Source organism: Streptomyces sp. NPDC059718 (assembly GCF_042733315.1).
Classification (GTDB): Bacteria; Actinomycetota; Actinomycetes; order Streptomycetales; family Streptomycetaceae; genus Actinacidiphila.
The window spans coordinates 1-55129 of sequence record NZ_JBHWGA010000026.1; the positions used below are offsets into that span (position 1 = coordinate 1).

55 protein-coding genes (1 of these 55 cut by a window edge) are annotated in these 55129 nt (G+C 72.4%); 30 read left to right on the plus strand and 25 right to left on the minus strand.

The genetic code is table 11. The annotated features are described in order from the left end of the window. Window positions 1-155 precede the first annotated feature (155 nt). The 3 genes from ACFV3E_RS26910 to ACFV3E_RS26920 form a co-directional block, all read right to left on the minus strand. Complete coding sequence (locus ACFV3E_RS26910; protein ID WP_500536987.1) at window positions 156-860, minus strand: TetR/AcrR family transcriptional regulator; 705 nt, start codon at window positions 858-860, stop codon at window positions 156-158. A 108-nt stretch (window positions 861-968) separates the two neighbouring features. Then, window positions 969-2114, minus strand: coding sequence for an alpha/beta hydrolase (locus ACFV3E_RS26915; RefSeq protein ID WP_500536988.1), 1146 nt, complete (start codon window positions 2112-2114; stop codon window positions 969-971). A gap of 138 nt (window positions 2115-2252) precedes the next feature. Next, on the minus strand, window positions 2253-2585 hold the full coding sequence (locus ACFV3E_RS26920) for a tetratricopeptide repeat protein (RefSeq protein ID WP_179279764.1): 333 nt from the start codon (window positions 2583-2585) through the stop codon (window positions 2253-2255). Window positions 2586-2989: 404 nt separating this feature from the next. Between ACFV3E_RS26920 and ACFV3E_RS26925 the strand changes: the two genes are divergently transcribed. After that, window positions 2990-3457: a hypothetical protein gene (locus ACFV3E_RS26925; RefSeq protein WP_500536989.1), complete on the plus strand. Its 468-nt coding sequence runs from the start codon at window positions 2990-2992 to the stop codon at window positions 3455-3457. Window positions 3458-3548: 91 nt separating this feature from the next. Here the strand turns inward: ACFV3E_RS26925 and ACFV3E_RS26930 are convergent, their stop codons facing one another. After that, window positions 3549-3869, minus strand: coding sequence for a hypothetical protein (locus ACFV3E_RS26930; RefSeq protein ID WP_500536990.1), 321 nt, complete (start codon window positions 3867-3869; stop codon window positions 3549-3551). 722 nt (window positions 3870-4591) lie between these two features. Between ACFV3E_RS26930 and ACFV3E_RS26935 the strand changes: the two genes are divergently transcribed. The 5 genes from ACFV3E_RS26935 (at window position 4592) to ACFV3E_RS26955 (ending at window position 11110) form a co-directional block, all read left to right on the plus strand. After that, window positions 4592-5887, plus strand: a complete 1296-nt coding sequence (locus tag ACFV3E_RS26935) for an ABC transporter substrate-binding protein (protein ID WP_500363112.1) — start codon at window positions 4592-4594, stop codon at window positions 5885-5887. Continuing rightward, window positions 5884-6786 carry a carbohydrate ABC transporter permease gene (locus ACFV3E_RS26940; protein ID WP_326570785.1) on the plus strand — a complete coding sequence of 301 codons (903 nt, stop codon included), beginning with the start codon at window positions 5884-5886 and terminating at the stop codon, window positions 6784-6786. The genes ACFV3E_RS26935 and ACFV3E_RS26940 overlap by 4 nt, the downstream gene beginning before the upstream one ends. Window positions 6787-6818: 32 nt before the next feature. Continuing rightward, the gene (locus tag ACFV3E_RS26945; RefSeq protein ID WP_326580988.1) at window positions 6819-7604 is read left to right on the plus strand and encodes a carbohydrate ABC transporter permease; all 786 of its coding nucleotides are present in this window, start codon (window positions 6819-6821) and stop codon (window positions 7602-7604) included. Window positions 7605-7772: 168 nt separating this feature from the next. After that, complete coding sequence (gene yicI / locus ACFV3E_RS26950) at window positions 7773-10049, plus strand: alpha-xylosidase (protein WP_500536991.1); 2277 nt, start codon at window positions 7773-7775, stop codon at window positions 10047-10049. Window positions 10050-10090: 41 nt separating this feature from the next. Continuing rightward, window positions 10091-11110 carry a LacI family DNA-binding transcriptional regulator gene (locus tag ACFV3E_RS26955; RefSeq protein WP_500536992.1) on the plus strand — a complete coding sequence of 340 codons (1020 nt, stop codon included), beginning with the start codon at window positions 10091-10093 and terminating at the stop codon, window positions 11108-11110. 15 nt (window positions 11111-11125) lie between these two features. Here ACFV3E_RS26955 and ACFV3E_RS26960 read toward each other — a convergent pair whose 3' ends face one another. Genes ACFV3E_RS26960 through ACFV3E_RS26970 form a run of 3 tightly spaced genes read right to left on the minus strand, consistent with a single transcriptional unit; the run spans window position 11126 to window position 14690 of the window. Next, complete coding sequence (locus ACFV3E_RS26960) at window positions 11126-13486, minus strand: ABC transporter permease (protein WP_500536993.1); 2361 nt, start codon at window positions 13484-13486, stop codon at window positions 11126-11128. Further along, window positions 13483-14169, minus strand: a complete 687-nt coding sequence (locus ACFV3E_RS26965; RefSeq protein ID WP_500536994.1) for an ABC transporter ATP-binding protein — start codon at window positions 14167-14169, stop codon at window positions 13483-13485. The genes ACFV3E_RS26960 and ACFV3E_RS26965 overlap by 4 nt, the downstream gene beginning before the upstream one ends. Further along, complete coding sequence (locus ACFV3E_RS26970) at window positions 14166-14690, minus strand: PadR family transcriptional regulator (protein WP_500363103.1); 525 nt, start codon at window positions 14688-14690, stop codon at window positions 14166-14168. The genes ACFV3E_RS26965 and ACFV3E_RS26970 overlap by 4 nt, the downstream gene beginning before the upstream one ends. 116 nt (window positions 14691-14806) lie before the next feature. On the opposite strand from ACFV3E_RS26970, the gene ACFV3E_RS26975 reads away from it, so the two are divergent. Together ACFV3E_RS26975 and ACFV3E_RS26980 are read left to right on the plus strand one after the other, a co-directional pair. After that, the gene (locus ACFV3E_RS26975; protein ID WP_500536995.1) at window positions 14807-15643 is read left to right on the plus strand and encodes a polysaccharide deacetylase family protein; all 837 of its coding nucleotides are present in this window, start codon (window positions 14807-14809) and stop codon (window positions 15641-15643) included. Between the two features lie 100 nt (window positions 15644-15743). Then, window positions 15744-16022 (plus strand): hypothetical protein, encoded by a 279-nt coding sequence (locus ACFV3E_RS26980; protein WP_500536996.1) that lies wholly within the window; start codon window positions 15744-15746, stop codon window positions 16020-16022. Between the two features lie 22 nt (window positions 16023-16044). Here the strand turns inward: ACFV3E_RS26980 and ACFV3E_RS26985 are convergent, their stop codons facing one another. Further along, a complete protein-coding gene (locus ACFV3E_RS26985; RefSeq protein ID WP_500536997.1) occupies window positions 16045-18177 on the minus strand; it encodes a SpoIIE family protein phosphatase in 2133 nt (710 codons plus the stop codon). Window positions 18178-18452: 275 nt separating this feature from the next. Here ACFV3E_RS26985 and ACFV3E_RS26990 point away from each other — a divergent pair, with 275 nt between their 5' ends. Then, on the plus strand, window positions 18453-19499 hold the full coding sequence (locus ACFV3E_RS26990) for a TDT family transporter (protein WP_500536998.1): 1047 nt from the start codon (window positions 18453-18455) through the stop codon (window positions 19497-19499). A 22-nt stretch (window positions 19500-19521) separates the two neighbouring features. On the opposite strand, the gene ACFV3E_RS26995 is transcribed toward ACFV3E_RS26990, so the two are convergent. Both ACFV3E_RS26995 and ACFV3E_RS27000 read right to left on the minus strand, forming a co-directional pair. Continuing rightward, a complete protein-coding gene (locus tag ACFV3E_RS26995) occupies window positions 19522-20379 on the minus strand; it encodes an alpha/beta fold hydrolase (RefSeq protein WP_500536999.1) in 858 nt (285 codons plus the stop codon). A gap of 214 nt (window positions 20380-20593) precedes the next feature. Continuing rightward, on the minus strand, window positions 20594-20917 hold the full coding sequence (locus ACFV3E_RS27000) for a hypothetical protein (protein ID WP_500537000.1): 324 nt from the start codon (window positions 20915-20917) through the stop codon (window positions 20594-20596). A 133-nt stretch (window positions 20918-21050) separates the two neighbouring features. Here ACFV3E_RS27000 and ACFV3E_RS27005 point away from each other — a divergent pair, with 133 nt between their 5' ends. Genes ACFV3E_RS27005 through tpg form a run of 3 tightly spaced genes read left to right on the plus strand, consistent with a single transcriptional unit; the run spans window position 21051 to window position 24106 of the window. Next, a complete protein-coding gene (locus ACFV3E_RS27005; RefSeq protein ID WP_500537001.1) occupies window positions 21051-21467 on the plus strand; it encodes a hypothetical protein in 417 nt (138 codons plus the stop codon). Next, a complete protein-coding gene (tap, locus tag ACFV3E_RS27010; protein ID WP_500537002.1) occupies window positions 21431-23542 on the plus strand; it encodes a telomere-associated protein Tap in 2112 nt (703 codons plus the stop codon). The genes ACFV3E_RS27005 and tap overlap by 37 nt, the downstream gene beginning before the upstream one ends. 15 nt (window positions 23543-23557) lie before the next feature. Continuing rightward, window positions 23558-24106 carry a telomere-protecting terminal protein Tpg gene (tpg, locus tag ACFV3E_RS27015; protein WP_500372557.1) on the plus strand — a complete coding sequence of 183 codons (549 nt, stop codon included), beginning with the start codon at window positions 23558-23560 and terminating at the stop codon, window positions 24104-24106. Window positions 24107-24138: 32 nt separating this feature from the next. Here the strand turns inward: tpg and ACFV3E_RS27020 are convergent, their stop codons facing one another. From ACFV3E_RS27020 to ACFV3E_RS27030, 3 genes are all read right to left on the minus strand, one after another. Beyond that, on the minus strand, window positions 24139-24663 hold the full coding sequence (locus tag ACFV3E_RS27020; protein ID WP_500537003.1) for a P-loop nucleotide/nucleoside kinase family protein: 525 nt from the start codon (window positions 24661-24663) through the stop codon (window positions 24139-24141). A gap of 384 nt (window positions 24664-25047) precedes the next feature. Then, window positions 25048-25617, minus strand: coding sequence for a GNAT family N-acetyltransferase (locus ACFV3E_RS27025; protein ID WP_500537004.1), 570 nt, complete (start codon window positions 25615-25617; stop codon window positions 25048-25050). 109 nt (window positions 25618-25726) lie between these two features. Further along, window positions 25727-26830 (minus strand): NADH:flavin oxidoreductase/NADH oxidase, encoded by a 1104-nt coding sequence (locus tag ACFV3E_RS27030; RefSeq protein ID WP_500537005.1) that lies wholly within the window; start codon window positions 26828-26830, stop codon window positions 25727-25729. Window positions 26831-27183: 353 nt separating this feature from the next. Between ACFV3E_RS27030 and ACFV3E_RS27035 the strand changes: the two genes are divergently transcribed. Both ACFV3E_RS27035 and ACFV3E_RS27040 read left to right on the plus strand, forming a co-directional pair. Further along, complete coding sequence (locus ACFV3E_RS27035; RefSeq protein WP_500537006.1) at window positions 27184-28194, plus strand: aldo/keto reductase; 1011 nt, start codon at window positions 27184-27186, stop codon at window positions 28192-28194. A gap of 35 nt (window positions 28195-28229) precedes the next feature. Then, a complete protein-coding gene (locus ACFV3E_RS27040) occupies window positions 28230-28649 on the plus strand; it encodes an SRPBCC family protein (protein ID WP_500537007.1) in 420 nt (139 codons plus the stop codon). A 64-nt stretch (window positions 28650-28713) separates the two neighbouring features. Here ACFV3E_RS27040 and ACFV3E_RS27045 read toward each other — a convergent pair whose 3' ends face one another. Further along, window positions 28714-31056: an FdhF/YdeP family oxidoreductase gene (locus ACFV3E_RS27045; protein WP_500537008.1), complete on the minus strand. Its 2343-nt coding sequence runs from the start codon at window positions 31054-31056 to the stop codon at window positions 28714-28716. A 120-nt stretch (window positions 31057-31176) separates the two neighbouring features. Continuing rightward, a complete protein-coding gene (locus ACFV3E_RS27050; protein ID WP_500537009.1) occupies window positions 31177-31971 on the minus strand; it encodes an SDR family NAD(P)-dependent oxidoreductase in 795 nt (264 codons plus the stop codon). A gap of 234 nt (window positions 31972-32205) precedes the next feature. Here ACFV3E_RS27050 and ACFV3E_RS27055 point away from each other — a divergent pair, with 234 nt between their 5' ends. Next, window positions 32206-32598: a hypothetical protein gene (locus tag ACFV3E_RS27055; protein ID WP_500363077.1), complete on the plus strand. Its 393-nt coding sequence runs from the start codon at window positions 32206-32208 to the stop codon at window positions 32596-32598. 38 nt (window positions 32599-32636) lie between these two features. Further along, window positions 32637-33500, plus strand: a complete 864-nt coding sequence (locus ACFV3E_RS27060) for an alpha/beta fold hydrolase (protein ID WP_500537010.1) — start codon at window positions 32637-32639, stop codon at window positions 33498-33500. 64 nt (window positions 33501-33564) lie between these two features. Here ACFV3E_RS27060 and ACFV3E_RS27065 read toward each other — a convergent pair whose 3' ends face one another. Together ACFV3E_RS27065 and ACFV3E_RS27070 are read right to left on the minus strand one after the other, a co-directional pair. After that, the gene (locus ACFV3E_RS27065; RefSeq protein ID WP_499515880.1) at window positions 33565-34392 is read right to left on the minus strand and encodes an aldo/keto reductase; all 828 of its coding nucleotides are present in this window, start codon (window positions 34390-34392) and stop codon (window positions 33565-33567) included. Between the two features lie 170 nt (window positions 34393-34562). Further along, entirely contained in the window at window positions 34563-35033 is a 471-nt protein-coding gene (locus ACFV3E_RS27070; protein WP_499515881.1) for a MarR family winged helix-turn-helix transcriptional regulator, read from the minus strand. Between the two features lie 160 nt (window positions 35034-35193). Here ACFV3E_RS27070 and ACFV3E_RS27075 point away from each other — a divergent pair, with 160 nt between their 5' ends. Next, complete coding sequence (locus ACFV3E_RS27075) at window positions 35194-36408, plus strand: MFS transporter (RefSeq protein WP_500537011.1); 1215 nt, start codon at window positions 35194-35196, stop codon at window positions 36406-36408. A 69-nt stretch (window positions 36409-36477) separates the two neighbouring features. Continuing rightward, window positions 36478-37467 (plus strand): LLM class oxidoreductase, encoded by a 990-nt coding sequence (locus tag ACFV3E_RS27080; RefSeq protein ID WP_500537012.1) that lies wholly within the window; start codon window positions 36478-36480, stop codon window positions 37465-37467. Between the two features lie 60 nt (window positions 37468-37527). Here the strand turns inward: ACFV3E_RS27080 and ACFV3E_RS27085 are convergent, their stop codons facing one another. The 5 genes from ACFV3E_RS27085 to ACFV3E_RS27105 all read right to left on the minus strand — a co-directional run bounded on the left by ACFV3E_RS27085 (window position 37528) and on the right by ACFV3E_RS27105 (window position 42736). After that, window positions 37528-39867: a glycoside hydrolase family 65 protein gene (locus ACFV3E_RS27085; protein ID WP_500537013.1), complete on the minus strand. Its 2340-nt coding sequence runs from the start codon at window positions 39865-39867 to the stop codon at window positions 37528-37530. After that, a complete protein-coding gene (locus ACFV3E_RS27090; protein WP_500537014.1) occupies window positions 39864-40607 on the minus strand; it encodes an HAD family hydrolase in 744 nt (247 codons plus the stop codon). The genes ACFV3E_RS27085 and ACFV3E_RS27090 overlap by 4 nt, the downstream gene beginning before the upstream one ends. Window positions 40608-40841: 234 nt before the next feature. Further along, window positions 40842-41393 carry a YrhB domain-containing protein gene (locus ACFV3E_RS27095; protein ID WP_500537015.1) on the minus strand — a complete coding sequence of 184 codons (552 nt, stop codon included), beginning with the start codon at window positions 41391-41393 and terminating at the stop codon, window positions 40842-40844. Window positions 41394-41443: 50 nt separating this feature from the next. Next, window positions 41444-41962, minus strand: coding sequence for an SRPBCC family protein (locus tag ACFV3E_RS27100; protein ID WP_500537016.1), 519 nt, complete (start codon window positions 41960-41962; stop codon window positions 41444-41446). Between the two features lie 132 nt (window positions 41963-42094). Continuing rightward, complete coding sequence (locus ACFV3E_RS27105) at window positions 42095-42736, minus strand: TetR/AcrR family transcriptional regulator (protein WP_500363061.1); 642 nt, start codon at window positions 42734-42736, stop codon at window positions 42095-42097. Between the two features lie 135 nt (window positions 42737-42871). On the opposite strand from ACFV3E_RS27105, the gene ACFV3E_RS27110 reads away from it, so the two are divergent. Next, entirely contained in the window at window positions 42872-43609 is a 738-nt protein-coding gene (locus ACFV3E_RS27110; protein ID WP_500537017.1) for an SDR family NAD(P)-dependent oxidoreductase, read from the plus strand. Window positions 43610-43660: 51 nt separating this feature from the next. On the opposite strand, the gene ACFV3E_RS27115 is transcribed toward ACFV3E_RS27110, so the two are convergent. After that, on the minus strand, window positions 43661-44353 hold the full coding sequence (locus tag ACFV3E_RS27115) for a FadR/GntR family transcriptional regulator (protein ID WP_500537018.1): 693 nt from the start codon (window positions 44351-44353) through the stop codon (window positions 43661-43663). A 195-nt stretch (window positions 44354-44548) separates the two neighbouring features. On the opposite strand from ACFV3E_RS27115, the gene ACFV3E_RS27120 reads away from it, so the two are divergent. From ACFV3E_RS27120 to ACFV3E_RS27140, 5 genes are all read left to right on the plus strand, one after another. Continuing rightward, window positions 44549-45130, plus strand: a complete 582-nt coding sequence (locus ACFV3E_RS27120) for a hypothetical protein (RefSeq protein ID WP_500537019.1) — start codon at window positions 44549-44551, stop codon at window positions 45128-45130. 3 nt (window positions 45131-45133) lie between these two features. Further along, on the plus strand, window positions 45134-45808 hold the full coding sequence (locus ACFV3E_RS27125) for a DUF5987 family protein (RefSeq protein ID WP_500537020.1): 675 nt from the start codon (window positions 45134-45136) through the stop codon (window positions 45806-45808). Next, window positions 45805-47454 carry an FAD-dependent oxidoreductase gene (locus ACFV3E_RS27130; RefSeq protein WP_500363051.1) on the plus strand — a complete coding sequence of 550 codons (1650 nt, stop codon included), beginning with the start codon at window positions 45805-45807 and terminating at the stop codon, window positions 47452-47454. Before ACFV3E_RS27125 ends, ACFV3E_RS27130 begins: the two co-directional genes overlap by 4 nt. Before the next feature lie 33 nt (window positions 47455-47487). Continuing rightward, a complete protein-coding gene (locus ACFV3E_RS27135; protein ID WP_500537021.1) occupies window positions 47488-48432 on the plus strand; it encodes a MerR family transcriptional regulator in 945 nt (314 codons plus the stop codon). 175 nt (window positions 48433-48607) lie between these two features. Beyond that, window positions 48608-49585 (plus strand): ABC transporter permease, encoded by a 978-nt coding sequence (locus ACFV3E_RS27140; protein WP_500537022.1) that lies wholly within the window; start codon window positions 48608-48610, stop codon window positions 49583-49585. Window positions 49586-49681: 96 nt separating this feature from the next. Here ACFV3E_RS27140 and ACFV3E_RS27145 read toward each other — a convergent pair whose 3' ends face one another. Beyond that, window positions 49682-50476, minus strand: coding sequence for an SDR family NAD(P)-dependent oxidoreductase (locus ACFV3E_RS27145; protein WP_500363047.1), 795 nt, complete (start codon window positions 50474-50476; stop codon window positions 49682-49684). Between the two features lie 55 nt (window positions 50477-50531). Here ACFV3E_RS27145 and ACFV3E_RS27150 point away from each other — a divergent pair, with 55 nt between their 5' ends. After that, complete coding sequence (locus ACFV3E_RS27150) at window positions 50532-51938, plus strand: amidase (RefSeq protein WP_500537023.1); 1407 nt, start codon at window positions 50532-50534, stop codon at window positions 51936-51938. Between the two features lie 5 nt (window positions 51939-51943). Next, window positions 51944-52513, plus strand: coding sequence for a TetR/AcrR family transcriptional regulator (locus ACFV3E_RS27155; protein WP_500537024.1), 570 nt, complete (start codon window positions 51944-51946; stop codon window positions 52511-52513). 15 nt (window positions 52514-52528) lie between these two features. On the opposite strand, the gene ACFV3E_RS27160 is transcribed toward ACFV3E_RS27155, so the two are convergent. Next, window positions 52529-53089 carry an ester cyclase gene (locus tag ACFV3E_RS27160; RefSeq protein ID WP_500537025.1) on the minus strand — a complete coding sequence of 187 codons (561 nt, stop codon included), beginning with the start codon at window positions 53087-53089 and terminating at the stop codon, window positions 52529-52531. Window positions 53090-53216: 127 nt separating this feature from the next. On the opposite strand from ACFV3E_RS27160, the gene ACFV3E_RS27165 reads away from it, so the two are divergent. The 4 genes from ACFV3E_RS27165 to ACFV3E_RS27180 all read left to right on the plus strand — a co-directional run. Then, window positions 53217-53831, plus strand: a complete 615-nt coding sequence (locus ACFV3E_RS27165; RefSeq protein WP_500537026.1) for a TetR/AcrR family transcriptional regulator — start codon at window positions 53217-53219, stop codon at window positions 53829-53831. A 148-nt stretch (window positions 53832-53979) separates the two neighbouring features. Beyond that, entirely contained in the window at window positions 53980-54249 is a 270-nt protein-coding gene (locus tag ACFV3E_RS27170; RefSeq protein ID WP_500537027.1) for a hypothetical protein, read from the plus strand. Window positions 54250-54466: 217 nt separating this feature from the next. Further along, window positions 54467-54610, plus strand: coding sequence for a hypothetical protein (locus tag ACFV3E_RS27175; protein WP_500537028.1), 144 nt, complete (start codon window positions 54467-54469; stop codon window positions 54608-54610). Window positions 54611-54659: 49 nt separating this feature from the next. Beyond that, a protein-coding gene (locus ACFV3E_RS27180) for a chloramphenicol phosphotransferase CPT family protein (RefSeq protein ID WP_500537029.1) crosses the window boundary here: on the plus strand, window positions 54660-55129 show its 5' portion. The gene runs 127 nt beyond the window's last position; the window shows 470 of its 597 coding nt (coding positions 1-470); its start codon is at window positions 54660-54662; its stop codon lies beyond the right edge, outside the window.

The following is a 55129-nucleotide window of genomic DNA, read 5'->3' on the forward strand; positions in this document are numbered from 1 at the left end:
GGGCGACAGGGTCGCCCTGATGAGGATCACCGGCTGACCGGCAGGTGCCGGCTCACGCGAACGCCCGGTGGGGAACCGTCACATGACGGTTCCCCACCGGGCGTTCCCCTGCAGCGGGACCGGCCGCGGCGGCCCGAGCCGCCGCGCAAGGCGGCTCAGGCGGAGTGCGTGATGCGGTCCAGCAGCTCGTTCAGCAGGATGCGTTCACCCGGCGTGAGGATCTCCCCGATCTCGGGGAGCACGGCCTTGAAGGCGACGGTACGGGTGATCGACCGGCGCTCCTCCTCGGCGGCCTCCTCGGGCTCCGCGGTGGTGATGGCGGCGAGTATGGCCTCCCGCGTCCGGGGCGACAGCTCCGGGTCGCGGGCCTCGGGCACCGTGGCGATCAGCGTCAGGACGACCCCGCAGCCGGCCGAGTGGATCATCAGCATGGCGCGTTCCACGTCGACGCTCAGCCGGCCCGCCTCGGCGACCCGGGTCACCAGGCCGCGGAGGACGTTGAAGGACTCCGTCACGGCAGCCGGCTCGGCCCCGGGCCTGGGCTGACCGAACATCAGCTGGTATATCTCCGGGTTGGCCACACCGAACTCGATGTGCATGTCCCAGCCCCAGCGCAGGTCCTCGACCGGGTCGGTGGCCCGCACCCGGTCGGTCTTGCGGTGCAGGTAGTCGGCGAAGCCCTCCGCCGCGACGGCGTCGAGCAGGCCCTGCATGTCGCCGAACTGCCGGTAGATGGTCGGCGGCTGAACGGCCGCAGCCTTGCTGACCGACCGGGTCGAGACCGCGTCGCGGCCGCCCTCGGCGAGCAGGGCAGCGGCGGCGGACATGATCCGCTCTCGGGTGGTCGCCCTTTCATCCATGAATCGATGATAACAGAAATATGTTACCAAGGGAAACTTCTCGGCCGAAAGACCGTGAAGGGGCGGCCGGGTGCCGGCCGCCCCTCCCCGTCCCGCGTGCCGGGAGGGTCACTTGGCGGGGCCGGAATCCTCCCCGTGCAGTGCCTCGCGCAGCGCCGTGGTGGCCTCGGCCACCGCCTTCTTGTTGGACTCGGTGCCGCGGAGGGCGTTGAGCATCATGAAGTCGTGCGTGATCTCGGGGTAGTGCGTGAGCTGCACGGGCACACCGGCCTTCCGCAGCTTCTCCGCGTACGCGGTGCCCTCGTCGTGGAGCACGTCGGAGTCCGTGATCATCAGCGCCGGCGGCAGGCCGCGCAGCTCGTCGACCGTGGCGCGCAGCGGGGCGGCCAGCGGGTTCTGCCGGTCCTTGAGGCGGGGGGCGTACGCGTCCCAGAACCACTTCATCGCGGGCTTGGTGAGCCAGCAGTTCTCCGCGAAGCGGTTGTACGAGGCGGTGTCGAAGTTCGCGTCCGTGACCGGGTACAGCATCACCTGGCGGCGGAAGTCGGGCCCGCCGCGCTGCTTGGCCATCATCGTCACGGCGGCCGTCATGTCACCGCCCACGGAGTCGCCGGCGACGGCCAGTCGCGAGGGGTCCACACCGATCTGGCCGCCGTGGTCGGCGACCCACTTGGCCACGGTGTAAGCCTGCTCGATCGGCACGGGGAACTGGGCCTCGGGCGAGGGGGTGTAGTCGACGAAGACCACCGCCGCCTGCGCGCCGTTGGCGAGCTCGCGCACCAGGCGCTCGTGGGTCTTGAAGTTGCCCAGCACCCACCCGCCGCCGTGGATGTAGACGATCCCGGGCAGGTCCCCCTTGGCGCCCTCGGGCCGTACGACGTGCACGGACACCGGGCCGGTCGGTCCGCCGGGCACGGTCCGCTCGCTGATCTGCGCCGGGAGCATGTCCACCGGGCCCGCCTGCAGCTTGTTCAGCACGTCCCGGGCAGCCGTGTAGGAGAGCGTGTACAGCGGCGGGCCGTCCGCCGCCGCCAGCTGGTCGAGGAAGTCCTGGTCCTGCGGGTCCAGCCGCACCGGCGGGTTGCCGCACGGCACCTTCGGCGCGGGCGTGTCGGCGGGCACCGCGTGGTCGACGCGCAGGGCGTTCGTCGCCCTCTCACCGCAGGCTGTGAGGCTCGCGGCCGCCGCGAGGAGGACTGCGACGGCGTAGCGTGCCTTGCGTCGCGTTATGGACCGGACGTGCGGACAGGTCATTGCGGTCTCCGAACCGTGGTCGGTCGATGGCCCCCACGTGAGCAGCCTGCGGAGGCGGTACGGTCCGGACAAGCGGGGATGGGCCGGGGGAGTGGCCCGCGGGCGTCGGCGCCACGCGGCCCTCCCGGGCCCGGAGGGTCAGACCACGACGAGGTCCCAGGCGGTCATCGCGTCGGCGAGCCGCAGGTGGGGGGCTGCTTCGGCGAGCCGGCCCTGACGCTCCAGCGTGCGGCCGAGGAGGAGGTGCGCGTGCGCGTCCTGCGGCTCGGCACGCAGGAGGTCGCGCAGCTCCGCCTCGGCCCGCGACAGCTGCGCGGAGAAGTAGTACGACCGGGCCAGCAGCATGCGCACCGCCATGTTGCGGGGCGCCACGTCCACGATGGACGCGAGCGTCCGGGCCGCGGCGGCGTAGCGCTGCCGGTTGAAGAAGAGCACGGCGCGCTTGAACGTCTCCGTGGTCGGACTGCTCATGTCGGTGCCCACTGCTACATCACCTCGGTCGAACGACGATCTCCTGGCTATGCCTTCCAACCGGGGCAAGTGTCTGATTTGTTCCACTCCGCCCCCTTGATCTGCCGGAATCTTTGCGTACCCGACCGGTCACCGTACGTGTCGTCCGGAGTCGGAGGCGGCCCGGCCGGGTTGCGCGCCTCACCCTCCTGGAGGAACGTGACTTCGAGGCCGCATGGCCGCGCATCCGAGGATCTCCCGCCGTCCTCCGCCCCCTCCGCTCCCGTTCTCCGCCGCACAGCGGCCCCACTCGGGACGCCGGCAATCGTGCCCCCCGCATCCCGCGCCCCCCAGCGGCAACTCCGGACCGCATCCTCGCCCACGACCGCCACCACCCCCGGCAGCGGCCAGGAAGGCAGACCGACATGCCACTCCTCCGCACCCTCGTCCTGACCGCCGTGTCCGCCGCCCTCGCGACCGTGGTCGCGGCCGCCCCCGCCACGGCCGCCGCCGGCGCCCCGACGTCCCGGGCCGTCCCTGGGGGCGCCGCCCCGACCTACGCCACGGTGCTCGTCACCTGCTTCGGCCGGGGACTGGTCATGCCCCCGGACTTCCTCCTGGCCTGCGGGGACGGGAACGACCGGCTGGGCGGCCTGTACTGGTCGCACTGGGGCAGCGACTCGGCCGTGGGCACCGGTTACGAGGAGGCCAACGACTGCGACCCGTACTGTGCGGCGGGCCACTTCCACACCTTCCCGGTCAAGGTCAGGCTCTCCGAGAGCAAGCCCTGGCCCAAGGACCCGCACCTGCGGCACTTCACCAAGCTCACGATCACCTACCCCGACACCGAACCCTCCTGGCCGCACGACCCGGTCCGCGAACTGTGGGACTGAGCGGGCGCGCGACGACGCAGGACATGCCGACGGCCCCCGCATCGCGCGGGGGCCGTCGGTCATCCTCGATGATCTTCAGCGGATGTGGTCCTCAGCGGTAGAAGCCTCCGTAGAAGCCGGTCCCGTAGAAGCCGGGGTAGAAGCCGTAGTAGCCGCCGTAGCCGCCATAACCCCCGTAGCCGCCCCAGCCGCCGTAACCGCCGTAACCGTAGCCGTTCCCCCAGCCCCAGCCGCCGTGGCCGCCGTGGCCGCCGTGTCCGCCGCCCCAGCCGCCGCCGTGGTCGACGACGGACTGCGCGGTGGTGGGTGCTGTCTGTGGCGTCGCCGCGCTGGCCGCGGTGGCTCCGGCGAAGGCGAGCAGGGGCGCCACCACGGCGGCGGCGGCGATCCTGCGGATGGTAAGCGTGCGCATGACTCCCCCTTCGGGGATCTGGACTTCGGGTCGCGGTCCGCGTGGAGCGGACCGCCGTCGCGCCGGATCGTGCCGCGTTGATCCCGGCGCAGATGGGGGTGCGGGCGTCTGGTGCGGACGCACCTCACGGACGTGGAACGCCGGAACATACATCTGTAGTTGAAGACGTCCCTATATGAACGGTAGGCGCGTTTTATGCCGCCCGTCAAAGGGATCCGACAAAAAGTGCATATTGGTATCTTTTGCTCTGCTGTGACGCCCTTTCAACCGTGCGTACCGCACAGGTTCCGTTGCGTCAGCGGCCGCCCAACGGGTCGTCGGAGCAGGTTGGTTGAGGCAGCGGAGCGACCCCTGCCGCCACGAGTCCCCCGTGACCACAGGGGCCGATATGACAAACGTGGCAGAAGGGGCAAGTGATGCCAGTGGGGTGTAGGGGAAATTCACGCCGAAATGCGGAAGAGGTGAATCCGCTTCGCTGTCAAGCGCTTCCGCCCCTCCGTCGACACCGCTCCGTCCCCATGTGGTCACTCCGGGCATCCGTCGCATGTCGCGCAGCTGTTGCGCGTCGGTAACGCTTCAAAAATCGCTGGTCGGCGATTTGTTAACACCATTGACATATCCGCGATCGCTGCATACGGTCCTGCGTCGAAGCGCTTCGACGCGTCGCATCGAAACCATTCGATGGACGCCTCACTCGTTCGGCCCAGGTGGAGGTCACTTCAATGTTGAAGGTGCGCAGACCGCTGGCTCTCGCAGCAGCTGCCCTTGCGGGCGCCATGCTCATCACTTCGTGCGGAAGCTCGGACGGGGGTGCGGAGGGCGACGGCAAGACGCTGAAGCTCTGGCACTACGAAGCCCCGAACAGTGCCATGGGCATCGCCTGGAACCAGGCGATAGAGGAGTTCAAGAAGACCCACCCGGGCGTCAAGGTCGAGTTCGAGGCCAAGGGCTTCGAGCAGATCCAGAAGACCGCCTCGATGGTGCTCAACTCCAGCAACGCCCCTGACCTCATGGAGTACAACAAGGGCAACGCCACGGCCGGCCTGCTGGCCAAGCAGGGCCTGCTGACCGACCTCACCCCGCAGGTCACCAAGTACGGCTGGGACAAGTTGCTCAGCCCCAGCGTCACCACCACCAGCCGCTACGACGCCAAGGGCGTCATGGGCTCCGGTAACTGGTACGGCATCCCGAACTTCGGTGAGTACACGATGGTGTACTACAACAAGGACCTCTTCGCGAAGAACGGCGTGAAGGTCCCGACGACGTTCAACGAGTTCGAGCAGGCGCTCGCCGCCTTCAAGGCCAAGGGCATCACCCCGCTCGCCAACGGCGGCGCCGAGTACCCGGCCCACCAGTACCTGTACCAGCTGGCCCTGACCAAGGCCGACCGCAGCTGGGTCGACTCCTTCGAGCTCTACAAGGGCAAGGCCGACTTCCACGACGCCGCCTGGACGTACGCCGCCAACACCCTGTCGGACTGGGTGAAGAAGGGCTACATCGCCAAGACGAGCAGCGGCGCCAAGGCGGAGGACGCCGGCGTCTCCTTCATCGGCGGCAAGTCCCCGATCTTCTTCTCGGGCAGCTGGTGGTACGGCCGCTTCCGTGACGAGAACAAGTTCCAGTGGGGCTCGTTCCTCTTCCCTGAGTCCAAGATGACCCTCGGCTCGGGCGGCAACCTGTGGGTCGTCCCGAAGAACGCCAAGAACAAGCAGCTGGCCTACGACTTCATCGACATCACGATGAAGAAGGGGATCCAGAACACCCTCGGCAACAACGGCGGCGTGCCCGTCGCGGCCGAGCCCTCGGCGATCACCGACCCCAGCTCCAAGGAGCTGATCGAGAACTTCAACAAGGTCTCGGACCAGGACGGTCTCGCCTTCTACCCGGACTGGCCGGTCCCCGGCTTCTACGACGTGCTGGTCTCGGCCACGCAGAAGCTGATCACCGGCAGCGGCACCCCGGACCAGGTCCTGGACGAGCTGCAGAAGGCCTATGACGCGGGTGCGCCCACGTCATGAGTGCCCGACCCCTCCGGCTGCGCAATCCCTACGCGCTGTACTTGATCCCGGGTGTCATCGCCTTCCTGGCGGTCGTGATCGTGCCGTTCGCGATGAACATCTACTTCAGCTTCACGCACTGGCAGGGCGTCGGCTCGCCCACCTGGGCGGGGCTGGAGAACTACCGGGAGCTGATGAAGGACTCGCGGTTCTGGGAGTCCTTCCGGCACAGCGTCGCCATGGTCCTGGCGATGGCGGTGATCCCCACCGCCGTCGGCCTGGTGGTGGCCGCGGCGCTGTTCGACTTCATCGGCAAGCACTTCGGTTCGAAGCTGGCCAGCGTGCTGCGTGCCTGCTTCTACCTCCCGCAGGTCCTGCCCATCACCGTGGCGGGCATCGTCTGGAGCTGGATCCTGGCCCCCGAGAACGGCTCGCTCAACGAGCTGCTGAAGGCGGTCGGCCTGGGCTCGCTCCAGCAGGACTGGCTGGGTGACCCGAAGTTCGCGCTCTACAGCGTGATGGCCGTCATGGTCTGGGTGCAGCTGGGGTTCCCCGTCGTGATCTTCATGGCGGGACTCCAGCGGGTCGATCCCTCGCTCTACGAGGCGGCCGAGCTGGACGGGACGAACTGGTGGCAGCGTTTCTGGCACGTGACGCTGCCCCAGATCCGCCCCGAGATCTACGTGGTGATGCTGTGGTGCACCATCGCGGCCCTCAAGGTCTTCGGCGCGGTCTACGTCCTCACCAAGGGCGGACCCGCCGACTCGACCATCGTCCCGTCCTACTTCTCCTTCTCGACCTTCTTCGAGAAGACCGACGTGGGCTACGGCTCGGCGATCGCGACGGTCCTCACCCTGATCATCCTGGCGCTGACCACGGTCGGCCTGCGCTTCCAGACCCGATCGGAGGACGCACAGTGAAGGCGCTCAAGCGCTACCCCGTGCTGGTGGCCATGATCCTCGGCGCGATCTTCATGGTGCTGCCGCTCCTGATCGTGCTCATCAACGCGCTGAAGTCGCCCGCCGACTACTCCGCGCACGGCCCGCTCTCGCTGCCCCACGGCCTCCACCTGGACGGCCTGACGGACTTCTGGACCCGGGTCAACTTCGGGCACACGCTGCTCAACTCGATCGTGATCTCGGGTTCGGTGGCCGTGTTCGGCGTCATCCTCTCGGTGCTGAACGCCTACGCGATCGGCATCGGGAGGATCAAGGGCAAGGCGTACTTCCTCGCCTTCTTCGTGCTGGCCAACGTGCTGCCGCAGGAGGCCCTGGTCTACCCGCTGTACTACCTGTCCAAGCAGGTGGGTCTGTACGACACCAGGCTGAGCCTGATCATCGTCTTCAGCGTCGTGCAGGCGGCGTTCGGCACCTACCTCCTCTCCTCCGTGCTCGGGGCCTTCCCGAAGGAGATCATCGAGGCGGCCAGGATCGACGGCGCAAACAGCTGGCAGATCCTGTGGCGGATGGTGGTCCCGGTCAGCCGGCCCACCCTGGGCGTCCTGCTGGTGTTCTTCTTCATCTGGACCTGGAACGAGTTCCTGCTGCCCCTGGTCATGCTGCCGTCGAACGACAACCAGACCGTCTCGGTCGCGCTCGGCGTGCTCCAGGGCCAGCGTCTGATGGACGCGACGATGACCAACGCGGCCGGCCTGCTCGGCGCGCTGCCCGCGATCGTCTTCTTCCTGCTCTTCCAGCGGACCCTCACCCGCGGCATCGCCGTCGGCGCCGTGAAGTGATCCGCGCCCGGACCACCGTGTCCGCGGCCCTCCACCTGGGCGGATGACCTCCCCGCGTCCCGCCCGCGGCTCTGCCACCCCGCTTCGCGGCAGGAGGCAGAGCCGGCTCCACCTGCTCCCACACGTACCGAGAACGCCGGTGGCCGCCCACCGGGAAAGGCATCGACCATGAAGTTCACCAACGGGTACTGGCTGCTGCGCGAAGGCGTCACGGCGGCGTATCCGGCCGAGGTCCTCGATGCCGTCCCGGGCCCCGGAACGCTGCGGGTCCACGCGCCCACCCAGCACATCCGGCACCGCGGCGACCTGCTCAAGGGCCCGCTCGTCACGGTCGACTGCACCGCGCCCATGCCCGGTGTCATCGGTGTGCGCATCACCCACTTCGAGGGCGACGTCGAGACCGGGCCCCAGTTCGAGCTGCACCACGAGCCGCACGAGCCCGTCGTGGCGGTCGACGAGGAGCAGGCCGTCCTGACCTCCGGCGATCTGAGCGTCCGCTTCCGCCTCGACGGCGAGTGGCGGATGGAGTTCCAGGCCGACGGACGCACCCTCACCAGCAGCGACGTCAAGGCCATGGCGCTGATGGAGACCGCCGAGGGCGAACACCACGTCCGCGAGCAGCTCCGGCTGGCCGTCGGCACCTCCGTCTACGGGCTCGGCGAGCGCTTCGGCCCGCTGGTCAAGAACGGCCAGACCGTCGACATCTGGAACGCCGACGGCGGTACCAGCAGCGAGCAGTCCTACAAGAACATCCCGTTCTACCTGACCGACGCCGGCTACGGCGTCTTCGTCGACGACCCCGGCAAGGTCTCCTTCGAGGTCGCCTCCGAGCAGGTCTCGCGCGTCCAGTTCAGCGCCGAGCGGCAGCAGCTGCAGTACTACGTCATCCACGGCCCCACGCCGAAGGAGATCCTGCGCAAGTACACCGCGCTCACCGGTCGCCCGGCCCTGCCGCCCGCCTGGTCCTTCGGGCTGTGGCTGACCACCTCGTTCACCACCTCCTACGACGAGCAGACCGTCACCGGATTCGTCGAGGGCATGGCCGAGCGCGACCTGCCGCTGTCGGCCTTCCACTTCGACTGCTTCTGGATGCGCGAGTTCAACTGGTGCGACTTCGAGTGGGACCCGCGCGTCTTCCCCGACCCCGAGGGGATGCTGCGCCGGCTGAAGGAGCGCGACCTCCACATCTGCGTGTGGATCAACCCCTACATCGCCCAGCGCTCACCGCTGTTCGCCGAGGGCAAGGCGGCCGGCTACCTCCTCAAGCGCCCTGACGGCGGCGTGTGGCAGTGGGACCTGTGGCAGCCCGGCATGGCCCTGGTCGACTTCACCAACCCCGACGCCTGCGCCTGGTACGCGTCCAAGCTCGAGGCCCTCCTCGACATGGGCGTCGACTGCTTCAAGACCGACTTCGGCGAGCGCGTGCCCACCGACGTCGCCTGGTTCGACGGCTCCGACCCGGAGCGCATGCACAACTACTACACGCAGCTGTACAACAAGACCGTCTTCGACGTGCTGCGCAAGCACCGCGGCGAGGGCGAGGCCGTGCTCTTCGCACGCTCGGCCACGGCCGGCGGCCAGCAGTTCCCCGTGCACTGGGGCGGCGACTGCGAGTCCACGTACGAGTCGATGGCCGAGTCGCTGCGCGGCGGCCTGTCGCTCGGCCTGTCCGGCTTCGGCTACTGGAGCCACGACATCGGCGGCTTCGAGGGGCTGCCCGACGCCGGCCTGTTCAAGCGCTGGACCGCCTTCGGCATGCTCTCCTCGCACAGCCGGCTGCACGGTTCCTCGTCCTACCGCGTGCCGTGGCTGTTCGACGAGGAGGCGGTGGACGTCCTCCGCCACTTCACCAAGCTCAAGCTGAGCCTCATGCCCTACCTCTACGGTGCCGCGCACCAGGCGCACACCGAGGGCGTCCCGATGATGCGGGCCATGGTGCTGGAGTTCCCGGACGACCCGGGCTGCGCCTCGCTGGAGCGCCAGTACATGCTCGGCGGGGACCTGCTCGTCGCGCCGGTGTTCTCCGAGGACGGCGAGGTGGCGTACTACGTGCCCGAGGGCACCTGGACCCACTTCACGACCGGCGAGAAGGTCACCGGACCGCGCTGGGTGCGCGAGACCCACGACTACCTGAGCGTCCCGCTGCTGGCCCGGCCCGGCTCCGCGATCCCGGTGGGCGCGGTCACCGACCGCCCCGACTACGCGTGGGCGGACGACGTGACCGTCCGGGTCTTCGAGCCCGCCGACGGCTCCCGCACCACCGTGCGGATCCCCGGCGAGGACGGCACGGCCGCGGCCGAGATCACCGTCGTGCGCGAGGGCTCCACGCTGCGGGCCGAGACCTCCGACGCGTCCCTCCCGTGGGGCGTCGAGGTGGCCGGCGGACCCTCCGCGCGTGCGGCGGCCGGTACCGCCGTCCTCACGCTGGAGCTCGCCGGCTCCTGAGGGCGGTCCGCTTCAGCACGCACGTACGGGAAGGGAGTTGCATGGTCAAGATCACTGACGTCGCGCGGCACGCCAACGTGTCGCCGAGCACCGTCAGCTACGCCCTCAGCGGCAAGCGGCCGATCTCCCCGGAGACCCGGCGGCGCATCGAGGACAGCATCCGTGAACTGGGCTACCGGCCGCACGCCGGAGCCCGGTCCCTGGCCAGCAGCAGGTCACGGGTGCTCGGTCTCGTGCTGCCCCTCCGGAAGGGCATCCACGTGCCCGTGGTCATGCAATTCGCCACGTCCGTGCTGACCGCGGCCCGGGAGCACGACCACGATGTCCTCCTCCTCACGCAGAGCGAGGGGGAGGAGGGCATCATCCGGGTCGCCCAGAGCGCCATGGCGGACGCCTTCATCATCATGGACGTCGAGATGGACGACCGCCGGCTGCCGTTGCTGCGCACCATGGACCGGCCGTCCGTGCTGATCGGTTTCCCCTCCGACCCGGCCGGGCTGACCTGCGTCGACCTGGACTTCGCGGGTGCCGGCGAGGCGTGCGTCGAGCACCTCGCCTCGCTCGGCCACCGGACCGTGGCCCTGGTCGGCTCACCCCCCGAGGTCTACGTCCGCGGCACCGGCTTCGCCCGCCGGGTCGCCGCGGGGTTCACGGCCGCCGCCGACCGGCTCGGCCTGCGCTCGTCCGTCCACCCCTGCCCGGAGACCCCGGCCGCCGCGCGAGCCATGGCCGAGCAACTGCTGCGCGAACAGCCGGGGCTGTCCGGGATCGTCGTCCACAACGAGCCGATCACCCAGCCCCTGATCTCCGCCTTCCAGGCCATGGGCCTGCGGGTACCGGAGGACCTGTCGGTCGCCGCGATCTGCCCCGACGAGACCGCCGAGCAGGCATCGGTGCCCATCACCTCCGTGTCGATCCCCTCCGCCGAGATCGGCACCCGCGCGGTGGACCTCCTGTTGGCCAAGCTCGCCGGCCGTGACGACGTGCCGGAGACCACCGTGCTCTCCGCGCTCCTGACCCCCCGGGCCACGACCGCCCCGCCGGCGGCCGCGGCCTCGTGACCGGCCCCGTCGCCGTCACTCCGTGCGCAGGCCGTCCGGTCGCATCATGCGGACCAGGGCAGGGAGGCTGAGCGCGGTCACCAGCAGGACGACGGCCGCGCTGACGCCGGTCATGGCGCCCACGTCGGGCCAGTCGACGGTGACGGGCGCACCGACCATGCGGAGCAGCACCGCGCCCAGGGTCAGGCCCACCGCGCACGCGAGGGCGAGGCCGAGGCCGACGGGGAGGGCGGTCTGCCACAGCACCGACAGGCTGAGCGTGCTGCGGCGGGTGCCGAAGGCGACCAGGGTGGACAGCAGCTTCTTCCGCTCGCGCAACTGCTCCAGCTGGGAGACGAGCAGGCTCGCCCCGATCAGCAGCAGGACGCAGCAGGCGCCGACGAACAACCCGGTGCGGATCGAGGAGAAGCGCGCGGACTCGGTCCGGGTGACGTACTCGCGCGCGTCGGCGAGCGGGTCGATCGCGGCCACCGTGTTGCGGACGACCTCGGGCGCGTCCGGGACGGAGCGGTCGATCGAGACGTAGACCCTGCCCGTGACCGTCCCGGCGGCGGACGGGGGGAGCGCCCCGGGGGTGACGAGGACGCCGCCGCGCTCGTAGCCGCCGGGGTCGGCGCGGGTGTGGGCCTCCTTCAGGCCGGACGGCAGGTGCCAGGCGAGTCCGCGTCCCGGCGCGCCGGCGTATCCCGGGTCCACGTAGACGACGTGTCCGGGCCTGGCCGTGCGGATGGTGTCGTCGTCGTACTCCCGGTCCCGGACGACGAAGACGTCGCCGTCGCGGCACGCGGGGACCCGCGCCACCACGCGCAGCGCGTCGCAGGTGCCCACGGTCAGTTCGACGTACCGCTGCGGGTCCTCGGCGCGTTCGCCGAGCATCCCCACCGACAGCGGGGTCGCTTCGCGCACGGCGTCGCCCGCGGTGAGCCGCCGGGCGGCGTCCGTGGGCGAGTCGGCGGCCGGGAGGTAGACCTCCATCTGGGCCCGGGAGAGGTCGTTGCCGGTACTGCGGGTGTACGAGCCGTCGACGCCCGCGAAGAGCATCTGGAGCGCGATCGCCCCGGCGACGGCGACGGCGATGCCGTTGACCGTGCGGGCCGCGGTGCCGCTGTTCAGCTGGAGCCTGCGGACCGCGAGCTGCCAGGAGGGAGCGCCGGTGCCGAGCCGGCCTACGGCGGCCTCGACGATCCACGGCAGCAGTGCAGTGACGCCCATCAGCAGCAGGACCGTGCCGCCGACGACCAGCGCCTCGTTGAAGTTCCCTTGGTCGCGGCCCTGTCCGACCATCGGGTACAGGAGGGCGAGCCCGCCGAGCGGCAGCAGCAGCCGCCACCACAGCCGGCGGCGCGGCGGCTTGCTCGCGCGGACGACCCCGAGCGGCTCGATGACCACGTCGCGCAGCGCGAGCAGCGTCACGGCCACCGAGGCGGCCGGGACGGCGACGGCGACCAGGGCGGTGAGCGCGGGCGCGGGCGTGAGGTCGCCCGGGAAGACGCTGACGCGGTAGAAGCTCACCTGGCCCGCCAGGACGCGACCGGCCGCGAACAGCACGGCGCCGACGGCGAGTCCGCACGCGGCGCCGGCGAGGGCCTCGCCCGCGGCCACGCGTCGCGTGGTCCCGGCGTCCGCGCCGAGCAGGCGCAACGCGGCGAGCCGGCGGTCGCGGCGGTCCCCGCCGAAGCGGACGGCGGCCGCGATGAACACGCCGACCGGCATCAGCAGCGCCACGAAGACGATGAGGACGAGCAGCACGAGGACCGGGTCCGTCGGGCTGCCCCGGTCCACCGAGCCGAAGGCGTGGATGCGTTCGACGCGGACGGTCTGCCCGGCCCCGGCGCCGGCGGCGAGCCCGGAGGTCCCCGCGTAGTAGGCGAGGTCGTCCGGTCCCACCAGCCCGTCCTGCCCGATGGTGCCCGCGACGCGGTACGGCAGCCGCTCGCTCAGCAGCCGGCCCTCCGCCGAGGCGAGCAGCCGCCGCAGGGCGGGGGAGACCACCATCGTCCCGCGCCCGGGCAGCCGGCCGACGCCGGGCGGCAGCGGTGGACGCCGGCCCTCGGGCTGCAGCAGGCGGCCCCGTACCTCCTGGTCGCGGTAGGTGGTGTCCACCGTGGCGATCAGCAGGGTGTCGTCGGCCCGGTGCTTGACGACCGAGGTGTACGTCATGTCGTTGCGGGCGCGTTCGCGGTCGTGACGCTGCGTCAGGGCGTTCGGCAGGGCGGCGGTGAGCAGCAGCAGGGCCACTCCCAGGCCGACCCCGACGGCGGTCAGGAGGGTGCGCACCCAGCCCTCGCGGCCACCGGTGACGGCGAACCGGACACCCATCGCCAGGTCCTGGATCCGGCTCCCGCGGGTGGTGCCGGGGGTGTCGCCCGAGCTCATGCCACGCGCGCCGTGTCGCGGGCCTTTCCGTCACGCACGACGACCTCGCGGTCGGAGTACGCGGCGACCCTCGCCTCGTGGGTGACCAGGACGACCGCGGCGTCGGTCTCGCGGGCGGCGGCGCTGAGCAACTGCATCACGCGTTCGCCGTTGAGGGAGTCCAGCGCTCCGGTGGGTTCGTCGGCGAACAGCACGCGGGGGCCGGTGACCAGGGCACGGGCGACGGCCACCCGCTGCCCCTGCCCTCCGGAGATCGCCCCGGGCCGCTGGCCCGCGACGTCCTCGACCTCCAGCCTGCGCAGCCACTCCAGGGCGGTGCGCGTCGCCTCCTTGCGGGAGGTGCCGCCCAGCCGGAGCGGCAGCGCCACGTTCTCCGCGCAGGTGAGTTCGGGGACGAGCTGCCCGAACTGGAAGACGAAGCCGAACTCGCTGCGCCGAAGGGCGCTGCGCCGGGCGTCGTTCATCGCGGACAGCTCACGACCGCGGTAGGTGATGGTGCCGGCGTCCGGGACGACGATCCCGGCGAGGCAGTGCAGCAGGGTGGACTTGCCGGAGCCGGAGGGGCCCATCACGGCGACGACCTCGCCGGGGCGTATGGAGAAGTCCGCCCCGTCGAGGGCCGGCGTCCGGCCGTAGCTCTTGTGCAGGCCGTCGGCGGTGAGCAGGGGCTCCGCGGGCGTCACGCGCTCACCTCCCGGGCGAGCCCGTCGAGCCGCGCCGCGGTCAGCTCCAGCCAGCGCAGGTCGGCTTCGAGGTGGAACAGGGCGTGGTCGCAGATCAACTGGTCGGCCAGGTCCCCGGTGCGCTTGCGTTCGGTCAGGTCGCGCATCAGCCGCAGGTGCTCGGCACGCTGCACGTCCAGGATGTCGGCCGCGTCGCGCCGGGTGAGCAGCGCGAGGACGACCTTGGTGTAGAGCGTGGACTGCAGGTACGGCTCGGGCTTCTCCGGGGTCGCGAGCCACCGTGCGACGTCGGTGACGCCGGCCTCCGTGATGGCGTACCGCTTCCGCTCGGGGCCTTCGCCGGGCTCTATGGCCTCGACCTCGACCAGGCCGTGCTTCAGCAGCCTCGACATCGTGGAGTAGACCTGCCCGTAGTGCAGCGGCCGGTCGTGGCCGAATCGCTCGTCGAAGGCGCGCTTGAGGTCGTAGCCGTGGCGCGGCCCGGATTCGAGGAGGCCCAGGAGGGTGTGACCGATGGACATGCGCGTCAATATACACATGAGGTATACACGTCATGTAGACGCGATGGCGTGATCGTGTGCAGCCGGGGGCACCCCGCTATGAATTGCGTGTATACCCCCTGTGTAGAGTCGTGGCCATGCGAACTACCCGGCTCCGAAGCCTCCTGCCCGTCCGACGTGACGCCGCCTCCGCCCGGACCGCCCGCGGATGGGCGGTGCTTCCCGCGGCCGCCCTGGCCCTCGCGCTCGCGCTCACCGGTTGCACCCGCGTGGAGACCACCTCCCCGGGCACCGTGCGGCAGGAGGCCGGCAAGACCGGCACGGGCACCTTCGGCAGCGTCGACTGCCGCAAGGCCAAGTGCATCGCGCTCACCTTCGACGCGGGGCCGAGCAAGCACACGGCGCAACTGCTGGACGTCCTCAAGGAGAAGCAGGTGCCCGCCACCTTCTTCCTCCTCGGCAGGAAGCACATCGACCGCTACCCGGACATGGTCAAGCGCATGGTCGCCGAGGGGCACGAGGTCGCCAGCCACACCTGGACGCACAAGATCCTCACGCAGATCGAGCCCGAGGAGATCCGCGAGGAGCTGAGCCGTCCCAACGACGCGATCGAGCGGATAACGGGCCGGCGGCCCACCCTCATGCGCCCGCCGCAGGGACGCACCAACGACACCGTCCAGGGCATCGCCCGTGAGATGGGCCTCTCCGAGGTGCTGTGGAGCGTCACCGCCAAGGACTACGAGACCAACGACCCCGACCTGATCACCAAGCGCGTCCTGGACCAGGCCGACCGCGACGGCATCATCCTGCTCCACGACGTCGTCCCCGGCCCGGCCGCCAAGGGCTACCGCGGCACCCTGCCGGCCGTGCCCGGCATCATCGACGCGCTCAAGAAGCGGGGCTTCACCTTCGTGACCGTTCCGCAGCTGCTCGCCCCCGGCACCCCGCAGCCCGGGGCCGTCTACCGCCCCTGACCGGATCCGAGGGGGACGCGGCCGGATGGAGGTGGCCCCGCCGACGGCTTCGACGGCACCGTGGATGACCGGAGCAGGGAGCGCGTGGCGGGAGCGAGACATGACGGACACCCACCCTCACAACGGTGACGAGGACGGTGTGGTCTGGCTGGTCGGGCTGCGTCATCGCGGCGGTTCGGGGGCGCTGGTCCGCCACTACTACGTGGTGGCCGGGACGATCGCCGGGATCGACGCGCTGCGCCACGCCCGCTGGTGCGCGGCCCAGCCCACGGAGCGCCTGCTGCGCGGCGACGCGGCGGTCGACGGCACGTGGGCCGAGGTGCGCCGGCTGATGCAGGACACCCTCGGCCGGTTCCGTCTGGCGGGCCGGGCGGCCTGAGCGCGCACGGTGCTCCCGCCCGTCACTCCCCGGGCACCGGGCCCACCAGCAGCAGGGCGATGTCGTCGCGGCCCCCGGAGGTCCGCCGGGCCTCCCGCAGGAGATCGTCGGCCAGGTCGTCCAGCGAACGGACGGGCGCGGCGGCCAGCCGGCCGGCGAGTTCCCCGAGCGCCGTCTCCAGATCGGTGCCGGGACGTTCGATCAGGCCGTCGGTGAACAGGGTGAGCACGCATCCCGGCGGCATGGACACCTCCGCGGCCCGGTAGTCCGCGGCCACGTCGACCCCGAGCAGGAGCCCGGGCGGTACGTCGAGGATCTCCGTGCGACCGGACCGGTGGCGCAGCAGCGCCGGCAGATGGCCGGCGCTCGCCAGCAGCGCGCGGTGCCCGGGCACGTCCAGCTGTGCGTAGAGGCAACTGGTGAACAGGTCGGTGTCGAGGTCGTTGAACAGGCGGTTGATCCGGGTCAGCACGTCGTCCGGGGCCGCGCCCGTGCTCGCGTGGGTGTGCACCGCCGTGCGGATCTGGCCCATCAGCGCCGCCGCGTTGACGCTGTGCCCCTGGACGTCGCCGATGACCGCGGCCGCCGCCCCGGAGCCGTCGAGGCGGATCAGGTCGTAGAAGTCGCCGCCGATGTCCATGCCGTTGGTCGCCGGGAGGTAGCGGGCGGCGACGCGCAGGCCGGGCACGTGCGGCAGGGAGTGCGGCAGCAGCGCGGTCTGGAGGGTGCGGGCGACCTGGCTCTTGGTGTCGAACAGCCGGGCACGTTCCAATGCCTGGGCGATCATGCCGGCCAGCGAGGTCAGGGCGGCGCGCTCGTCGGGCGGGAAGGCGCGGGGGAGGGCGAAGGCCAGGACGCAGCAGCCGATCGTGCGGCCCGAGGCGTTCAGCGGGAGGAACGCCCAGGCGCCCATCCGCGTGTAGGGGGTGACGAGGGGGAAGGCCTGCCGTATCGCGTCGACGTCGCTGAAGAAGAGCGGCGCACCCGTGGCGACGGCGCGGGAGCCCGCGGTGTCGACCGTCAGCGACAGACCGCGGAAGAAGTCCTTGTGGGTCCGGGGGAAGCCACGGGAGGCGACGTCCTGGAACCGCCCCTCGTCCGCGATCAGCAACGACAGGCCGTCGGCCCCGAGGACGGGCATGATCTGCTCGGTGACGGCGGTCGCCACGTCCTGGACGCCGACCGCCTCGGTGAGGGACGAGGCGATGTACAGCAGGTGGTACAGCGCGCCGGCGCGGGTCGGCGCGGTCCCGGAGGGTGTGGCGGGCGGGAGCCGGTCGCCCGCCGGGGCCGGGGCGGTCCGCAGTCGGATGCTGATCCCGGTGGTGTCGGGGTAGAGCCGGAAGGACAGCCAGTCGTCCGGGGGGCGCAGCGCGGTGAAGTCCGTGGGGAGCCGGCTGAACAGCGCGGCCAGGTACGGGTCTTCGTAGGCCGGGTCGATCAGCCAGGGCAGGGACTCCCACAGGCGGGTGTGCATCAGCTCGGCCTTGCCGCGGCCGAGCAGCTCGGCGGCTGTGGCGTTGAGGAAGGTCACCCGCCCCTCCAGGTCCAGCGCGAGCACCCCGTCGTCCAGGCGCTCCGTCAGTTCCGCCGCGGCCTGGGCCTCGGCGGGCGGCAGGGGCGGCGGAGGGTCCGGCGCGAGCACCCGGGGCACGGCGCCCGGCCGCAGCGGCCGCCCCCGGGCGGCGGCCCGGGTGAGCAGCGCGCTCATCCGGTCGGCGGCGTGGGTCACGGCGGCCCGTTCCTCCTGGGCGAGCCGGTCGGGACGGGTGTCGGGCCACAGCAGTTGCAGCACGCCCGACACCGTGGTGCCCGTGTGCAACGGCACGACGTACATCGCCAGCCGGTAGGGCAGCGCGAAGGCGGTGCGCGGGAACCGGCGGGCGAGCTCGTCGTGGCCGTGCACCCAGACCGGACGCCCATCGCGCGCGACCGTGGAGACGGGTGCGGGCGTCGCGAGCGCCAGCCGCGACCACGGCCGCACCACTCCGGCCGACAGGCCCGTCACCACCGCCAGGCGTAGCGCCTGGGCGTGCGGCACCAGCAGGAAGACACCTGCAGCGTGGGACGCGGTGATTCTCGCCACCTCCGCCAGAGCCTGGTCGAGTGCGGCCTCTTCCTCCGGCGCGGCGCCGGGCGCTGCGCTCCCGCTCATCACCCACCGGCCCCGCGCGGTGCCCAACGGGCCGTTCGCCGCCGGGGAACGCCGTTTCGGCGGGGCCGGGGCGCTCCCATATGTGGACGATAGTCCCCGCCGACAGGTGGGGGCATCTCGGCCGGGGCCGCCCCGGGCCCGGTCCGGGGGTTCCGGGTCGCGATCCCGGATTTCCCACGGGAGCGGGAAGGGCTCGCCGGGCGTCTGGTTTAAAGTTGAAACCACGCGCCCGCCGCGCCCCTCTGCGGCGCCGGACCCCCGAGGAGAAGCACCGCATGCAGTCGGCCGTACTCGACGCACCCGTGACCGTCACGCCCCCGGACGACTCGCCGGGGCCCGCGCACGCCGCAGCCGGGGACGGCGGAGGCGCCCGGCGCGCCACCCACATCGCAATGATGTCGGTCTCCCTCGGCACGGCGGGTCTGGGCGGGCTCTGGCAGTCGGCATCGGCCACGGTGGCCGCGCCCATCGGGGTCAGCGACGCCCTGTTCGTGGTCAGCGGACTGCTGTGGGTGGTGCTGCTGGCGCAGTACGTGCGGCACGGCGGAGCACGTCGGCGCAACGTCCTGGAGGACCTCCACCACCCCGGTCAGGGCTTCGCGCTCGCGTACGTCCCGATCATCGGCATGCTGGCCACCGGCCACTTCGCCCGCTTCGGGGTCGACGGCGCCCGCTGGTTCTACGCGCTGTTCGCCCTCGCCTCCGCCGTCCTCGCCGCCCGGCTGCTCGCCCACTGGGTGACCGGCGGCCTCGGCTCGGCCCCGCTGCACCCCGGCTACCTGCTGCCGGTGGTCTCCGGCCCCTTCATCGCCAGCACCACCGCCACCGCGGTCGCGCTCCCCGACGCGGCCTCGGCCGCCTTCGCGGTGGGCGTCCTGTACTGGCTCGCCTTCGGCACCGTGGTCCTCGGCCGCCTCGTCGCGGACGGCCTGCCCGCACCCGCGCGCCCCACACTGACCGTCCTCACGATCCCGCCGGCCGTCGGCGGCCTCGCCTGGACCGCCGCGCACGGCGGACGGGTCGACGCCGTGGGGTACGGCTTCGCCGGGCTGGTGCTCTTCACCGTCCTGATCGTCCTGTTCCTCGTGCCGCACGTCCGCCAGAAGGGGTTCCACACCGGCTACTGGGTCTTCTCCTTCCCCGCGGCGGCCACCGGCAACTTCCTCGTCCGCTGGCTGCACGGCGCCGCCGTCCCCGGTTGGCAGGGCCTGACCTGGCTGGTGATCGTCCTGGTCGGCGGGGCGTTCCTCGTCCTGTACGCGGCGACCGTCCGGTACGCCGTCCGCGCCGTGGGCCGGCACCGGGCGGTCGCGGGAGCGTAGCGACGGCGGGCTCGCCACGAGGTCAGGTGAAGGGGACCTCGCTGTCGAGGAAGCGGGCGACGTGGGCGCAGAACAGCCGGGGGTACTGGAAGAGCGCCCCGTGGCCCGCGTCCGGGTAGATGACGAGCTGCGCGTGGGGGATGTGCTGCGCGAGGATCCACGAATTGACGGTCGGGACCATGATGTCGTTGCTGCCGTTGACGACGAGCGTCGGCTGGGTGATGTGCCGCAGCTCCGCGAACCGCTCGCCCCGTCCGGTGTTCCAGTCGGCGCGCAGCGCCTGCTGTGCGCGGACGCTGTCCGGGCCGGATTCGGCGTCGGCGTCCACGGTCCGCTCGTGGCGGCGCAGCCAGAACTCCCGGCCGGCCCGGCGTCCGCCGGGGGAGTCGTCGAAGAAGAGGTACAGGTAGTCCTCCTCGGTCAGGACCTCGTGGGCGGCCACCTCCGCGACCCGTCCGCCGACGCCCGCCATCTCGCCGGCGCGCGGCTTCGTCCCGACCAGGACCAGGCGGCGCACCCGTTCGGGATGGGCCAGGGCGAGGGCCTGGCTGACGTACCCGCCCACCGAGAAGCCCAGCAGGTCGACCTCGGGAACGCCGAGCGCCCGCAGGAACGCGACGGCGTTCTCGGCGAAACCCTCCGCCGATTCCGGCGTCCGGCCGCCCGAGTTCCCCACCCCGGCGTTGTCGAAGAGGATCACCGGCCGGTTCTCGGCGAGGCCGTCCGTGACGAGCGGATCCCAGTGGTCCATGCCCGCGCGGAAATGCGGGAGCATCAGGAGCGGCGTCCCGGAATCCGCCCCGAAACGGCGATGGGCGTAACGGTCGCCGTCCACCTCGATGTACCGGGTCGGTGCCGTGGTGTGCACGTAAGAAGGCATGATGCCGTCCTGCGATGGGTGAGCCCCGCCGTCGACGGCGTGCGTGCCGCCTTTGCCAATATTGTCCGGCAATGTTCGGTCCGGCTCAAAAGACGCCGGTGACGGCAGGGCCTCACCGGGCCCACCGGACGGTGGCCGGCACCTCTGAGTTCCTGATGCGGCTGCGCATGCTCCTCGCGCTCCTCGCGGCGGAACTGCTCACGGAGGTACCCGGTCAGCGGCGATGCCGCAGGCGGCGGACCCACGTGCGCGGCCCGCGCGCGGAGCGTACGGCCGGGCGGGCCGGGACCGTCGCGCGGGCCGGGCGCCAGGGCTCGTCCGGCGCCTCGAAGGGCAGCCTGCGTCCGGCCTGGGTGCGGATCTCCTGGTGCGCCTCGTAGGACGTGACGCGGAACGCCTCCTCATAGGAGGCCAGAGCGGCGGCGACCGCATGGCCGGCGACACCACGGCGCCGGATCACCCGCGCCAGCCAGGCGAACGCGCCCATGACCCCGGCCAGTACGACCGCGAGGACCAGACAGCCCATGAGGTCGGTCACGGACCACACCCTACGGGGGACGTCCCGTCGGGCGCGTCGGTGTCCACGGGCCGCTTTATCGGCCGATAAAGTCCGTCGTTACGGCTTGGAACGGGTCCGGGGCCGGACGGAGCGGCGGAGGGAGGGGCCGGGGATGCTGGCGGTGGACGTACGGCGCGCACTGCGCTACGGGCGCACCGTCGAGGAGAGCGCGGCCCGTGCCTGGCGCTTCTCGGCCCGGACGGTCGCCCGGCACGGGGACTTCCTGCTGGCGTTCGTCGACGGCGGGGTCTGCGTCGGCGCGTTCGAGATCCGCGGCAGCCGGGCCGACGACGCCGGCGGCGGGAAGTACATGTTCGACCTGGCACCCGCGCGGCGCTTCCGGTGGGCGCTGGGCCGCCGGCTTCCGCTGCCCCCGGGGCGCAACCCGGCCCGTATCCTCACGGGGCAGCACCTGCGCGAGTTCCTCGACACGGAACCCCGTTGTGCCCCCGGAACCGGCCAGGACCGAGCAGCGAAGGAGCCCACCGCCGCATGGCCAGCACGTCCGATCCCGTCGACGCCCTCCTGAAGCCGGGGCCGCGGCGGACCCGCCTGCCCGAGCCCGCCGAACGCTCCAGGCTGCGCACCGAGTACGGCCTGACCCAGGCTGAGGTCGCCGAGGCGCTCGACGTGACCCGGACGACCGTGGCCGGCTGGGAGGCCGGCCGCAGCGAGCCGCAGGGTGCCACCCGCGCCGCGTACGCCAAGCTCCTGGACGGCATCGCCGCCCAACTCGGCGCCACTGAAACCGAGCCCGCCGCCGATTCGGTTCCGGCCCCCGCCTCCGCCCCCGCCGTCCCGGCCCCCGGACCCGCACCCGCTGCCGCGCCTGCCGCCGTCACCGCGCCCGCTGCCCGTCCCGCGCGGCCGGCGCCCGCCCCCGCGCGGAAGGCGCCCGCCCCCGCGCGGAAGGAAGCGGAGCCCGTGCCCGCCGCGGCGGATCCGCGTTTCGCCCACGGCCCGCTCGCCGTGCTGGACAGCGACGGCACCGCCTACTGCGCCGACGGCCTCGTGCTGCCCTGCCCGGCGACCGATGTCCCCTCGCTCGTCGCGTGGACGCTCACCGAAGCGGGGCTCGGCGCGCCGCGCCTGCACCGCAACGGCAAGGACGCGGACCCGTTGATCGTCCTCACCGCCGCGGCCGCCGAACGCCTCGGCCTGCCGGCCGTCCTGGAGGACCGCAGGGCCCTGCGCCTGCCCCCCGACCACAAGGTCGTCCGGCAGATCACCCGCGCCAAGTGGCAGCTCACCCGCCGCGGGTTCGGCCCCTGGGCCCGCGTGTACCGCCCGGCGCAGGACGGCAGGCGTCAGTGCGTACAACTCGCCGTCCTGCCGTGGCGCGCCCTCGACAGCCGCTCCTGGGGCGACGCCGAGCACCTGCCGCCCCCCGAGCTCGCCCAACTGCTCGCGGACTACGCGCAACGCGTCATCACCCCGCGCGGCTCCACCGCCGTGAGCGGCCTGGAGCTGATGACCGCCCTGCGCCCGCCGACCCGCGCCGTCAAGGACCCGGCGACCGGCGACTGGGTCCCGGCTCCGAACCCCGGTGCCCTCGCGCAGCCCGTGGACCCGGCACCTCCCGAGGCCCCCGACGAACACCCCGTCGTGGCCGCGCTGTTCGCGCGCGGGCACCGCCGTACCCCGGAAGAGGTCCTCGACGAGGAGGCCTTCGAGTGGACACGGGAGCCGCAACTGCTCACCGACGACGAGTGCGCACGGAAGTACGCCGTCGGGATCGACGTCAACATGGCGTTCGCCGCCGCCGCGAACCGCCTGAACGTGGGCCTCGGCGCCGCCGTCCACGTCCACGCCCCGGAGTTCGACAAGGCGCTGCCCGGGTCCTGGCTCGTCGACCTCTCGCACATCGACGTCGACCCGCGCCTGCCGAACCCGTTCACCCCCGACGGCACCCGCCCCGAGGGCCCCGCCTGGTACGCCACCCCCACCGTGGCGTACGCGGTCGAACTCGGCCACGACGTGCGCCCGACCGAGGCCTACGTCCGCCCCGAGCACGGCGCGTACCTCGACGCCTGGTACGGCCGCCTGCGCGACGCCTACCTGACCACGATGGCCGAACTCGGCGTCGTCTCCGGCATGCCGGAGGCCGAATTCCTCGCCGCGATGGAACACCACAAGGAGGCCGACCCGGCCCGCGCCGACCTCCTCTCGGCCGTCAAGGCCACCGTCAAGGGCGGCATCGGCAAGCTCCGCGAACGCCCCCAGGGCGCCGGCTACCGTCCGGGGGAGCGCTGGCCCGCCCTCGACCGGCCCACGTGGCGCCCCGACATCCGCGCCGCCGTCATCGCCACGGCGCGCGTCAACATGCACCGCAAGATGGTCAGGTTCGCGGCGGTGGGCCTCTTCCCGGTGGCCGTGCTCTCCGACTGCGCCGTGTACCTGTCCGACGGCCCCGGCCCGCTGGACTTCCTGCCGCGCACGCCCGAGGGCAAGCCGCTGCCCGGCGGTTTCCGGCTCGGGGTCTCGCCCGGGATGGTCAAGCACGAGGGCACCCAATCCCTCATGTGGGCCGTGGAGTTGCTCGAGGACGGCCACAACCCCGCCCGCCACATCAAGGGCGGCGACGCCGCACTCGACGGAGAGTAGGAGAGCCCGGTGGGCATGCTCGGCGACGGCCTCGACAAGGCCACGGCGAAGACCCTCACACGGCCCGTGCCCAAGTCGGCGCAGGCCCAGATGCGGTTCCTGGTGAAGCAGGAGAAGGGCACCAGGGCCGTCGCCGCCCTGCTCGGCGTCTCGCAGCGCACCGTCGAGCGCTACCTCACAGGCGAGATCAAACGTCCCCGCAAGGACCTGGCCGGCCGTCTCGAGGAGGAGGTCCGCAGACGGTGGCAGCCCCGCGTCCGTGAACGCGCCCGCCGTCACGCGGCCACCACCGGCGGCATCGTGATCGAGACCCGCGCCCGCTTCGGCTTCACGGCCGCCCCGGGCTCCACCGACGACGCCCGCGTCCGCCTCGTCACCCAGGCCCTGCCCCCCGACTACGCCGCCCGTCTCTTCACCGCCCGTTCCGCGGGCGCCGGCGAGGACCAACTGCGCGCCATCGCGGCGGAGGGCCTCCAGGAGATCTACTTCAAGGACCGCGGCCGCCGCGCGCAGGGACTGCAGGTCGACTTCACCGACATCGACTACGTCGAGTTCGAGTTCTGAGTGTCGATGGCCGGGTCCGTGCGCGCTGCACCTCAGCCCTTGAGGGCCTGCGCGATCTGCTGGGCGGCCTGGGCGGGCGTGAGGTGCGTGGTGTCGACGACCTCGGCCTCGCCGTGCAACCAGGTGCGGGCCGCCTCGGCGTAGGGCTCGAGGTACTGGAGACGGAACGGGGAGTCGGGGCCGAGAACCGTGTCGCCCGCGATGCGCGCGCGGAGGGTGTCCTGGTCGGCATGGAGGACGAAGTGCCGGACCGGGATGGCATGCTGGGCAAGGCCCGAGCTGATCTCGCGCCAGTACCGCTCGACCAGGACGGTCATGGGCATCACCAGAGTGCCGCCGGTGTAGTCGAGTACGTGGCGGGCGGTCTCGACGACGAGCGGTCGCCACGGCGGCCAGTGCTGGAAGTTGTCCGTCGCGGGCAGTCCGGGCGTGATGTCCATGAGCGTCTCGCCGACCTTCTCGGCGTCGAACACATGTGAATCCGGGATCAGTGGCTGCAAGAGCGCACTGGTCGTCGTCTTGCCCGCGCCGTGGGTGCCGTTGAGCCATACGATCATGGGTCCCGATGCTAGCGCTGCGCGGGCGGCGGCAACGCTGAGGGTCCGGCGCTGCCGGCCCGCCCGATACAGGCCAGACCGTCGGGCCGGCGAAGGAAGCCCTCGGTCGCAGGACGATCAGCGCACCAGACGCGCCATCGCCGCCGACGGCAGGGACGGATTGGCGGCCGCCGCCTCCACCACCTGCCCGTCCTCGTCCGCGAGCAGTTCGGCGATCACCGAGGGCGGCAGGGCCGGGTGGGCCGCGGCCAGGGGCCTTGCCCGTACGTCGTCGAGGCAGGGGATCGCGCAGGCCCGGCCGGCCGGGCGGTGCCGGGGGGCGTTGTGCGGCGCGGGCGGGACCGGAACGGCGAGCGGGGCAAGGCCGCCGGGGGAGGCGATGGGTCACGTCGGCATGGAGAAGCGTCGGCACACGTGCACGCGACTGAACTCCGCGCGCACGCGGGCCTCGTCCTCGAGCTTCGCGTGCAGGAAGGCGGCCATGAGCCGCAGGCCGGGGCGCGGGGTGAGGATCGCGCGGTCCGGTTCGCCGGGAGCGGTGTACTGGTGGGCGTACACGTGCAGGTAGTGGTCGCTCTCCGCGAAGCCCACGGCGCGGTACCAGGCGAGGGTGTCCGGGTCGTCGCGGGTCCAGGCGTCGAGGGTCGTCGCGCCCCGCTCGCGGACCTCGGCGCGTGTGCGGTGCAGGAGGGCCCGGCCGAGACCGCGGTGCTGGTGGTCGGGGTGGACCGCGACGGTGTCGATGGTCGCCAGGGCGGTGTCGACGACGGTGTCCATGATGCCGACGACCGTCCCCGACACGTCGACGGCGACGAGTTCCAGGCCGGGGGCCGGGATCGGCGGCTTGGCGCGGTCGACGTCGTCGTAGTAGGCGGTGCCCAGGAACGAGAGCACCCTGCAGCGCAGCCAGGAGGCCTCGTCCGCCGGGGTGTACTCACGCAGCGTGTAGGTCACGGAGGTGATGTTGTCCGGGCGGAAAGACACCGTGCAACGGGATTTCCGCCTCTGGCGTGCGCCGTCCCCGCCGTACGGCGGTACGACGGGGACGGGGCTGCCGCGACCGTCAGGCGCGGTGGTACTGGACCGGGGTGGTGACCTTCCCGCCCAGCGCGGTGGCCGCGTGGCGCGCCCAGTACGGGTCGCGCAGCAGCTCGCGGCCGAGGAGGACGGCGTCCGCACCCCCGGAGGCGACGATGGCCTGCGCCTGGTCGGGTTCGGTGATCATGCCGACGGCCGCCACGGGCATACCGGTCTCGTTGCGGACGCGCTCGGCGAACGGCACCTGGTACCCGGGAGCCGCGACGATCCTGGCGTTGGGGGCGTTGCCTCCCGTGGAGACGTCCATCAGGTCCACGCCCCGGGCCTGCAGCTCCTTGGCGAGGCGGACGGTGTCGTCGGCGGTCCAGCCCTCGCGGTCGTCGTCGGCGTTCTCGCTCAGCCAGTCGGTCGCGGAGATGCGGAAGAAGACCGGCAGGTCGGCAGGCCAGACGGCGCGGACGGCGTCGACGACCTCCAGGGCGAAGCGGGTGCGGCCCTCGAAGTCCCCGCCGTAGCCGTCGGTGCGGCGGTTGCTGTGCGGGGAAAGGAACTGGTTGATGAGGTATCCGTGGGCCCCGTGGATCTCGGCGACCTGGAACCCGGCGTCCAGGGCGCGCCGGGCGGCCGCGGCGAAGTCCGCCACGATCCGGCCGATCTGCTCGGTGTCGAGCTCCTCCGGTGTGGTGGAGCCGGTGTCGAACGGGACGGCGCTGGGGCCGGCGGGTGTCCAGCCGTGCTGGGTGTCGGGGGTGATGGGGGCGCCGCGGTCGACCCAGGTGCGTTCGGTGGAGGCCTTGCGGCCGGCGTGGGCGAGCTGGATGCCGGGCACGGTGCCCTGGGACTTCAGGAAGGCGGTGATCCGTCGGAAGGCCTCGACCTGGGTGTCGTTCCAGATGCCGAGGTCGTACGGGCTGATCCGGCCCTCGGGGCTGACCGCGGTGGCCTCGGTGATGATCAGTCCGGTGCCGCCGGTGGCCCGGGCCGCCAGGTGCGTGAAGTGCCATTCGTTCGGCACGCCCGCCTGGTCTCCGTCCGGCGCGGCGCTGTACTGGCACATCGCGGCCATCCAGATCCGGTTCGGAATGGTCAGCGACCGGAGGGTGAAAGGCTCGAACAAGGTGGTGGTCACGAAGCTGTCTCCTCTGGGGGCTGTCGGGGCCGGGTCGCGCGGCGACGCGTCGGTGCATCGTTCATGCGGCTGCGCCCTACAGGCTCCCTCAATAATTGCACGCGCTGATTAATTCCCGCATCCCGCGCACAGCACTCGGTCGCCCACAGGTGGATGGCGCGGATATCAAGCGTTTGCATTAGTGCGCGTATGCAAGTATTGTCGACCCTCGTAAGGCGCCCGGCGTGGTGCACGCCCCGTCCGAGCGCACCTCCGGCCGATGCCGGCTCCCGGCACCACGGAGGCGATCCCCTCACCTCCCGGCCCCGCGGCGGGTACCTCGCCCCCGCGCACGGCCGTCGAAAGGCACCACCATGTCGCTCAAGGAACTCATCCCCGGCCGCCTCGGCTTCGGTACCGCCCCCCTCGGCAACATGTTCCGCGCCATCCCCGAAGAAGAGGTGAGCGCGACCCTGGAGGCCGCCTGGGACCAGGGCGTCCGCTTCTACGACACGGCGCCCTTCTACGGCGCGGGCCTCGCGGAGCTGCGGCTCGGCGAGCTGCTCTCGCGGCGGCCCCGCGACGAGTACGTGCTGGCCACCAAGGTCGGGCGCGTCATCCTGGACGAGCCCGAGCCGGGCGCCCGCGACCTCGGCGAGAAGGGCGGCCTGTTCGAGCACGGCCGTCCGAACGCGATGCTCCACGAATGGACCGCGGACGCCACCGAGCGGTCGATCGAGGGAAGCCTGAAGCGCCTCGGCGTCGACCGCCTGGACATCGTCTGGGTGCACGACATCGCCCAGGACTTCCACGGCGACCTGTGGCTGAGCAAGTTCGAGGAGGCCCGCACCGGTGCCTTCCGCGTGCTGTCCCGGCTCCGCGACGAGGGCGTCATCAAGGCTTGGGGCCTCGGCGTGAACCGGGTCGAGCCCATCGAGCTGACGCTCGACCTGGACGAGCCGCAGCCCGACGGCTTCCTGCTCGCCGGCCGCTACACCCTGCTGGACCACGCGCGCCCGCTGGAGCGGCTGCTGCCCAAGGCGCAGGAACAGGGCGTCGGCATGGTCGTCGGCGGCCCGTACAGCTCAGGGGTCCTCGCAGGGGGCACCCACTTCGAGTACCAGGACGCGCCCCCGGAGGTCGTCGAGCGCGTACGGCGCATCAAGGAGATCACGGCCCGCCACGGGGTGAGCGTCAAGGCGGCGGCCCTGCAGTTCTCCCTCGCGCACCCGGTGGCCGTCGCGGCCGTCCCCGGCTCGACCAAGCCGGGCCGCATCGCCGAGGACATCGCCGCGCTCAACGAGGACGTCCCGGCCGCCTTCTGGTCCGATCTGCGCGCCTCCGGCCTCGTCAGCCCCGCCGCGCCGCTCCCGAACGGCGCCTGAACGCCCTCGCCCCCCACAAGCCAAGGAGGAAGACCATGGCGTCCACCTCGGTCAGCCGAGTCGTGCCCGCGTCGCCCGAACGCGTCTGGAACCTGATCGGCGGCTTCCATGCGCTGCCCGACTGGCTCCCGTTCATCCCCGAGAGCACCCCACTGGAGGGCGGGCGGGTGCGCAGGCTCCGCAACCCCGACGGCGAGGTGATCGTCGAGCGCATGGTGGCCTTCAACGAGGCCGAGCGCCACTACGCGTACGCGATCCTTCAGGCGCCCTTCCCCGTGACCGGGTACGTCTCCGACCTGCGGGTCCACGCCGTACCCGGCCAGCCGGAGGTCGCGGAGGTCGTGTGGAGCGGCCGGTTCGTCCCCGACGGTGCCGGCGAGGCGGAGGTGGTCGAGCTGTTCACCGGCATCTACCGCGACGGCCTCGAAGCGCTCCACGGCACGCTCGCGGGCTGAACCCGCGCCGACGCTCCCCCGCCACGCCCGGTGGCGGGGGAGCGTCGTGGTGACGGCGGGCGCCTCAGCCGGTGGGGCCGATGGTGACCCGGACGCTCTTCATCAGCGGCTGGTCGCTCTGGGTGCTGTAGTCGTTCGCGGCGATGAGCACGTTCATCTCCGGCATGTAGCCGGCCGCGCAGTCGCGGGGCATGTCGTAGGGCAGCGCGCGGTAGCCGGTGAGCGTGCGCCGGCTGCCGTCCTTGGCCGTCGCCGTGATGTCGACGAGGGTGCCGGGCTCGATGTCCCGGGCCCGCATGTCGGCCGGGTTCATCAGGACGAGGGTGCGCAGGTTCTTCACGCCGCGGTAGCGGTCGTCGTCCGAGTAGATGGTGGTGTTCCACTGGTCGTGGGAGCGCATCGTCTGCAGTACGAGCATCCCGTCGCGGGGCACCACGTCCGGCAGCGGCGCGCTGGAGAACTCGGCACGCCCGGAGGGCGTGAAGAAGACCAGTTCGCGCGCGGGCTGGCGGATCCGGAAGCCCAGGGGGAGCCGGACACGACGGTTGAAGTCCTCGAACCCGTCCAGGACCTTGGCCATGGTGTCGCGGATCCGGTCGTAGTCCTCGACGTAGTGCTCCCACGGCGTGGAACTGCCGGGGAGGGCGGCGCGCGCCATCCCGGCGATGATGGCCGGTTCGGACAGCAGGCGGGACGACGCGGGCCGCTTCATGCCGACGGACAGGTGGACCATGCTCATGGAGTCCTCGACGGACGTGGCCTGGAGCCCGCGCCGCTGCTCGTCCTTCTCGGTGCGGCCCAGGCACGGCAGGATCAGGGCCTGCCTGCCGTGGACGAGATGGCTCCGGTTGAGCTTGGTGCTCACGTGCGCGGTCAGGGCGCACTCGGCCAGGCCCTGGGCCGTGTACGGGGTGTCGGGCGCGGCGAGCACGAAGTTGCCGCCCATCCCGACGAACACCTTGATCCTGCCCTCGTGCATGGCGGCGACGGTGCCCACCGTGTCCAGGCCGTGCTCCCGGGGCGGGTCGATGCCGCAGACCGCGGCGAGCCGGTCCAGGAAGGCCTCGGCCGGCCGGTGGTCGATGCCGCACGTGCGGTTGCCCTGGACGTTGCTGTGCCCGCGCACGGGGGAGGGGCCGGCGCCCTCGCGCCCCAGGTTGCCGCGGAGCAGCAGGACGTTGACGATCTCGCGGACGGTGTCCACGCCGTGCTCGTGCTGGCTGACGCCGAGGCACCAGCTGATCAGGGTGCGGTCCGAACGCGAGTAGACGGCCGCGGCCTTGAGGATGTCGGCGCGGGTCAGCCCGGACTGGCGCTCCAGTTCCTCCCAGGGCGTGGCCTCGCACAGGGCGCGGTACTCCTCGAAGCCGGACGTGTAGCGCTCGATGAACTCCCGGTCCAGTGCCTTGGGGTCGCCGACCGACTGCTCCAGCACGGCCTTGGCCATGCCCCGCAGGAGCGCCATGTCGCCGCCGGCGCGGACCTGCAGGTTGAGCGTGCTGGTCCGGGTCGACTTGAACAGGGCCATGTCCGTCATCTCGTGCGGCACGATCGTCCGGGTCGCCGCCGCCTCGATCAGCGGGTTGACGTGCACGATCTGGGCACCACGCCGGTAGGCGTCGGCGAGCGCGGTCAGCATCCGCGGCGCGTTGGAGGCCGCGTTGACGCCCATGATGAACAGCGCCTCGGCGGACTCCCAGTCCTTCAGGTCGGCGGTTCCCTTGCCGGTGCCCAGGGACGCCTGCAACGCCCGGCCCGACGCCTCGTGGCACATGTTGGAACAGTCCGGCAGGTTGTTCGTGCCGAATTCCCGGGCCATCAGCTGGTAGAGGAAGGTGGCCTCGTTGCCGAGCCTGCCGGAGGTGTAGAAGGCGGCCTCGTGGGGGCTGTCCAGGGCGCGGAGTTCGCGGCCGACGAGATCGAAGGCGGCCTGCCAGGAGATGGGCACGTAGTGGTCGGTGCCGGGGTCGTACACCATGGGTTCCGTGAGCCGGCCCTGGTCCTCGAGCGCGAAGTCGGTCCAGGTCGACAGCTCCGCGACGGTGTGGGCGGCGAAGAAGTCCCGTGTCACGCGCTTGGGCGTCATCTCCCAGGTGACGTGCTTGATGCCGTTCTCGCAGATGTCGAGCTTGAGTCCCTTGGTGTCGTCGGGCCACGCGCACCCGGGACAGTCGAAGCCGCCGTTCTCGTGGTTCATCTTGAAGATCGCCCGGGGGCCGTCGACCAGTGCGTGTTCCCGCAGCAGTACCCGGGTGACGCTCTTGGCGGCGCCCCACCCCGCGGCGGGGTGGTGGTAGCCGTGCTGGGAGGGCCGCTTGTCGTCGGCGGGACCCTCACCGCCGGTGGGCGGTACCTCGGGCCGGCCGTCGCCGGGTGCCATCGGCTCGTTCACGCCCTGGACGCTCATACCGATCACCTTCGGGGCAAATGTGGCATTTAATGATGATCTTTATCCTATGGGGGCATGTGGGGCGCTGTCCTCCCCGGAGGCGCACCAGGAGGGCGGGTCTGCCGGCGGCCGGCCACGTCAGGGGACGATGGCGTCGACGTAGCCCCCGTCGACCCGCAGGGCGCCGCCGGTGGTGGCCGAGGCCAGGTCGGAGCTGAGGTACACCACCATGTTGGCGATCTCCTCCGGCTCGATGAGGCGCTGCAGCAGGGACTGCGGGCGGTGCTCGCGCATGAAGGCCCGCTGCGCCTGGTCCCAGGGGAGGCCGGGGTCCACGAGCTGGCGGACGAAGTCCTCCACGCCCGCCGTATGGGTGGGGCCGGCGATCACCGAGTTGACGGTGACACCGGTGCCCGCGGCCTTCTTGGCGAAGCCGCGGCCGAGGGCGAGCAGCGCGGTCTTGGACATGCCGTAGTGGATCATCTCGGCCGGCGTGACGACCGCCGAGTCGCTGGCGATGTACTGGACGCGGCCCCAGTTCCGCTCGAGCATCCCGGGGAGGTACATCCTCGTGAGGCGGGCCGCGGAGAGCACGTTCACCTCGAAGTAGCGGCGCCATTCGTCGTCGTCGATGTCGAGGGCGTCCATGGCGCCGTAGACGCCCAGGTTGTTGACGAGGACGTCCACGTCCGGCATCCGCTCGTACGCACGGGCGGCGCCCTCCTGGGAGGCGACGTCGGCACCGACGGCGAGGAAGTCGCCTTCCGGGACCTGGCCGCGCAGTCGTGCGACGGCCTCGTCCACCCTTCCCGGGTCGCGGCCGTTGACCCCGACCCGGGCGCCGGCCCGTGCGAGGCCGGCCGCGATGGCCGCTCCGATGCCCTGCGTCGACCCCGTCACCAAGGCGGTCCGTCCGGTGAGATCGATGCGCATGTACCGCTCCTTCGGCTGTCCCGGTCTCCGGTGGGCGACCGCGGTGCGATCGTCCGCCTCCCACCCTCGCCGGGCGGGACCGATGCGCCTGGTGGGCGCGCCGTACGGGGGTGGCGGTGCCACCACCGGACGCTTTGCGCGGTGCGTGCGGGGGACGTGACGGCGTGCCCCCGCCCGCGCGCACCCGGCGGTGTATTAGCTGGGCGCAAAGATCGGCGTCAGCGAGGAGAGGACATGGCGACGGCAACGGCGCAGGGGCCGGTGGAGGAGTTCCGCCGGCTCAGTGACGGCGACGCGGAGCTGCGGGCGCACGGGGCGTACTTCAGCTGCGCCTATCTGCTGGACATGGAAAGGCACGCCTTCCTGGTGCGCATGCACCGCGGCCGGGTGGAGGACCTCGTCGTCGATCCCGAGCCGCTCACGGCCTACGACTTCGCCATCAGGGCCAGTGCCGCGACCTGGCGGGAGTTCTGCTCGCCGGTGCCGAAGCCGATGTACCACGGCATCTGGGCGGCGAGCTTCCAACGGGACATGCGGCTGGAGGGCGACCTGCTGGTCCTCATGCAGAACCTGCGCTGCCTCACCCGTCAGCTGGAACTGCTCCGCCTCACCGGCCCGCTGGGCTGAACCACCGTTCCGCCCCGCACCGCCGAAAGGACCCCTCGATGAGCACCGCCTCCCGTATCTCCCCGGTGACCGGACACTACGTCACGATCGACGTGGAGGACGTCCAGTACAAGGTCTTCTACCTGGAGAACGGCCAGGGGCAGCCGCTGGTGTGCCAGCACACGGCGGGCTGCCACAACCACCAGTGGCGCGGCCTCCTGGAGGACGAGGAGATCACCGCGAACCACCGCGTCATCGCCTACGACCTCGCCCGCCACGGCAAGTCCGACCCGCCGCTGAACAAGGAGTGGTGGAAGGAGGAGTACAAGCTCACCGCCGACCACTACGTCGCCTTCATCACCGCGTTCTGCGACGCACTCGGCCTGGAGGACCCGATCTTCATGGGCTCCTCCTTCGGAGGGAACGTGGCCCTGCAGCTGGCGCTGCGGCACCCGGACCGCTTCAAGGCGGTCATCCCCGTGGAGGGCGCGGACTACTCTCCCGGTTTCTACCTCGACTGGTGGCAGCATCCCCACGCCAACGCGGCGCAGGTCTGCGCCAGCGGGGTGTGGGACCTCATGGCCCCGCAGTCGCCCGACGCGGACCGCTGGGCGACCTGGTTCTACTACAGCCAGGGCTCGGAGGCGTTCAAGGGCGACCTGTACTTCTACTCCGTCGACCACGACCTCCGGGGCAGGCTGGGGGAGATCGACGGGGAGCGCTGCCCGGTCGTCATGCTCACCGGCGAGTACGACTACCTGACCACGCCCCAGGACGGGGCCCGTACCGCGGAGCAGATCCGCGGGGCCGAGTTCATCGAGATGAAGGAGATCGGGCACTTCCCGATGAGCGAGAACTATCCGCGCTTCGCCGGGTACCTCAAGCAGGCGCTGCGGCGGATCGAGGAGCGCACCGCTTCCTGAGGCACGCGCCGCACGGTGCCGCCCGCCGGGCCGCGGGGTGCCCCCGCGGCCCGTGGCCGGGCGATCAGTTGAAGGCGTCGGGGTCCGGGCCGATGCGGGTGCCGTTGTCGAGCGCGGTGATCGCCGCGACGTCGGCGTCGGAGAGCGCGAAGTCGAAGACGTCGAGGTTCTCGCGGATCCGCTCGGGGGTCACCGACTTGGGGATGACCACGTTGCCGAGCTGCAGGTGCCAGCGCAGGATCACCTGGGCCGGGGTCCTGCCCAGGCGGCCGGCGATTCCGGTGATGACCGGGTCCTTCAGGACGGCGCCCTGGGCGAGCGGGCTCCATGCCTCCGTGGCGATGCCGTGCCGGGCGTGGAAGGCGCGCAGCTCGGCCTGCTGCAGCTGGGGGTGCAGCTCCACCTGGTTGACGGCGGGCACGACGTCGCTGTTGTCGATGAGCCGCTGCAGGTGCGCGGGCTGGAAGTTCGAGACGCCGATGGCGCGGGCCCGGCCCTCGGCGTGGATCTTCTCGAAGGCGCGCCAGGTGTCCAGGTAGGTGTCGCGGGCCGGGGCCGGCCAGTGGATCAGGTAGAGGTCCACATGGTCGAGGCCGAGCTTGGCGAGGGAGGCGTCGAAGGCGGCGAGGGTGCTGTCGTAGCCCTGGTCGCCGTTCCACAGCTTGGTGGTGACGAACAGTTCGTCACGGGCGATGCCCGAGGCGGCGAGGGCCTGGCCGACGCCGGCCTCGTTGCCGTAGATCGCCGCGGTGTCGATGCTGCGGTAGCCGCTCTCCAGGGCCGAGGTGACGGCGGCGGCGGTGTCGGCGTCGGGCACCTGGAAGACGCCGAAGCCGAGCTGCGGCATGGTGACGCCGTTGTTCAGCGTGATGTCCGGGGTGGGGGTGGTCATGGTGCAGATCCTTTCGCGTCGCGGCCGGCGGTGGATGCCGGTGCGAGTGCGGATGGGTGAACGTCCCGGGAGGGGGCGGGGGACGCGCCCTTCCCGTGCTCCATGACCAGGTTAGTTGCGCACGCGGTTAATTGCAAACGCTTAATAAGTTCGTGCGCGGAATGGCCGGGTCAGGAAGCCGGGACTTTCGCGCCCTGCAGGTCCTCCACCGCCTTGACCAGGGGCGCGAGCTCCGGGACGAGCGCCGCGTCGTCCATCGCCGCGCGCAGTGCAGCGTTGTTCGTCGGCCGGGCCTCCTCCAGCAGCTTCAGGCCGGCCTCCGTCACGTCCGTGTAGATGCCGCGCCGGTCGGTGGGGCAGAGGTAGCGGGCCAGCAGGCCGCGGTCCTCCAGCCGGGTGACCAGGCGGGTCGTCGCCGACTGGCTCAGCACGACGGCGTCGGCGACCTGGCGCATCTGCAGGTGGCCGCCCTCCCCGTCGTGCTGACGGCTGAGGACGTCGAGCAGGGAGTACTCGCGCACGCTCAGGTCGTGGTGAATCTGGAGCTGCTTCTCGATCCGCCCCTCGATCCGTCCGTGCAGGAGCGACAGGGCGTGCCACCCCTGGGCGAGGGCGGTCAGGGCCGGATCGGTGGCGGTCATCGAGGTCCCCTTTGTGCGGCGGCTGCGGGTGAAGGCTGTTCGTCGTCACTGGCCATGGTAAGCCGCCGCCCGAAGATGTCCAGCGTTTGACGTTATAGCGCGTCTGCAATTATTGTTTTCGCTTGTTAGGTGCCACTGCAACATCTGGAAGGTCTCCGCCATGCCTCTCGCGCTCCTGGCCCTCGCCATCGGGGCTTTCGGGATCGGAACCACCGAATTCGTGATCATGGGCCTGCTGCCCGAGGTCGCCTCCGACTTCGGGGTCTCCGTCCCCACCGCCGGCCTGCTCGTGACCGGCTACGGACTCGGCGTCATGATCGGCGCGCCGATCATGACGGTGCTCGGCACCAAGGTGTCCCGCAAGAACATGCTCATGCTGCTCATGGGCCTGTTCGTGCTCGGCAACCTGGTCTCCGCCCTGGCACCCTCCTTCGGCGTGATGATGGCCGGGCGCATCCTCGCCTCCTTCACGCACGGCGCCTTCTTCGGCATCGGCTCGGTCGTCGCCGCCGACCTGGTGGCCCCGGAGAAGAAGGCGCGGGCGATCTCGATGATGTTCGCCGGCCTCACCGTGGCCAACGTGATCGGCGTGCCGCTGGGCACCTTCATCGGTCAGAACGCCGGCTGGCGCGTGACCTTCTTCGTCGTCGCGGGCCTCGGCGTCGTCGGCCTGGCCGGCGTCCTCAAGCTGGTGCCCGACATGCCGAAGCCGCAGGGCGTGCGACTGCGCCACGAACTGGGCGCCTTCCGCAACGTCCAGGTCCTGCTGGCCATGGCGATGACCGTGCTCGGCTTCGGCGGCGTCTTCGCGGCCATCACCTACATCGCGCCCATGATGACCGAGGTCACCGGGTTCGCCGACTCCTCCATCACCTGGCTGCTGGTCCTGTTCGGCGCGGGCATGGTCGTCGGCAACCTGGTCGGCGGCAAGTACGCCGACCGCGCCCTGATGCCGATGCTGTACACGGCGCTGGGCTCGCTGGCCGCCGTGCTGGCGCTGTTCACCCTCACCGCTCACAACGAGGTCACCGCCGGCGTGACGATCCTCCTCATCGGCGCCCTGGGCTTCGCGACGGTGCCGCCGCTGCAGAAGCGGGTCCTGGACCAGGCGACCGGGGCCCCCACCCTGGCCTCGGCCGTCAACATCGGCGCCTTCAACCTCGGCAACGCGCTGTCCGCCTGGCTCGGCGGGGTCGTCATCGCCGCGGGCTTCGGCTACACCTCGCCGAACCTCGTCGGGGCGGTCCTCACCGCCTCCGCCCTCGTGCTCGCGGTCGTCTCCGCGGCACTGGAGAAGGGCCGCGGCGGCCGGAACAGCCGGGTCGTCACCGGGGCCGCGCCCGCCGAGCAGCCGGCCCTCACCTCCCGGCACTGACCGCGGGGGCCGGGACCACAGGCACCGCCGGTCCCGGCCCCGACACCGCACCCGACGAAGGCCCGCACCATGACCAGCACCGCCCTCACCCGGCTCACCGGCCCGCACCTGCGGCTCACCCTCGGACTCGAACTGCCCCTGGACAACGACTGGGGAGCCGGCCGCCGCGCCGCCGACCAGCAGGCCGGCCGCCCCTTCGGGGTGCCGGACCTGAGCGGGCACGCCGACCTCGCCCGGCTCGCCGACCGCCTCGGCTTCAGCGCCCTGTGGCTGCGCGACGTACCCGTGTACGACCCGCTCGCCTTCGGCGACGCCGGATCCGTCTTCGACGTCTTCGCGTACCTCGGGCACCTCGCCGCGCTGACCGAACACGTCGTGCTCGGCACCGCCGCCGTCGTCCTGCCGCTGCGCAGCCCGCTGCACGTGGCCAAGGCCGCCGCCACCGTCGACGTGCTCTCCGGGGGACGTCTCGTCCTGGGCCTGGCCAGCGGGGACCGCCCGGTGGAGTACCCGCTCTTCGGTGCCGACTTCGACGGCCGCGGACAGGCCTTCCGCGACGGCGTGCGGACCCTGCGCGCCGCCTGGGCGAGCCCAGCTCCCGGGCTCGGGCTGACCCTGCCCGGCACCGGGCTCCGGCCCGAGCGGCGGATCGACGTCCTGCCGAAGCCCGTGGGCGGGGACATCCCGATCGCGGTGGCGGGCAGCGCCCGTCAGACCCCCGAGTGGATCGCCGGGCACGCCGACGCGGGCCTGAACTACCCCCGGCCCCTGGACGCCCTGGGCGACGACGTCCAGCGGTGGCGGGAGCTCACCGGCGGGCGGTCCAAGCCCTACTTCACGCCCATGCTGCTCGACCTGGTCGCGGACCCCGCGGCCCGGCCGGAGCCGATCCGCCTCGGCCTGCGTACCGGTCGCACCGCCCTCGTCGACCACCTGGGCGCGATGGCGGACCTGGGCGTCGCCCACGTCTCCCTCAACCTCCGTCCGGGGGACCGCCCGGTCGCGGAGGTGCTGCACGAACTCGCCGAGGAGGTCCTGCCCCACTTCCCCGGGCGCTGACCCGGCGCCGGGCCCCTTCGGGGGACCGGCGCCGGCGCACCCGCCGCGCACGCGGGGAGGTCAGCGGCGCCGGGGACTGCGGCTCGGCGGCTGCTCCGGCGCCTGACGCGTGCGCAGGGTCGGCGCCTTGCGCGTCTGCGGGCGGTCGACGGTGAGCGTGAACCCGTCGTCGTAGTGGTAGAGCTCCAGCGGCTCCCCGTCCAGCAGGGTGTACGTCGCCGCCGCGCCGGTGATCTCCACCCGCAGCCGCCGCCCCCGCACCTGCAGGGTGAAGGCGAGCCGCCGCAGCTTCTCCGGCAGCCGGGGTGCGAAGGCGGCGCAGCCGTCCCGGTACCGCATTCCGCCGAAGCCGCCGACCAGCGCGGCCCAGGTGCCGGCGAGGGAGGCGATGTGCAGGCCGTCGCGGGTGTTGTTCTCCAGGTCGTGCAGGTCCATCAGCGCCGCCTCGCCCAGGTAGTCGTAGGCGAGGCGCAGATGACCGACCTCGGCGGCCATGATCGCCTGCGTCGAAGCCGACAGGGACGAGTCCCGCACCGTCATCGGCTCGTAGTAGGCGAAGTTCCGGGCCTTCTGCTCGTCGTCGAAGGCCTCCGGTTGCTTGACCATCGCCAGTACCAGGTCCGCCTGCTTGACCACCTGCCTGCGGTACAGGTCGAAGTAGGGGAAGTGCAGCATCAGCGGGTACTGGTCGGGCCGGGTGGAGGAGAAGTCCCACATCTGGTGCCGGGTGAAGCCCGCCGACTGCTCGTGGACGCCGAGCGCGCTGTCGTAGGGCACGGTCATGGCAGCGGCCGCGTCCCGCCAGGCGGCCGTCTCCTCGTCGTCGACGCCGAGGGCCAAGCCCTCCTTGGTGTGGCGTTCGACGACGTCGGCGGCGGCGCGCAGGTTCGCCTGGGCCATCAGGTTGGTGTAGACGTTGTCGTCCGCGATGGCGCTGTACTCGTCGGGCCCGGTGACCCCGTCGATGTGGAAGTTCCCGTGGGGGTCGTGGTGACCGAGGGAGTGCCACATGCGCGCGGTCTCCACCAGGAGCTCCACACCCGTTTCGCGCTCGAAGTCCTCGTCGCCGGTGAGGGAGACGTAGCGGACGACGGCGTCGGCGATGTCCGCGTTGATGTGGAACGCGGCCGTTCCCGCCGGCCAGTAGCCCGAGCCCTCCGAGCCGTCGATCGTGCGCCACGGGAAGGCGGCGCCCTCGAGGCCGAGCTGGTGGGCGCGCTCCCGGGCGGCGGGCAGGGTGGCACGGCGCCAGCGCAGCGCCTCCGCGACGGACTCCGGCGAGGTCAGGGTGAGCAGCGGGAGGACGAAGGTCTCCGTGTCCCAGAAGGAGTGCCCGTCGTAGCCCGAGCCCGTCAGGCCCTTCGACGGGATCGCCCGCTGCTCGGCGCGCGCACCCGCCTGAAGGACGTGGAACATGGCGAAACGGACCGCCTGCTGGATCTCGGCGTCGCCGTCGATCTCCACGTCCGCCCGCGCCCAGAACGCGTCGAGGTAGTCGCGCTGCTCGTCGCACAGCCCCTGCCAGCCGGTGCTGCGGGCGCCCGCGAGCGCCGCCTCCACCTGGTCGCGCACGGCGGGCAGCGAACGGACCTGGGACCAGCCGTAGGAGACCATCTTCTCCAGGCGCAGCTTCTCCCCGGCCGCCAGGGAGGAGGTGACGGTGAGCCGGCTGGTGTCGTCGTTGCTCTCGCTGAAGCTCCGGGTGGACGGCGGTCCCTCCACGGCGTGGTCGGCCGCCACCGCGACCCGGAGCCCTGTGACCGAGGTCGAGTGCACCAGGCGCAGGCGGTTGTCCAGGGCCAGGTTCTCCTCCGGCTGCAAGGGGGAGTCCAGCACGGCGGAGACCCGGGGGTCGCCCGAGGTCCTGGGCAGCTGCTCGTTGGCCACCAGCTCGGACTGGACGACCAGGCGCACGTCGTCCACGGCCTCGACCTCGTACACCACCGCGGCGATGGACCGCTGGGTGAGCGAGATCAGGCGGGTCGAGGTCACCCGGATGGTGCAGCCGGCCGGGGAGGTCCACTCGCAGGTGCGGCGCAGATGCCCGGCGCGCAGGTCGAGGACGCGTTCGTGCGAGACGAGCCGCCCGTAGCGCACGTCGAACGGCTCGTCGTTGACGAGCAGCCGGATGATCTTGCCGTTGGTGACGTTGATGACGGTCTGGCCGGCCTCCGGGTAGCCGTAACCCGCCTCCGCGTAGGGCAGCGGGTGCCGTTCGTGGACACCGTTCAGATAGGAGCCGGGCAGCCCGTGCGGCTCGCCCTCGTCGAGGTTGCCGCGCCAGCCGACGTGGCCGTTGGAGAGGGCGAACACCGACTCGCTCTGGGCGAGCACGTCGAGGTCCAGCTCGGTCTCACGCAGGCACCACGGCTCGACGACGTAGGAGGAGTGGCTGATCACGCGTCCGCCTCCAGCAGCTCGGCGAGGTCCCGCACGACGATGTCGGCGCCGTGCGCGCGCAGGGCGTCGGCCTGGCCGACCCGGTCCACCCCCACGACGTACCCGAAGTGGCCGGAGCGGCCGGCGTCCATGCCGGCCAGCGCGTCCTCGAAGACCACCGCCGCCTTCGCCTCGACCCCGAACTCGCGCGCCGCCTCCAGGAAGGTGTCGGGGTGCGGTTTCCCGGGGAGCTTGCGCTCGGCGGCCACCACACCGTCGATGCGTACGTCGAAGAGGTCCTCGATGCCGACCGCGACCAGCACGTCGCGGCAGTTGGCGCTGGACGACACCACGGCCGTCCGCAGGCCGGCGGCCCGTACGGCCTTCACGTAGCGGACCGAGCCCGGATAGGCCTCGACGCCCTCGGTGCGGATCTTCTCCAGCAGGATCTCGTTCTTGCGGTTGCCCACCCCGTGCACCGTGTCGCGCTCGGGCGGGTCGTCCGCGGAGCCCTCGGGCAGTTCGATGCCGCGCGAGGCCAGGAAGGCGCGCACGCCGTCCGCGCGTGGGCGGCCGTCGACGTACTCGTCGTAGTCGGTCACCTTGTCGAAGGGGCGGAAGTCCGCACCCTCCCGGTGCCGCAGGAAGTCGTCGAACACCTCCTTCCAGGCGGCGGCGTGCACGACCGCGGTCTTGGTCAGCACTCCGTCGAGATCGAACAGGCAGGCCCGGATGTCCTCCGGGAGACCGGTCTTCGTCATGCAACGCGCTTCCCCGCAGAGGGCCGCGGACATGCCTTCCGCGGCCGCGGACCACCGGGACGCGGGAACAATCCGGGCCGGGGCACGGTTCCACAACATGCGGGTGCCGTGAGTGGGCCAGTGACCCCGGGCCTCATCCCTTCGCCCGTGGGGACGATCGTTCGGCTGAAGCCCCACGGAGCCCCTCGCCGGGGGCGACCGCCACCGCGGCCCCGCAACGCAGACCGGCGCCGGTCAGGTTCCCCCGTCCTGACCGGCGTCTTCGCGCTGCTGGGGGACAGGCCTGATCACGGGCTCCCGGTACGGCACCAGGGCCTCGCTGACGACGGCGAGCGCACGCCGCGGGGCGGGGCGGGCGGCCTGAAGGGCCGTCACGTAGGCCAGGGCGTCGGCGGGGGTGAGCGCCGGTATCCGTTCCCGCAGCTCGACCATGGCGAACACGCGGCCGCGGGCGGCCACCGACGTGCGTATCCCGTCGTCCAGGTCGTCCACCGCGGTCCGCACGGGCACTCCGCGGACACGGGACCGGTACTCGTCCTCCCATCCGCCCATGAGGTAGTCCACAGGGCCGATCGCGTGCATGCGGCCGTCGGCACGGTCCACCAGGTACGGTCCGTTGCCGGCCAGGAGATGCTTCGCGTCGCCGCTCCTGACGTACTCCGCGGACTGGTAGACGACGACCCACACCAGTTCGTGCTCCTCGGCCTCCACCACCGCCATGCGTCCCGGGAAGCACCGGTCCAGGTGCTCCTGGACCCTCCGGACCGCGTCCTCGCGCTCGATCATGCGGGGAGCATCCCGCAACCGGCGCAGACCGGGCCAGTCGTCCCTTGGTCCTAGGTCCCCGGCCGGCACGAGGCCCTGCTCTCCTCCGCGGCGGCCTTCAGCATGCGGAGTATGTCCTCGTGGCCCCTGCGGAGCCGTGCGCTGTCGTAGAACAGCGTGAGGAGCGGGCCGGAGAGCGACTCCTCGATCGTGACGACCGTCCGGCCGTCGTCCGTGGGTGCCATCCGCATCCGGTCGACCGCCTTCATCCAGCCCATCGCCAGCCCCGTCCACGACAGCTCCCGCTCGGGCGCCACCACGGCGAAGGAGGACGTGATGGGCGTCCCCCGCAGCTTCCAGCGGAAGGGTGCGTCCGGTTCCACGGCCCCGAGCTCGATCACGCGGGCGTCGGAGCGCCACGTGTCCCAGGCGTGCAGGTCGCTGACGAGCCGCCACACCGCGGCGACCGGTGCGTCAACGGTGACCGAACTGGTCGACCTGACCGGCGCGCGCTCGTCCAGCCGGCCCTTCTTCGCGTACTCCTCGTGCAGTTCCCCGAGCGGCGGGCCCGCGTAGAGCAGGATCCCCATCCCCGTCGAGAGCGGTGCTTATCAATGAGAGCAATGCTCTCTCATGAGCATGGGTGCGGTCAAGACCAGCCGTCGGCATGCGCCGGCGGGCCCGATGTTCCGCTGGTCGGGGAAGGGGCGGGTGCGCGTGCCCTACGGCGACGTCGTGGGGTCGGCGATCTCCAGGCGCGCGGGCGGCGGTTCCGGCAGGGGTCCGGAGTCGGTGGCGCGCAGCCCGTCGAAGGCCAGCGCCAGGTAGCGGCGCCACGCCTGCGGCTGGATGGGGAGCAGCGGTGCCGCCGTCTGGTGGATCCCGCCGAGCAGCAGGACGACGTCGGTCCCCGTGATGTCGCCGCGCACGGCGCCTTGCTCACGCGCCCGGGCCGTGAGCGCCTCGGCGGCGTCGCAGAGCAGGGCGATGCGGTCGCGGACCTCGGCGTGCTGCAGCGACGGGCGGCCGATCACCTCGCAGAACGCACGGTCGGTGGCGAGCGCCTCGACGCCGTCGGTCATGAACTCGCGCAACGCCGCCCCCGCGTCGTCGGCCTCCAGGAGGCGGCCGGCCGAGCCGATGAGCTGGTCGAGCAACTGGAACATGATCGCCGCGAGGAGGTCCTCCTTCGAGGCGAAATGCCGGAAGACCGTGCCCTTGGCCAGGCCCGCCCGCTGGGCGATCTCTCCGATCGGCACGTCGACCCCGCGCTCGGCGAACGCCGCCGTCGCCGCCTCGAGCAGCAGGCGTCGGTTGCGCACCATGTCCGCCCGCTGGCCCGGAGTGGCTGTCGTCCCGCTCATTCCCGCCTCCTCCCAGGTGTGGAGCCTATCACCAACGTGACCGGAGGGTCAGGTTAACTGTTACGCTCAACATGACCCGGCGGTCATCTTCTGTCCGGGTCGCGAACCACGAACACGAACTCCTGGGAGAACAACGTGAGCGGCACCCTGGAAGGCAAGATCGTCCTCGTCACCGGCGCGTCCTCGGGCATCGGCCGGGCCACGGCCATCGCCCTGTCGAAGGCCGGCGCCCTGGTCGCGGTCGGGGCCCGGCGGGCCGACCGGCTGAAGGACCTCGTGCAGGACGCCCCCGGCGAGATGCTCGCCCTCGATCTGGACGTCACCGACCACGCATCGGTGCGCGACGCGGTCGCGGCGGCCGTCGAGCGCTTCGGCGGCCTCGACATCCTGGTCAACAACGCGGGCGTCATGCTCAGCGGCCCGATCCTCGGCGCGGACACCACCGAGTGGACGCGCATGGTCGAGACCAACCTGCTCGGCTCGATGTACGCGGTCCACGCCGCCCTGCCCCACCTGCTGGAGCGCAAGGGGGCCGTGGTCCAGGTCTCCTCGACCTCGGGGCGTACGGCGACGGCCGCGAGCGGTGTGTACTCGGCCACCAAGTTCGGCGTCACCGCCTTCGCGGAGTCGCTCCGCCAGGAGGTCACCGAACAGGGCGTCCGGGTCGTCCTCGTCGAACCCGGCTTCGTCTCCACCGAGCTGACCAGCCACATCACCGACCCGGCGATCCAGGCCATGGCGAAGAGCATGGCCGAGTCCATGCGGACCCTGCAGCCCGAGGACATCGCCGCCGCCGTCCTGTACGCGGTCACCCAGCCCGACCACGTCGCGGTGAACGAGATCCTCATCCGGCCCACCGACCAGGCCCGCTGACGCGGCCGGCCGCCGCGGACCGGGGACCCTTTCCGCGGCGGCCCGCCCGGCTCACGGCGACTCCAGCGCCTCCAGCATGATGCGCTGCGTCTCGGCGAGGTACGCCTGGGCCGCCGTGCGGGCCGTGGTCGCGGCACCGTCGATGACGGCGGTGACGAGGGGTTCCAGGCGGGCGGCGGCCTCCGCCGGGTCTCGGAAGGGAGCGACGAGGCGGGCGCGCAGCGGCAGGTAGGCGGCGAAGAGGGTGTTGGTGAGGAGCACATAGACGCGGTTGCCGGTGGCCTGTGCGAGGGCGCGGTGCACCTCGGCGTCGGCCAGTTGGACGGCGTCGGGGTCGGCGGCGGCGCCGACGGCGTCCAGGAGGGTGCGCAGCCGGGCGCGTTGCGGGGGAGTGGCCTTGACGGCGGCGCGTTCGGCGATCAACGTGCCGACACCGGAACGGACTTCGAAGATGTCGGCCAGCCATCCGGGGTTGTGCCGTACGAGCATGGGCAGCAGGTCCGCACCGCCGAGGCGCAGGTAGTCGCGGACCCGGGTGCCGACGCCGTGGCGGGTCTCCAGGAGACCGGCCTGGGTGAGCCGGCCGAAGGCGTGCTTCACCGTGGTGCGGGTGACGCCGTAGCCCTCGGCGAGGCGGTGTTCCGGGGGCAGCAGGGTGCCGGCGGGGTGGGTGCCGCCCAGGATGTCCTCCTGCAGGCGGCGTTCCAGCACGTCGACGATGGTCTCGCGGGGCAGTGGCTCCACCGTGGTCGTCCTCTCGAAGCGGTCCGGTCCAAGCCCACCGAGCAACGGGGCACCGCGTCAACATACTCAGGCAGTGGATGAGCCACTCATTCAATGAGTCTGTGTGCAACCTCTTGCCCTGACGTCGCGTCAGCGGCATCCTGCGTGGTGCCCAGGCCCCGTACGCCCCGTCCCCACGACCGCCGGAGTCTGCCCATGCCCCGCTTCCGCCGTTCCTCACGCCTGCTGACCCTGGCCGCGGCCGCCCTGTTCGCGGCGACCGTCACCGCCCCCGCCTCGGCCAACGCTCCCGACCCGTACTCCGAGCCGCCGTTCGCCGCCGCCTGCGACTGGCACACGTACGGGGAGGGCGAGACCCCCGACCCGTGGCTCTGGCTGTCCGACCCGGTGTGCGTGGAGTACTCCAAGCGCGACATCACCCTCGACAACGGCGGCGCCGTCCGCTTCCTGCTCGCCGAACCCGCCCGCTTCGCGCTCGCCCTCCCCGTGTGCCGCTACTACCAGCGCGACCACTGGAGCGTGCAGTCCACCACCGGCGCGGTCCCGTACGTCTCCTGGGACGGCCGCTACTGGTTCGACAAGCGCAACCGGCGTGCGGCGATGCTCCTGACGAACTTCCGGCTCAACGGGGTCACCGTGGGCATCGGCGACCTGGTGGCCGCGCTGCGTCCGCAACTGCCCGAGGTCGCGGACGTCCTGGACGCGTACGGGGACGAGGCCGGCGAGAGCGGGCTCTCCGTCACGCTGCCCTTCAGCCTCCTGTGCGCGGGGTGGTAGCCGATGGAGCCGCTCCCCGGCATCGACCGGCGCGCCGTGCTGCGCGGTCTGGCCGCCGCCGTCGCCGCCCTGCCCGCACTGGGCACGATGGCGGCTCCCGCCGCGGCCGCTCCCGCCGCGGCCGCCGCGCTCGGCTCCTGGCCGGTCTCCACCCTGGAGGCCTTCGCCGACACCCTCGTGCCGGGGGAACGACGTTCCCCCTCCGACCGCGCCATCGCCGGCGCCGCCTCCGGCCCGGGCGCCGTACAGGCCGGCGTCATCACCCTGCTCACCTCGCCCGACCTCCCGCTGAACCCGCTCCTGCCGGGCATCGCGGCGCTGCTGGACGCCCGCGCCACCGCCTACGCGATCAGCCGGCTCATCCTGCTCCCGCTCGACCGCCCGCCTTTCGTCGGCCTCTCCTTCGACCACCGCACCGCCCTGGTCACCGGGCTCTTCCGGGCCGACGACCTGGACCGCCCGATCTGGCAGCTGCTCGCCTTCCTCGTCGGCCTGGCCTTCGACACCGCCGCCCACCGCCACACCGCGCAGGCCCTCGCAGAAGGCCACCCCGGTCTGGTCTGGACCGGCTTCCCGCCGCCCGACGCCGACGGCCTGTGGCGCTACCCGTCCCACTCCTACGGCACGGCCCTCGCTGAGCCGCACCCCGCCACGACCCCCTCCGGGAGCCCCGCATGAGCCCCCAGACCACCGATGTCCTCGTCATCGGCAGCGGCTTCGGCGGCGCGATACCCGCCTACCACCTCGCCGCCGCGGGAGCCCGGGTCACCGTCCTCGAACGCGGACCGCGCCTGGCCACCGAGGACTTCACCCACGACCTCGACCTGGGCGCGTACCCCCGCATCGTCGACGTGATCAAGGGCGACGGCATCTCGGTCGTCGCGGGCAACTGCGTGGGCGGCGGCAGCGTCGTCTACTTCGCCGCGTCGCTGCGCGCGCCGTCCTTCGTCTTCGACCGGCGCGACGCGTCCGGACGGCGGCTGTGGCCCGCCTCCCTCAGCCGCGCCGCCCTCGACCCCTGGTACGAGCAGGTCGAGCAGGCCCTGCCCGTGACGAAGCTCGACTGGCCCGACGTCTCGTACGCGGGCGGCGTGCTGGCCGCCGCCTGCGACCGCGCCGGGCACACCTGCAACCCGGTGCCCGTCGCCGTCGACCGGGCCCGCTGCACCGACTGCAACTGGATGCTCTCGGGCTGCCGCTTCGGCGCCAAGCGCTCCATGCTGCTCAACTACCTGCCGGCCGCGGAGGCCCACGGCGCCGAGATCCGCCCCCTGCACGAGGTGCAGCTGATCCGCCCGTCCACGGTGCCCGGATACCGCTACGCCGTCGACTACACCACCGTCGACCCGGCGGACTACACCTGCCCCACCGGCGCGGGCACCCTCCACACCAAGGTCCTGGTACTGGCCGCGGGCGCGGTCGGCACACCGGTCCTGCTGCAGCGCTCGGCGCTCGCCCTGGGGGGAGTCCCGCCGGCCGTCGGCGGCTACTTCTCCGGCAACGGCGACCGGGTCAGCGTCGCGGAGCTGGACGAGGGCAAGGTCCGCTCCCTGCTCGGGCTGGCGCGCAGCGCGACGGTGGCGTACGAGGCGCTGCACATCGGGATGCCGATCACCGCGGCGTCCTTCGACCGCCTCGACGCCCGGGCGCCGGAGTTCTCCCGCTTCACCCTCCAGCAGATCTACTTCCCGACCGTCACCAACTCCCTCGCGCAGACCGCCGGGGGGCGCTGGTCGGGCGTCGCCAAGAAGCAGATGCGGGCCCGCTGGCGCTCCTGGCTCACCGTGCTCGCCATGACCGAGGACGAGGCCGAGGGCAGCTTCGGCGTGCCGCCCCTCACCGGCAGCTTCACCCGTCTGGCCAACGGGCTGGGCCTCGGCACCATGCGGTTCGCACCGACGGCCGGCACGCGGCGCGGCTGGTCCGAGGCCGACACCCACGCGCGGGCGGTGCTGGAACGGGACGGCCTCGCCACCGTCCGCCCGTGGAGCGAGGACGTGGCGGGCACGGTGACCGCCCACCCCCTCGCCTCCTGCCGGCTCGGCGACTCCGCCGCGATCTCCGCGCTGACCGAGCTCAACGAGCTGCGCACCCACCCCGGCCTCTTCGTGACGGACGGTGCGGCCGTCCCCACCTCCCTCACCGTCAACCCCTCCCTGACCATCGCGGCCCTCGCGGAACGTGCCTGCCCCGCCATCGCCGCCCGCTGCGCCCAGTACGGCGTCGCCGTGCGCTACGCACCGAGCGATCCGCTGACCGGCGCGACCCGCGGGGGCGACATCGCGGCGGCGGCGCGTGCCGTCGCGGCCCGCGCGGGGGCTTGAGTCTCCCCCGAGGGGAGACGGAAGAGTGGGGGTGTGAACGGCGACGCGCGCTACTCGATCGGCGACCTGGCCCGGCGCACCGGGCTGACGGTCAAGACCATCCGCTTCTACTCCGACCGGGGGATCGTGACGCCGGCCGGCCGCAGTCCGGCGGGCTACCGCCGCTACGGCGACGAGGCCCTGGCCCGGCTGGAACTCGTGCGGACCCTGCGCGAGCTGGGACTCGACCTGGCCACGATCCGGCGGGTCGTGGACCGGGAGCTGTCCCTGCCCCAGGTCGCGGCGGCCCACGCCGCGGCCCTGGAGGCGCAGATCCGCACGTTGCGGCTGCGGCGCGCGGTGCTGACGGCCGTGGCCCGGCGCGGGTCCACCCCGGAGGAGACGGAGCTCATGCACGAACTGGCCAGGCTGTCCGCGGCGGAACGCGGACGGCTCATCGACGACTTCCTCGACGCCGTCCTCGGCGGACCCGGTGACCTCGCGGACGCCCCCGCGCTCGCGGGCCTGCGCCGCTCCCTCACCCCGGCGCTGCCCGAGGACCCCGAGCCGGACCAGGTCCAGGCGTGGGTGGAGCTCGCCGAACTGTCGGGGGACCCCGGCTTCCGGGCCACGATGCGCCGGATGGTCGGGGAGCACGCGGCCGACCGTGCCCGAGCCGGGACCACGCTGCCGCGCCGCGACGTCGTCGCGTCGGTCGGCGAGCGGGTCGGCCCCATCGTGGCCGCGGGCGTCGACCCCGCCTCCGACCGGGCGCGTACGGTCGTCGCGGCCGTCGCCGCGGAGTACGCGGACCTCCTCGGCGCCGCGGACGGCACCGAGCTCCGGCGACGACTGCTGACACGTCTGCGGACCGCGTCCGACCCGCGCCGGGAGCGGTACGCCCGGCTGCTCGCGGTGGTCAACGGCTGGCCCGTCCTGGAGAGCCGCGCGCCCGCCCTCGACTGGGCCGTCCGGGCCCTGGAGGCCGCCGCCGTGTGACCGGGCGGCTCGCCGGGCCCGCCACTCCGGTGCGCCGGGCCCACGTCCCGTCAGGTAGCGGGGGTGGATCACCGGCAGTAACTTGGGCGGCGGGTTCGCCCCACACCCCCGGCCGTGCCGCGAAGCCGCCGGGGACGGGGCTCGGCCTTTCGGAGGGCGCGATGAGGGTAAGCCGATGACTGCCCCCTCCGGGCTGTCACGTTTCCGGCCGGCCGTGGTCATCGTCCTGCTCCTGGCGGTGGGGGCGGGGCTGTTCGCCGGTTCGTACAGCTTCGCCATGGCGCATCCGACACCGCATCACGTCCCGATCGGCGTCGTGGACGACTCCCCCCAGCTGCAGAAGTTCGTGGCGGGCATGGACTCGGGCCTGAGCACCGAACTGGTGCAGCGCCGCTTCGCCACGCGGGCGGCCGCCGTCGACGCCGTCGACCGGCAGCATGTGTTCGCCGTGGCGCAGACCAAGGCCGGGGGCGGCGCCGTCTCGTTCGACCTGGTGCCGGCCGCGGGGGCCTCGGTGGCGCGTGTGCTGGCGGCGGCCGCCCCGGTGGCGGCCGCGCAGGCCGGGGTGCGGCTGAGCCTCGGCGACCTCAGACCGCTGCAGCCCGGCGACCCGCAGGGGCTCGCGATCTTCTACATCACGCTCGCCGCGGTCATCGTGGGCTTCCTCGGCGCGGTGCAGCTGACCGTGCACGCGTCGGAGCTCAGACCGCTGGAGCGTTTCCTGACGATCGTCGTGTACTCCGCGCTCGGAAGCCTGTCCATCGTCGCGGTGGTGGACTGGGGGCTGCACGTGCTGCGGCTGCCCTTCCTCCAGTCCTGGGCGATCCTGACCCTTACGATGGTGACCTCGGGGCTGGTGTTCACGGCGTTCTACATGCTGTTCGGCAAGTGGGCCATCCTGCCGACGTGGTTGCTCATGGTGCTGCTCGGCAACCCGTCCTCGGGCGGGGCGGTCTCCTGGCTGCTGCTGCCCGAGCCGCTGGGGGCCGTCGGCCGCTGGCTGCCGCCCGGGGCCTCGGTCAACGCCCAGCACAACGCGATCTACTTCGCCGAGAACCAGTACGCCTTCCCGTACCTGGTGCTCTTCGGCTGGGCGGTGGCGGCCGCCGCGGTGGCGTGGACCTGGCGGCGGCGCCGGTACCCGCAGATGTGAACCGCCCGGCCGTGCCGGACGGCGCCGCACCCGTACGGCGGCCGCGCCGTCCGGCAGCGGCGCGCACGGGGCGGCCGGTCTGCGGCGGACGGCCGCTCAGCGGCGGTGCCGCTGCGCGGTCACGATGTCCCGCGTCGCACGCTCGGCGGATCCGCTGAGCCGCTGGACGCGGGCCGCGAACACCGGGAACTGCCCGGCGACGGCGCTGAGCAGGCGCAGCTCGGGCGGGGCCACGTTCACCTCGCCGAGGTTGCGTTCGACGGCCCGGACGACCCCCGCCGTGACCTGCCGGGGCGTCACGGTACGTGCCCCGGCGGGCGCCTTGGCACCCGTGTCGGCGAACATGCCCGCGTCCCGGACGAATCCGGGCTGGACCAGGGACACCCCGACACCGGTGCCGTGCAGGTCCTCGCGGAAGCCGTGGGCGAAGCCGCGGAGTCCGAACTTGGTCGCGCTGTACAGGGAGGTGGACCGCGAGGCGGCCTTGCCGGACAGCGAGCCGATGAGGACGATGTGCCCCCGCCCGGCCTCGACCATGGCCGGCGCCAGCAGCCGCGCCAGCAGGACCGGTGCCCGCAGGTTCACCATCAGGGCGCGGTCGAGCTGGTCGGGGGAGTAGTCCAGCAGCTCGCCGCTGCTCGGCAGGGCGGCGTTGGCCACGAGGACGTCGACGCCGGCGCACTCGGCGGCCAGCCGCTCCACGTCGGCGCGGTCCGCGAGGTCGGCGGGGACGGCCCTCGCGTCCAGGCTCTTGGCCAGGGGTTCGAGGACGTCGGCGCGGCGCCCGCTGAGGGTCAACCGCGCGCCCCTGGCGGCGAGTTCGCGTGCCATGTCCTGGCCGAGCCCACCCGTGGCACCGGTGAGCAGAACAGTTGCACCGGCGATGCGCATCCGTCTAACCTCCCGTCTCGTTCGTTCGAACGAACAATAGGGAGAGGGGGCGGCCGTGTCCACTGCCCGTACCGAGGGCCTGGCGGCGCAGGCCCGGGCGCTGCGCGAAGGCGAGGTCACCGCGGCGGAGCTGGTGCGCGTGACGCTCGACCGCATCGACGCCACCCAGCCGACCGTCAACGCCTTCCGCCGCGTTCGCGCCGAGGCCGCCCTGGCGGAGGCCGAGGAGGCCGACCGGCGGCTGGAGCGGGGCGAGCGGCTGCCGCTGCTGGGCGTCCCCGTCGCGATCAAGGACGACACGGACCTGGCGGGCGAACCGACCGCGTTCGGCTGCGCCGGGGCCTTCCCGGCCAAGTCCGAGGACGGCGAGGCGGTACGGCGGCTGCGCGCGGCCGGCGCGATCGTCGTCGGCAAGACCAACACCTGTGAGCTGGGGCAGTGGCCGTTCACCGAGGGCCCCGCCTTCGGCGCCACCCGCAACCCGTGGGACCTCGGGCACACGCCCGGGGGTTCCTCCGGCGGCGCCGCGGCGGCGGTGGCCGCCGGGGTGGTGGCCGCGGCGCTGGGCTCGGACGGGGCGGGTTCGGTCCGCATCCCCGCGGCGTGGACGCGTCTGGTGGGCATCAAGCCGCAGCGTGGCCGGGTCTCCACCTGGCCCGACGCCGAGTCCTTCCACGGACTGACCGTCAACGGCCCGCTCGCCCGTACCGTGGGGGACGCGGCGCTGCTGCTGGACGCCGCCGCCGGACAGCACCCGGGCGACCTCCACCGGCCCCCGGGCATCGCCGCCGTCGAGGCGGCCGGGCGGGAACCGGGCCGGCTGCGGATCGCGGTGTCCTGGCGGCCCCCGTTCGTCGCCGCCCGCGCCCCGCTCCACCCGTCCGTGCGCCGGGCGCTCGGGGACCTGGCCGACGCCCTCGCCCGGCTGGGCCACGACGTGGAGGAGGCCGAGCCGCGCTACGGCCTGATCGGACTGAGCTTCCTGCCCCGCGCGTTCGCCGGCATCAGCCAGTGGAGCGACCGCGTCCCGGACCGTACGCTCCTCGACCCCCGCACCCTGACCGCCTCCCGGCACGGGCGCCTGCTCGCCGGGACCGCCCTGCGCCGCGCCCGCCGCGCGGAGGGCGGCCAGCACCGCAGGATCGGGGAGATCTTCTCCCGCTTCGACGTGCTCCTCACCCCCGCCACCGCCACCCCGCCCCCGGCCGTCGGCGCCATGACGGAGCTGTCCGGGCGGCGGACCGACCAGGCGGTGATCGCGGCCTGTCCGTACGCCTGGCCGTGGAACGTGCTCGGCTGGCCCGGCATCAGCGTCCCGGCGGGCTTCGGCGACGGCCTGCCGGTGGGCGCCCAGCTCCTCGGGCCGGCCCACAGCGAGCCCCTGCTGATCTCGCTCGCCGCTCAGCTGGAGAGCGATCAGCGCTGGTACGAGCAGCGCGCCCCCGCCGCGGTGACAGAATGACGGGCATGCCCAACCCCGCCGGCACCCGCCAGAACATCATCAGCGCCGTCCTGCGGATCATCGGTCAGGACGGTGTCGCCGCGGTCACCAACCGGCGCATCGCCCAGGAGGCCGGGGTGTCCCTCGGCTCGGTGACCTACCACTTCGCCACGCAGCACGACCTGCTGCGGGAGAGCCTGCTGCACTTCGTGGAGGAGGAGACCGGCCGCTTCACCGAACTGGCCGCCCGGGGGCAGGAGGAGGGCATCGACCTCAAGGGCGCCGCCGCGCTGGTGGGGCAGGTCGCCGAGGGGACGGGCTTCGACAGCACCCACCTCGCGCCCTTCGAGCTGTACGTCCAGGCCGGCCGCGACCCTGCGCTGCGGGAGGCCGCGGCCGACTGCTTCGCCGCCTACGACCGGCTCGCCGCGTCCGTGCTGACCGCCCTCGGCGTGCCGGACGCCGAGGAGGCCGCTTCGACGGTCGTGGCCCTGGTGTTCGGGATGCAGCTGCGCCGCCTGGCCACCGGCAGCTCGGCCGAGAGCCTGGTCGACGCGCTGCTCCTGCTGGCACGGGGCGCCTCGGGCGCCCGCTGACCCGGGCCCGCCGGACTACGCGCGCGCCTGCGCGGCCGCCTCGGCGGCGAGCTTCGTGACCTCGTCGGCGGCCCGCTTGGCGCGTCCGGAGACCTTCCAGGCGACCATGCGCAGCGCCACGGCCGGCGACGGGGGGAAGACGCCGAGCTGGCCCAGCATCGTGACGTCGTCGCGCAGCGCCTCGTGCCGGACGACCTTGCCGTCGCGGAGGTCGAGCAGGTGCACCTGCTCGAAGTCGACCTCGCGCCCCGTGGGAGGGATCGCCTGGTCGAGGACGCCGTCCCGGAAGCGCACGAACGGACCGGTGTGCCGTCCCTGCATGCGCAGCCGGATCCAGACCTGATCGTCGTTGCGGGCGATGCCCAGCACCGGGAAACGCAGGTCGCTGAAGGCCGAGCGGAGCCACGCGCCCGAGGCCAGCGTCCCCGCCGGGCCGGGTGTCGAACAGGCCGCGGGCGAGACGGCCGCCTCGCGGTTGTGGTTGTCGGCGCCCACGACCTCGGCGGCCAGCGCCGCGTCGCCCGTCTCCAGGATCCGGAAGAGCCCTTCGGCCAGGTCCTTGGCGTCCATCGCCATCGTTCCCACCTTTCGCCCGCCCGTCCTGCGGGCCGGTCTCACGGGATGCGCGAGCCGCGCAACCGATATTGAGGTTATAGAGGACCGATTGGATAGGTCAAAGCGGCACCGATAGTAGGATGACGTCATGGTCACCAAGCGCGCCTACGTCTCCCCGCTCCGTGAACAGGCCGCGGCGCGGACGCGTGCGGTGATCCTCGAACAGGCGGAGCAGCTCTTCGCCGAACGCGGCTACGGGCGGGTGACCGTCGCGGACATCGCGGCGGCGGCCGGGGTCGCGTCGAAGACGGTCTTCGCGAGCGTCGGCAGCAAATCGGACATCCTGGACCGGATCGTCGACAAGGCCGTCGTGGGGTCCGGCTACGAGGGGGCCGTCGCGCGCATCCTGGCCGTACGGACGCCCGAGGGCGTCCTCCGGGCGCTCGCCGGGGGCACCCGGGTGGGCAACGAGAGCCAGTTCAAGGCGCACGAGGCGATTCAGAAGGCGCTGCCCGTGCACGAGAACGGCGAGGCGTTGTGGGAAAGGGCGACGGCGGACTACCGGGAGGCGCTGCGCGCGGTCGCCCGGCATTTCCTGGAGGTGACCGCACCCGCCGCGCGCTACTCGGCACAGGAGACCGCCGACCTGCTCTGGTTCTGGTTCGGCCCGACCGGCTGGCGCACGCTCGTGGTGGAGAACGGCTGGTCGTGGGACCGGGCCGAGGAGGTCCTGTACCGCACGGCGATGGCCGCCCTCGTCTGAAACCGCGGCTCCCCGATCGTGGAGGAATGCGGGGGGAATGGCGTGATGACGCGTCACAAACCCGGTCCGGGTGTCACTCGTTAAGACGATCCGTGGATTGACGGGCGTTCACCGGGGAATGCGTTCTGGCGAAAGGGAGTGATTCTTCATGGATTTGAAGATTCGCAGGCTCGTTTTCGGTGCGGGAATGCTGGGAATCGTGCTGGGCACCGTGGTCGGGGTGCTCTCGGCGGGTACGGTCCACAGCGTCGTCGTCGGCGCGTTGCTGTGTGCCACGGCCGGTGTCGTCGCGGTCCTCTACTGGGGCGAGCACGGAGGCGCCCGGCGCCGCCGGGCCCGGTGGGCCCAGCGGCCGGAGCAGATCCCGCACCCGCGGCGGTTCGGGCGGCTCGACGGCCCCGACGCCTTCCGCTACTGACCCGACGGCGCGCGGCGCCCGGGCTGGAACCGGGACGCGGGAGCGCCGGTTTCCCGGGCGGCCCCATACAACGCCCCAAGCGGGGAAGGCGGGCATCCGACGCCGCAGTGGAGGTGCCCATGTCGCCCGTGTCCCACCGTGTCCACGACCGCCGCCATCCGTCCGACGCCCTCGCCCGCCGCCGGCGAACGTCCCTGCCGCACGCGGAGGATCTGCGATGATCGCCGCATTGGTGCTCGGGCTGCCGGTGTTCCTGCTCGGGCTGATGCTCGTCCTGTCCGCAGTGGAGGACCGGATCGTGAGTCCTCCCCCCACCCGGCCGTCGGCAGGTCCCAACGCGCCCGGCACGCAAGCGCCGTAGGGCGACCGCCCGCCACACCCCCCGGCGGTCCGGCGGCGGAGGAGGCACGTTGCCCGAAGCCGACGCAACCACCGATGCCGGCGCAGCCACCGATGCCGGGCCCGGCGGCCTCATCGTCTTCCTCAACGGGACGTCCAGTTCGGGGAAGTCGAGCATCGCGAGGGAACTGCTGCTCACCCTGGACGGGACCTACTTCCACCTGCCGGTGGACGCGTTCCACGCCATGCGGTCCCGTCGCGAGGTGAGCACGGAGGAGTTGCCGGGCGTACTGCGGCGCACCTGGCGGGGATTCCACCGCGCGGTCGCCGGCATGGCCGCCGGAGGCAACAACGTGGTGGTCGACCACGTCCTCAGCGAGCCCTGGCGCCTGCGGGACTGCCTCGGGCTGTTCCCCCCGAGGGACGTCGTCCTGGTGGGGGTGCACTGCTCGCCCGGGGAACTCCGGCGGCGCGAGCGCGAGCGCGGGGACCGCCCCGAAGGCCTGGCGGCCCGTCAGTCCGGACTCGTCCACGCCCACGG

Coding starts and splice junctions, on each gene's coding strand:
- ACFV3E_RS26910 (WP_500536987.1), bottom strand. CDS start 860: ATGGATGAAAGGGCGACCACCCGAGAGCGGATCATGTCCGCCGCCGCT.
- ACFV3E_RS26915 (WP_500536988.1), bottom strand. CDS start 2,114: ATGACCTGTCCGCACGTCCGGTCCATAACGCGACGCAAGGCACGCTAC.
- ACFV3E_RS26920 (WP_179279764.1), bottom strand. CDS start 2,585: ATGAGCAGTCCGACCACGGAGACGTTCAAGCGCGCCGTGCTCTTCTTC.
- ACFV3E_RS26925 (WP_500536989.1), top strand. CDS start 2,990: ATGCCACTCCTCCGCACCCTCGTCCTGACCGCCGTGTCCGCCGCCCTC.
- ACFV3E_RS26930 (WP_500536990.1), bottom strand. CDS start 3,869: ATGCGCACGCTTACCATCCGCAGGATCGCCGCCGCCGCCGTGGTGGCG.
- ACFV3E_RS26935 (WP_500363112.1), top strand. CDS start 4,592: ATGTTGAAGGTGCGCAGACCGCTGGCTCTCGCAGCAGCTGCCCTTGCG.
- ACFV3E_RS26940 (WP_326570785.1), top strand. CDS start 5,884: ATGAGTGCCCGACCCCTCCGGCTGCGCAATCCCTACGCGCTGTACTTG.
- ACFV3E_RS26945 (WP_326580988.1), top strand. CDS start 6,819: ATGATCCTCGGCGCGATCTTCATGGTGCTGCCGCTCCTGATCGTGCTC.
- yicI (WP_500536991.1), top strand. CDS start 7,773: ATGAAGTTCACCAACGGGTACTGGCTGCTGCGCGAAGGCGTCACGGCG.
- ACFV3E_RS26955 (WP_500536992.1), top strand. CDS start 10,091: ATGGTCAAGATCACTGACGTCGCGCGGCACGCCAACGTGTCGCCGAGC.
- ACFV3E_RS26960 (WP_500536993.1), bottom strand. CDS start 13,486: ATGAGCTCGGGCGACACCCCCGGCACCACCCGCGGGAGCCGGATCCAG.
- ACFV3E_RS26970 (WP_500363103.1), bottom strand. CDS start 14,690: ATGTCCATCGGTCACACCCTCCTGGGCCTCCTCGAATCCGGGCCGCGC.
- ACFV3E_RS26975 (WP_500536995.1), top strand. CDS start 14,807: ATGCGAACTACCCGGCTCCGAAGCCTCCTGCCCGTCCGACGTGACGCC.
- ACFV3E_RS26980 (WP_500536996.1), top strand. CDS start 15,744: ATGACGGACACCCACCCTCACAACGGTGACGAGGACGGTGTGGTCTGG.
- ACFV3E_RS26985 (WP_500536997.1), bottom strand. CDS start 18,177: ATGAGCGGGAGCGCAGCGCCCGGCGCCGCGCCGGAGGAAGAGGCCGCA.
- ACFV3E_RS26990 (WP_500536998.1), top strand. CDS start 18,453: ATGCAGTCGGCCGTACTCGACGCACCCGTGACCGTCACGCCCCCGGAC.
- ACFV3E_RS26995 (WP_500536999.1), bottom strand. CDS start 20,379: ATGCCTTCTTACGTGCACACCACGGCACCGACCCGGTACATCGAGGTG.
- ACFV3E_RS27005 (WP_500537001.1), top strand. CDS start 21,051: ATGCTGGCGGTGGACGTACGGCGCGCACTGCGCTACGGGCGCACCGTC.
- tap (WP_500537002.1), top strand. CDS start 21,431: ATGGCCAGCACGTCCGATCCCGTCGACGCCCTCCTGAAGCCGGGGCCG.
- tpg (WP_500372557.1), top strand. CDS start 23,558: ATGCTCGGCGACGGCCTCGACAAGGCCACGGCGAAGACCCTCACACGG.
- ACFV3E_RS27020 (WP_500537003.1), bottom strand. CDS start 24,663: ATGATCGTATGGCTCAACGGCACCCACGGCGCGGGCAAGACGACGACC.
- ACFV3E_RS27035 (WP_500537006.1), top strand. CDS start 27,184: ATGTCGCTCAAGGAACTCATCCCCGGCCGCCTCGGCTTCGGTACCGCC.
- ACFV3E_RS27040 (WP_500537007.1), top strand. CDS start 28,230: ATGGCGTCCACCTCGGTCAGCCGAGTCGTGCCCGCGTCGCCCGAACGC.
- ACFV3E_RS27045 (WP_500537008.1), bottom strand. CDS start 31,056: ATGAGCGTCCAGGGCGTGAACGAGCCGATGGCACCCGGCGACGGCCGG.
- ACFV3E_RS27050 (WP_500537009.1), bottom strand. CDS start 31,971: ATGCGCATCGATCTCACCGGACGGACCGCCTTGGTGACGGGGTCGACG.
- ACFV3E_RS27055 (WP_500363077.1), top strand. CDS start 32,206: ATGGCGACGGCAACGGCGCAGGGGCCGGTGGAGGAGTTCCGCCGGCTC.
- ACFV3E_RS27060 (WP_500537010.1), top strand. CDS start 32,637: ATGAGCACCGCCTCCCGTATCTCCCCGGTGACCGGACACTACGTCACG.
- ACFV3E_RS27065 (WP_499515880.1), bottom strand. CDS start 34,392: ATGACCACCCCCACCCCGGACATCACGCTGAACAACGGCGTCACCATG.
- ACFV3E_RS27070 (WP_499515881.1), bottom strand. CDS start 35,033: ATGACCGCCACCGATCCGGCCCTGACCGCCCTCGCCCAGGGGTGGCAC.
- ACFV3E_RS27075 (WP_500537011.1), top strand. CDS start 35,194: ATGCCTCTCGCGCTCCTGGCCCTCGCCATCGGGGCTTTCGGGATCGGA.
- ACFV3E_RS27080 (WP_500537012.1), top strand. CDS start 36,478: ATGACCAGCACCGCCCTCACCCGGCTCACCGGCCCGCACCTGCGGCTC.
- ACFV3E_RS27090 (WP_500537014.1), bottom strand. CDS start 40,607: ATGACGAAGACCGGTCTCCCGGAGGACATCCGGGCCTGCCTGTTCGAT.
- ACFV3E_RS27095 (WP_500537015.1), bottom strand. CDS start 41,393: ATGATCGAGCGCGAGGACGCGGTCCGGAGGGTCCAGGAGCACCTGGAC.
- ACFV3E_RS27100 (WP_500537016.1), bottom strand. CDS start 41,962: ATGGGGATCCTGCTCTACGCGGGCCCGCCGCTCGGGGAACTGCACGAG.
- ACFV3E_RS27105 (WP_500363061.1), bottom strand. CDS start 42,736: ATGAGCGGGACGACAGCCACTCCGGGCCAGCGGGCGGACATGGTGCGC.
- ACFV3E_RS27120 (WP_500537019.1), top strand. CDS start 44,549: ATGCCCCGCTTCCGCCGTTCCTCACGCCTGCTGACCCTGGCCGCGGCC.
- ACFV3E_RS27125 (WP_500537020.1), top strand. CDS start 45,134: ATGGAGCCGCTCCCCGGCATCGACCGGCGCGCCGTGCTGCGCGGTCTG.
- ACFV3E_RS27130 (WP_500363051.1), top strand. CDS start 45,805: ATGAGCCCCCAGACCACCGATGTCCTCGTCATCGGCAGCGGCTTCGGC.
- ACFV3E_RS27140 (WP_500537022.1), top strand. CDS start 48,608: ATGACTGCCCCCTCCGGGCTGTCACGTTTCCGGCCGGCCGTGGTCATC.
- ACFV3E_RS27145 (WP_500363047.1), bottom strand. CDS start 50,476: ATGCGCATCGCCGGTGCAACTGTTCTGCTCACCGGTGCCACGGGTGGG.
- ACFV3E_RS27155 (WP_500537024.1), top strand. CDS start 51,944: ATGCCCAACCCCGCCGGCACCCGCCAGAACATCATCAGCGCCGTCCTG.
- ACFV3E_RS27160 (WP_500537025.1), bottom strand. CDS start 53,089: ATGGCGATGGACGCCAAGGACCTGGCCGAAGGGCTCTTCCGGATCCTG.
- ACFV3E_RS27165 (WP_500537026.1), top strand. CDS start 53,217: ATGGTCACCAAGCGCGCCTACGTCTCCCCGCTCCGTGAACAGGCCGCG.
- ACFV3E_RS27170 (WP_500537027.1), top strand. CDS start 53,980: ATGGATTTGAAGATTCGCAGGCTCGTTTTCGGTGCGGGAATGCTGGGA.
- ACFV3E_RS27175 (WP_500537028.1), top strand. CDS start 54,467: ATGATCGCCGCATTGGTGCTCGGGCTGCCGGTGTTCCTGCTCGGGCTG.